Genomic DNA, 57,671 nt, shown 5'->3' with positions numbered 1-57,671 from the left:
CGGGACTTCGGACCGACCAGGGCGACCGTGGCCCACTGCTCGGTCACGGAGGTGCAGTGGACCTTCAGCTCGGGCCACTCGGTCTGGTGCCACTCCTCCATCCAGTCGAGTACGGCGGCGGCGTTGCCCGTCGTCGTGGTGACCAGGAAGCGCTCCGGGGCGACGCGGATGACCGTGCCGTCGTCGAAGACCATGCCGTCCGGGCGGCACATGACGCCGTAGCGGATCATGCCGACCTTCAGGGTGGACATCATGTTGGTGTAGAGCCGGTCGAGGAAGACGCCTGCGTCCGGGCCCTGCACGTCGATCTTGCCGAGGGTGGAGGCGTCCATGAAGCCGACGCTCTCGCGGGTGGCGGCGCACTCGCGCAGTACGGCGGCTTCCATGTCCTCGCCACCTCGCGGGTAGTACCAGGGGCGCTTCCACTGGCCGACGTTCTCGAACAGGGCACCGTGCGCGACATGCCACTCATGGATGGCGGTCGTGCGGACCGGGTCGCTCAGCACGCCCCGGTCGCGGCCGGCGAGGGCGGCGAAGGAGACCGGCGTGTACGGCGGGCGGAACGTGGTCGTGCCGAGCGCCGAGATGTCCACGCCCAGCAGTTCGGCTACAACGCCGCTGGCCAGGATGCCGGAGGTCTTGCCCTGGTCGTTGGCGGTGCCGGCCGTGGTGTAGCGCTTGGTGTGCTCGACCGAGCGCAGACCGGCGCCGGTCGCACGGGCCAGGTCGTCGACGGTGACGTCACGCTGGAGATCGACGAAGCAGGGACCGTCCGCGGCACCCGGGACGACGTACACGTGCATCGGCGGCGTCGGCCGCGGCTGCGCGGGCACCTCGGGGAGGCGGGGCGCCTCGGGCGGGTACCCCTCGGCCTCGATGGCACGGGCACCGGCGGCCGCGCCCTGTGCCAGGACCGCGGCCGGGTCGAGGACGCCGCTCGCGCTGCCCGCGACCTCGACGGCCTGGCGGCAGGTGTCGGGGACGAAGGAGCCCAGCGTCTCGTCGTGGCGCAGCTTGCCACCGGACTGGCTGAACAGGTGCGCCACCGGGTTCCAGCCGCCGGAGACCAGCAGCAGGTCGGCGGCGAACTCGCGCCGCCCCGCGGACTCTCCGTACGGTGCGACGGTCACGGCGGTGAGGCGTGCCTCGCCCTCCGTGCCGGTGACGGCGTGCCCGGCCAGCACCTCGATGCCGGCCGCCCTCGCACGCTCGGCCCACTCCCCCGGTTCGGGACGGGTGTCGACGATCGCCGCGACGGCAAGGCCCGCCGAGGCGAGGTCCAGGGCCGCTGCGTACGCGCTGTCGTTGGTCGTGAAGACCACAGCGTGACGGCCGGGCAGGACTCCGTGGCGGTTGACGTGGGTGCGGGCCGAGGAGGCCAGCATCACGCCGGGGCGATCGTTGTTCGCGAACGCCAGCGAACGCTCGTGGGCGCCGGTGGCGAGGACGACCCGGCGGGCGCGGATGCGCCAGACGCGTTCGCGGGAGACGTTCTCGGGGGCGCCGGCGCCGAGATGGTTGGTGCGGCGCTCGACGGCGAGGAGGTGGTTGTCGTCGTAGTAGCCGAAGACGGTGGTGCGCGGCAGGACGCGGACCTCGGGGGCGGCGTCGAGCAGCTCCGTCACCTCCCGTACCCAGTCGAGGTGCTCGGCCGTGCCGAGGAGGCTGCCGCCGGGTTCCGGCTGGTCGTCGGCGAGGATGACGCGGGCGCCGCTTCTCGCCGCGGCCGCCGCTGCCGCGAGGCCGGCCGGGCCGGCGCCGACGATCAGCAGGTCGCAGTGGGCGTGTACGGCGTCGTAGCGGGCGGGGTCCGGGTCGGTGGCGAGGCGGCCCTGGCCGGGGAGGCTGGTCGCGACCAGGCCGTCGTAGAGCTCGACGGTCGTCGCGGGGAGCATGGGCTCCGGGAAGGGTTCCTCGATCTGGATGACCGCGTTGGGCTCTTCGACGCCGGCGGAGAAGATGCCTCGGGGGCGGCCGAGCTTGATGCTGGTGCCGGCCTGGATGACGCCGTTGGCGAGGAGGGCGGAGGCGAGGGTGTCGCCTCGGTAGCCCTGGTATTCGGTGCCGTCGAAGGTGAAGGTGAGGGGGGTGTCGCGGTCGATTCGGCCGCGGCTCGCGTGGCGGAACGGATTGGTCTCGCCCCCGCCGCCCCTACCCGTCCCATCCTGAAGGGGCTCCGCCCCTTCTACCCCGCCAGGGGGCTCTGCCCCCTGGACCCCCGTCGGCCCTGAAGGGGCCTCGTCCTCAAACGCCGGACGGGCTGAAAATACTGGCCTCGGCTCGGGAGTTGCCGGGCGTTCCTCGCCCGACCTGTACACCGTCAGGATCTCGTTCGTCGATGTGTCCCGTACCGCGTTGAACCAGCGGCGGCAGCCCGCCGCGTGGCTCCAGCGCTCGGCGAAGGGGCCCTTCGGGTTGTCGCGGAAGAAGAGGTAGCGGGCCCACTCCTGGTCGGAGAGGGACGCCGGGTCCTCCGGGTACGGCACGTGGGCCTGGCCGCCGTAGTGGAACTCGGCCTCGTCGCGGGGCCCGCACCACGGGCAGGGGATGAGCAGCATGGTTCGGCTCCCTAGTGGGCCACCGCGGCAGCGCCGTGCTCGTCGACGAGCGCGCCGGTGGTGAAACGGTCGAGCGAGAAGGGGGCGTTGAGGGCGTGCGGGGTGTCGTGGGCGATGGTGTGGGCGTAGACCCAGCCGACGCCCGGGGTGGCCTTGAAACCGCCCGTTCCCCAGCCGCAGTTGAGGTAGAGGTTGTCGACGGGGCTGAGCCCGATGATCGGTGAGGCGTCGGGGCTGGTGTCGACGATGCCGCCCCAGGTGCGCAGCACGTGGGCGCGGGCGAAGACCGGGAACAGCTCCAGGGCCGCCGCCATCTGCTCCTCGATGATGTGGAAGGCGCCGCGCTGGGTGTACGAGTTGTACGCGTCGATGCCCGCGCCCATCACCAGCTCGCCCTTGTGGGCTTGGCTTACATACACGTGGACGGCGTTGGACATGACGACCGTGGGGTGCACCGGCTCCAGGAGCTCGGAGACCAGGGCCTGCAACGGGTGGCTCTGGATGGGGAGTTCGATGCCCGCCATCGCCGCGAGGACCGAGGTGTGGCCCGCCGAGCAGAGCGCGACCTTGCCGGCCGCGATGGGGCCGAGGTTGGTCTGGACGCCGACGACCCGGTTGCCGACCACGTCGAGGCCGGTGACCTCGCAGTTCTGGATGATGTCGATGCCGGCGGCGTCGGCCGAGCGGGCCAGGCCCCAGGCGACGTAGTCGTGCTTGGCGATGCCCGCGCGCGGCTGGTACGTGGCGCCCAGGACCGGGTAGCGCACGTCCTGGGAGATGTTGACGATCGGGCAGACTTCCTTGACGCCGTCCGCGTCGAGCCACTCCGCGTCCACGCCGTTGAGGCGGTTCGCCTCGACGCGCCGCACGCTGTCGCGGACGTCCTGGAGGCTGTGGGCCAGGTTCAGCACGCCGCGCTGGGAGAAGAGGATCGGGTAGTCGAGCTCGTCCGCCAGGCCCTCCCAGAGCTTGAGCGCGTGCTCGTAGATGCCGGCGCTCTCGTCCCACAGGTAGTTGGAGCGGATGATCGTGGTGTTGCGGGCCATGTTGCCGCCCGCGAGCCAGCCCTTCTCCAGCACCGCGACATTGGTGATGCCGTGGTTCTTGGCGAGGTAGTGCGCGGTGGCCAGGCCGTGTCCGCCGCCGCCGACGATCACCACGTCGTACGACCGCTTGGGCTCGGGGTTGCGCCACAGCCAGTCGGGGTGGTCGGGGAGGTCGGCGCCGGGGATGCGGGGGCTCATCGGACGTCTCCGTCTTCTGAAAGGGCTTCTTCGAGGTGCGGATTCTGCGGGTGCTTGGGGACGTGCGCGTTCATACGGCGGTGGCGTTCCTCTCGGCGGCCTCGACGACGTTGGCCAGCAACATCGCCCGGGTCATGGGGCCCACGCCTCCGGGCATGGGCGCGATCCATCCGGCGACCTGGGCGGCGTCCGGGTGGATGTCGCCGACCAGGCCCTGGTCGGTGCGGGTGATGCCGACATCCAGGACCGCGGCGCCGGGGCGCAGCATGTCCTTGGTGACCAGTCCGGGCGAGCCGGCGGCGGCGATGACGATGTCCGCCTCCCGTACGTGCCAGGCAAGGCCCTTGGTGCCGGTGTGGCAGAGGGTCACGGTGGCGTTCTCGGAGCGGCGGGTGAGGAGGAGGCCGATCGGGCGTCCGACGGTGATGCCGCGGCCGATCACGCAGACGCGCGCTCCGGCGAGCGGTACCTCGTGGCGGCGGAGCAGTTCGACGATGCCGCGCGGGGTGCACGGCAGCGGGGCCTCGACGCCCAGGGTGAGCCGGCCGAGGTTGACGGGGTGCAGTCCGTCGGCGTCCTTGGCCGGGTCCATGCGTTCCAGTACGGCGTTGGCGTCCAGGTGGCGCGGCAGCGGGAGCTGGACGATGTAACCGGTGCAGGCCGGGTCGGCGTTGAGCTCGTCGATCGTCTCCTCGACCTGCTCCTGTGAGGCGTCGGCGGGCAGGTCCCGGCGGATCGAGGCGATGCCGACCTGGGCGCAGTCGCGGTGCTTTCCGCCGACGTAGGCATGGCTGCCCGGGTCGTCGCCGACCAGGACCGTGCCGAGGCCCGGCGGGCGGCCGTTGGTGGCCGTCAACTTGGCCACGCGCTCCGCGAGTTCGCGGCGGATGTCGGCGGCGGTCGTCTTGCCGTCGAGCAGCTGTGCGTTCACCGGCGGTGCTCCTTCCTCGGTTTTCCCCGGATTCCCTCGGAGTCGACGCGTGGTGTCAGCCACGGAGGCGGGACATGGTGGGGTCGAACAGGGGCTCCTCGGCGACGACCGCCTCGACGCGCTGGTCGAAGTAGCCGATCTGTACGGGCGTGCCGGGAGTGGTGAGCTCGGCCGGGAGCCACGCGTAGGCGATGCCCTTGCCGATGGTGTAGCCGTAGGCGGCGCTGGTGACGTAGCCGACCGGGCGGTCGCCGTCGTACACCGGCTCCTTGCCCATGACGACCGACTGCGGGTCGTCGATGGTGAGGCAGGTCAGCCTGCGCCGCACGTTCTCCTTGCGGCGCTCCAGTGCGGCCTTGCCGATGAAGTCGCCCTTGTCGAGCTTGACGGCGAAGCCGACGCCGGCCTCGTAGGGGTCGTGCTCGTAGGTCATGTCGGTGCCGAAGGAGCGGTAGCCCTTCTCCAGGCGGAGGCTGTTGAAGGCGCCGCGGCCCGCGATGACGCCGCCGAGGGGCCTCGCCGCCTGCCAGAGGATGTCCCACAGCTTCTGGCCCTGGTCGGCGGTGGTGTACAGCTCCCAGCCGAGTTCACCGACGTACGACAGGCGCCACGCGGTGACCGGCACCGAGCCGATGTAGGCCTGCTTGGCGCGGAAATACTTCAGGCCGTCGTTGGAGAAGTCCTCGTCCGTCAAGGGCTGGAGGACCTTGCGGGCCAGCGGTCCCCACAGGCCGATGCAGCAGGTGCCGGGGGTGATGTCCCGGACCTGGACGGTGCCGTCGGCGGGGAGGTGGCGGGTGAACCAGTCGAGGTCCACGTTGCCGTTGGCGCCGATCTGGAAGCGGTCGCGGGCAAGCCGGGCGACGGTGATGTCACTGCGGATGCCGCCGTCGTGGTTCAGGAGGAGGGTGTACGTCACCGCGCCGACCGACTTGGCCACCTTGCTGGTGGTCAGGCTCTCCAGGAAGTCGGCCGCACCCTGGCCGGTCACCTCCAGGCGCTTGAGCGCCGTCATGTCGTACATCGCGACGGTCTCACGGGTGGCCTGCGCCTCGGCGCCGACGATCGGCGACCAGAACTGGGCCGCCCAGTCGTTGGGGGTCGGGATGGAGCGGCCCTCGACGAGGCCCGCGTTGGCCTCGTACCAGTGTGGGCGCTCCCAGCCGTTCGCCTCCAGGAAGAAGGCGCCGTGCTCCTCCTGGCGGGCGTAGAAGGGGCTCTTGCGGATCGGGCGCGGGTCACCCGTCGGCTGGAGGGGGTGGAGGATGTCGTAGACCTCGACGAAATTCTGGCAGTCGCGCGCCAGGACGTACTCCGGGGACAGCTGATGCGGCTCGAAGCGGTTGACGTCGCACTCGTGCAGGTCGAAGGACGAGCAGTGCCCGTCGACCAGCCATTCGGCCATGGCCCGGCCGACGCCCGCGGAGTGGGTGACCCAGACCGCCTCGGCGACCCAGAAGCCCTTGACGTCCCTCGACTCGCCGAGGAGCGGGAAGTTGTCGGTGGTGAAGGAGAACAGGCCGTTGATGCCCTCCTCGACCTTGGCTTCGCGCGTCGAGGGAAGCAGGGACTGGGTCTGGCTCCAGGCCTCCTCGAAGTCCTCCTCCGTGAACTTCAGGATGGACGGCATCTCGTCGGCCTCGTCCACGGAGAGGATGTCGTCGGCGGAGATCGGCATCGGGCGGTGGCCGTAGTAGCCGATGCCCAGGCCGTCGAAGCGGTCGCGGTAGTAGAGGTCGGCGTCCTGGTGGCGCAGGATCGGGCGGACCGCCTCCTCGGTCTGGCCGGCGAGGGCGGGTATCGGGCCGGTCCAGGCGAGCTGGTGGGCGAGCGGGGTCAGCGGCAGGTTCATGCCGACCATGCGGGCGATCTTCGGGCCCCAGATGCCGGCGCAGCACACGACGATGTCGGCGGGGATCTCGCCCTGGTCGGTCAGGACGCCGGTCACCTCGCCGTCGGCCTTCAGGACGTCGAGGACCTCGTGACGGGCCAGGAAGCGCACACCGCGCTCGGTGGCCCGGCGGATCTGCGCCTCGACGGCGAGGACCGCCTTGGCGAGGCCGTCGGTCGGGACGAGGAGGCCGCCGAGGACCTTGTCACGGTCGAGAAGCGGGTGCTTCTCGACGCACTCGTCGGCGCTCAGGATCCGCGACTCGATGCCCCAGGCGGTGATCCAGCCGTGCCTGCGGTGCAGTTCCGCGAGGCGCTCCGGCGTGGTCGCCACCTCGAGGCCGCCGACCTGGAGGAAGCAGGGCTTGCCGTCGACGTCGAGGGAACAGAACTTCTCGACGGTGTAGCGGGCCAGCTCCGTCATGGTCTTCGAGGAGTTCGTCTGGAAGACCAGGCCGGGGGCGTGCGAGGTCGAGCCTCCGGTGGCCGGGAGCGGCCCTTGGTCGACCACGGTCACCTCGGTCCAGCCCCGCGCCGAGATCTCGTCCGCGAGAGCCGCGCCAACGACTCCCGCTCCGATGATGACCACACGCGGTCCCGCCATCGCCGCACCTCCGGTTGAGTTGCTTTCTGCGCAACATGATTCAGGTTGCGCAACTCAATGTGCCTGCCGTGCAGGTGGGTGTCAAGAGGTCCGGTGACGTCGGAGAACGGCCCGGAAAAACAGGAATGCCCGGTGGGCGGTGCGCGTCCGTACGCACCGCCCACCGGGCATCCGAGAAGGGCCTACTTGATCCAGGCGTCCACCTTGTCGCGGTTGGCCTCGACCCACTTCTTGGCCGCCGCCTCGGGGGTCATCTTGTCCACCGCGATGTACTTGGCCACGGTGTTCTGGTCGTCGTTGGTCCAGGTGAAGTTCTTCACCAGGTCATAGGCGGGGCTGCCCGACTTGGCGAACTTCGCGCTGACGATCTTGTCCAGCTTGTACACGGGGTAGTCGCAGTTCACCTTCTCGGCGTCGGCGTCACAGCCCGTCTTGTACTCGGGCAGCTTGACCTTCTTCAGCGGCACCTCGGACATGAACCACTGCGGCTCGTAGAAGTAGCCGATCACCCATTCCTTGTCCTTCTCCGCCTTGCGGAAGGCCTGGATGAGGGCGGTCTCGCTGCCCGCGTACACGACCTTGAAGTCCAGCTTCAGGTTCTTCACCAGGGCCTCGTCATTGGTGACGAACGACGGGTCACCGTCGAGGAGTTGACCCTTGCCGCCGGACTCCGACGTCTTGAACTCGGCCGCGTACTTGTCGAGGTTGTTCCAGTCGAGGATGTCCGGGTGCTCCTTGGCCAGCCACGGCGGCACGTACCAGCCGATGAGACCTTCGTTGCCGGTCGCACCGGCGTCGACGGCGGTCTTCTGGTCGGTGATGTACTTCTTCTTCAGGTCGTCGTGGCCCCAGTTCTCGACGACGGCGTCGACCTCACCCGTCCCGAAGCCCTGCCAGGCGATCTCTTCCTTGAGGTCCTTCTTGGTGACCTTGCAACCGAGGTCCTGCTCCGCGACGTACGCGATGACGGCCGCGTTGGCCTCGTAGCCCACCCACGGGTTGACCGCGAGGTTGAAGGTGCCGCACTTGCCGGAGCCGCCCGAGCCGCCGGCATCCGAGGAGTCACCGACCTTCGCACCACCGCAGGCGGTGAGGGTGAGGCCGAGGACCGCTATGCCGGCCGCGCCGACTCTCCACTGTCTTGCTTGCCTTGCCATGGTTCAGTTGCTCCTTACGCGCTGGTACGCCGCGCCGCTGCCTGAGTGATCCGGTCGAACATGACTCCGAGAAGGACGATGGCGAGCCCTGCGGCGAGCCCCTTCCCGAACAACTGCCCCTGTGAGAAACCGGCCACGACGTCGTAGCCGAGGGCGCCCGCTCCTACCAGGCCGCCCACCACAACCATCGACAGCACGTAGATCAGGCCCTGGTTGGTCGCGAGAGTCAGGGCGCCGCGTGCCATCGGCAGTTGGACCTTGGTGATGATCTGCCAGGTGTTGCACCCGGCGGAGGTGGCCGCCTCCACGGTCGTCGCGGGCACGTTCCGCACCCCGTCCGCGATGATCTTCATGGCGACGGGGGCCGCGTAGACGATGGCCGCGACGATCGCCGTGAAGCGGGTCGCGCCGAACAGCGCGAGGAACGGCACGAGATAGACGAACGGCGGCATGACCTGTGCCGCGTCCAGGGTGGGCCGGATCAGCCGGTCCACCAGCGCGCTGCGTCCCATCCAGACGCCGAAGACGACGCCGAGCAGCATCACGAGCACCGTGGCGACAAGGGTGGACGCCAGCGTCGTCATGCCGTCCGACCACACGCCGGTGCCGACCAGCAGACCCACGCAGACAGCCGTGGTGATACCGGCGCGCCAGCCGCCGAGGACGACGGCGAGCGCGATCAGTGCCGCGCCGACGAGCCACCACGGGGAGTCCGTGAGCAGCGCCTGGAACGGGTTGAGCAGACTGTTGGTGAGGGCGTCCCGGAAGGCGTTGGTGACGCCCGAGAGGTTGTCCTGCACCCAGGTGGTCACGCTGTCCGCCGTGCTCCTGATGGTGCTGCCGGTGCTCCCCTCGCCGGGGAACTCCGCGGCCCACAGATAGGTGTGGGACAGATAGGCCAGGACCGCCGTGACCGCCGCACCTGCCGCCAGCAGCGGGCGTCGCCAGGTGATGAAGCGGTTCTTCGAGCGGCGGGCGGCCTCCTCGCGTGCGCTCGCCGCGGTGGTGACCCGGTCCAGCACGATGGCCATGACGACGATGGCCAGACCCGCGTTGAAGGCCGTGCCGACGTCGAGTGTCTGGAGTGCCTGGACGACGGTCTTGCCGAGGCCGGGCGCGTCGATCAGGGCGGCGATGGTCACCATGGCCAGGGCGGCCATGATGGTCTGGTTGACGCCCATCACCACGGTCCGCTTGGACATCGGCAGCAGGACCTTCATGAGGGACTGCCGTCGCGTGGCACCCAGCGAGTCGGCTGCCTCCACCGTCGTCTCCGGGACGGAGCGGATGGCGTGCGCGGTGATGCGGATCGTCGGCGGCGCCGCGTAGATCAACGTGGCGATCGTGGCGGAGGCCGGGCCGATCTGGAAGAACAGCGTCAGCGGGGCCAGGTAGACGAAGGTCGGCATGGTCTGCATGAGGTCCAGGAAGGGCGTCACGAACCGGTTGAACCGGTCGGACAGCCCCGCCCACACGCCCAGCGGGATCGCGATCACCAGCGCCACGAAGACGGCGGAGACGGTGAGCGCCAGGGTGTCCATGCTCTCCTGCCACAGGCCCTGAAGGCCCAGGAAGGTGAAGCCGGCCACCGCCAGCAGCGCGACCCGCCAGTTGCCCACGGCCCAGGAGACATAGCCGGCGATGCCGACGACGCCGAGCCAGCCGATCTGCGGGACGGGCCGGTCGGCGGACGGCTGGGAGATCAGCTCCTGGACGAAGGTCACCAGGGAGTCGATGACCAGGCGGATCTCGTTGAAGAAGTACAGGAACAGCGGATTGGAGTTGCGGTTCGCGCCGATCGAGTCGTTGACGTCGTTGAACCAGCGGTGCAGGTCGGTCAGGTCGGCCGCCGCGAGGGCGAGTGTCTGCTTGCCGCGCAGGACGACGAACAGCACCAGCCAGACGACCAGGATGGCGCCGACCAGCATGGACCGGCTGACCTTGCGCACGCTCTTGGCGGGAGCGGGCGGCTTGACGGCCCCGGTCTTCTGCGGTTTCTCGGTCTTCTCCACGGCGACGGTCATCACGCGCCGCCTTCCTGCCCGGCGACCACCGCGAGGATCTCCTCGTCGCCGACGATGCCGAGCAGCTTGCCGTTCTCGACGACCTTGACCGGCTTGTCGGCCGCGAGCACCGCCCGGGTGGCCTCCTTCACCACGACGTCCGGGCCGAGCTCGGGGCCGTCCAGGGCGTCCCCGTCCGCCGGCGGGCGCATGATCCAGCGCAGGGTGAGCACGTCGCCGCGCGGCACGTCCTTGACGAATTCGCGGACGTAGTCGTCCGCCGGGGCGCCGACGAGCTCGTCGCCGGTGCCGCACTGGACCATCTTGCCGTCGCGCATGATCAGGATGCGGTCGCCCAGCTTGAGGGCCTCGGAGAGGTCGTGGGTGATGAACACCATCGTCTTGCCGACCTCGTGGTGCAGGCGGATGACCTCGTTCTGCATGTCACGGCGGATCATCGGGTCGAGCGCGGAGAACGGCTCGTCGAAGAAGAGCACGTCCGGGTCGCCGGCCAGCGCCCGGGCGAGGCCCACGCGCTGCTGCATGCCGCCGGACAGCTGGTCGGGGTAGGAGTTCTCGTAGCCCTCGAGGCCGACCAGCTCGACGACCTCCTGGGCCCGCTTGGTGCGCTCGGCCCTGCCCATGCCGCGGATCTCCAGGCCGAACGCCACGTTGTCCACGACGCGGCGGTGGGGCAGCAGACCGAAGTGCTGGAAGACCATGGAGAACTTGCGGCGGCGCAGGTCGCGCAGGCGTTTGTCGTCGGCCTGGCGGATGTCCTCGCCCTCGAAGACGACCTCACCGGCGGTGGGTTCGATCAGCCGGGTCAGACATCGCACCAGCGTGGACTTGCCGGAGCCGGACAGGCCCATGACGACGAAGACCTCGCCGGGCGAGACGTCGAAGTGGACGTCGCGTACGGCGGCGGTGCATCCGGTGCGGTCCATGAGCTCGCGGCGGGTGAGGCCGCACAGCTCCTCGGAGTCCGGAACCTGGTCGGCCTTCGGCCCGAACACCTTCCACAGCCTGCGCACGGATATGACCGGGGTGGAGCCCGAGTCCTGGGGCGTGCCGCGCCGCTGCGGCACCTCGGTCTGTGTGGTCACGTTCGACCTTCTTTCGGCGTTCAGCCGCGGAACCAGTGCTGCGGCCGGGGTTGGATGTTCTGCCAGATGTGCTTGGGCTCTCGGTACTCGTTCAGGCCGGTCGGTCCCAGCTCCCGGCCCACGCCCGAGTGCCCGAAGCCACCCCATTCCGCTTGCGGCACGTAGGGGTGGTAGTCGTTGATCCACACCGTGCCGTGGCGCAGCCGCCGGGCGACCCGCTGGGCCCTGCCCGCGTCCTGCGTCCACACGGCTCCGGCGAGCCCGTACTCGGTGTCGTTGGCGATGCGGACGGCATCGTCCTCGTCGGTGAAGCGCTCGATGGTCAGTACGGGTCCGAAGGACTCCTCGTGCACCACGCGCATGTCCTGTGTGCACTCGTCGAGCACGGTCGGCGGATAGTAGTGGCCGCCTGCCAGCGCGGGATCGTCCGGCCGTGTACCGCCGCAGCGTAGTACGGCGCCCTCGGCGATCCCCGCGGCGACGTAGGCGTCGACCTTCGCCAGGTGCTGTGCGGAGATCAGCGCTCCCGTCTCGGCGTCGGCGTCGAAGGGGCCGCCGAGCCGGATCTGCCGGGCCCGGCGGACGACCTCGTCGACGAACCGGTCGTGCAGGGAGTCCTCGACGATCAGCCGGGCGCCGGCCGAGCAGACCTGCCCCGAGTGCAGGAACACGGCTGTGAGGGCGAAGTCTACGGCCGTCTCGAAGTCGGCGTCGGCGAAGACGACATTGGGGTTCTTGCCGCCCAGCTCCAGCGCGACCTTCTTCACGGTCGCGGCGGCGGTGGCCATGATCCGCTTGCCGGTCTCCAGGCCCCCGGTGAAGGAGACCATGTCCACGGCGGGGTCCTCGGAGAGCGGTGCGCCCACCTCGGGGCCGGTGCCCAGGACGAGGTTGGCGACGCCGGCGGGGAGCCCGGCCTCCTCCAGTGCCTTCACCAGCAGGATCGAGCTGGAGGGGGTGAGCTCGCTGGGCTTGAGGACGATCGTGTTGCCGGCGAGCAGCGCCGGGGCGACCTTCCAGCTCGCCTGCAGCAGCGGGTAGTTCCAGGGGGTGATGAGCCCGCACACACCGACCGGCTCGTAGACGACGCGGCTCACGGCGTCGTCGCGGCCGGTGTCGATCACGCGGCCGGCGTCGGTACCCGCGAGGCCGCCGTAGTGGCGGAAGCAGGAGACGACGTCGGCGATGTCGTACTCGCTCTCCACCAGCCGCTTGCCGGTGTCCAGGGACTCGGCGCGGGCGAACGCCTTGGCGTCGCGCTCGATGATGTCGGCGGTGCGCAGCAGCAGTGCGCCGCGCTCACGCTCGGGGGTGTTCGGCCAGTGCCCCGCGTCGAAGGCGCGGCGGGCCGCGGCGATCGCCGCCTCGCTGTCGGGGCGTGTCGCCTCCGATACCGTCGCCGCGAGCGTGCCGTCGGCGGGGCACCGGATGTCCCGGTGCCCACCGGCGACCGGGTCCCGCCATTCGCCATCCACATACAGGTCTGCCACGCGACGAGCCTTTCCATGGAAATTCGTTGCGCATCGTGCACCGTATTGCTTGTGGTGGAACACAGTGGCGAATGGACAGACCGACGTCAAGAGGTTGGCGGATGACGATTTCACCATGCGTAACGTTACCCGCCCACCCTTGACCACAGGCGGCACCGAGCCGACCATGTTGCGTATCGCTCACCTTGTTGTGCAATGCGCACCGACGGAGGCCGCACATGTCCCCTCGCCCGCAACCTGGCCGTGAGTACGTCCTCACCCTCTCCTGTCCTGACAGCGCGGGGCTGGTTCACGCCGTGAGCGGCTTCCTCGTCAGGAACTCCGGAAACATTCTGGAAAGCCAGCAGTTCGACGACCGACTTCAAGGCCGCTTCTTCATGCGGGTCCACTTCGACGTTTCCGACCCGAACGTCAAGGCGGAAAGCCTGCGTTACCGGTTCGGTCCCGTGGCCCAGGCCTACGGCATCTCCTGGACCCTGAACGAAGCGGCCACGCCGACCCGGACGCTGATCATGGTGTCGAAGTTCGGCCACTGCCTGAACGACCTGCTGTTCCGCCGGCGCACCGGCGCCCTCAACATCGAGATCCCGGCGATCGTCTCCAACCACCGCGACTTCGAGAAGCTCGCGGAGACGTACGGCGTCCCCTTCCACCACATCCCGGTGACCAAGGACACCAAGCCCGATGCCGAGGCACGGCTGATGGAGCTCGTGCGTGAGCTGGACGTCGACCTGGTGGTGCTGGCCCGCTACATGCAGGTTCTCTCCGACGACCTGTGCAAGGAGCTGGAGGGCCGCGCCATCAACATCCACCACTCCTTCCTCCCCAGCTTCAAGGGCGCACGCCCCTACGACCAGGCCTACCAGCGCGGAGTCAAGCTGGTCGGCGCGACGGCGCACTATGTGACCTCTGACCTGGACGAGGGGCAGATCATCGAGCAGGACGTGGTCCGCGTGGACCACTCGCTCGACCCCGGCGACCTGGTGACGGTCGGGCGGGACGTCGAGGCGCAGGTCCTCGCACACGCGGTGAAGTGGCACAGCGAGAGCCGCGTGATGGTGGACGGCAACCGCACGGTGGTCTTCCGCTGAGCCGCACGCGCAGGGGGGCGGGACCGGCATCCGGTCCCGCCCTTGTCGTATACGGCGCCGGGAGCACCGAACCAGGTCACAGGGGCTGCTGGAGAAACGCGATGAGCGCGGCCGTGAGCTCCGCGGGGGCGTCCTCCTGGACGAGGTGGCCCGCGCCGGAGATGGGTTCGAACCGCGCGCCGGGGACGAGAGCGGCGAGCTCACGCCCCTTCGCCACCGGGATCCAGGTGTCGTCCTCGCCCCAGCAGACGAGCACGGGGATGCCGATCTCGCCGTACCGGCCCTGGATCTCGTCGGTGTAGCGCTGGTCGGCCTGGGCGATCTGCCGGTAGAAGGCAGCCTGGCCGGGGTCGTTCAACCAGGGCTCGACGAGTCGGTCGAGGACCGCGGGGTGAAGCCCCCGGCTGCTGGCGGAACCGACGTACTCGCGCACCAGGGCGCGGTGGAGTACGGAGGGCAACTGTTCGAAGACCTCGGAGTGCTCGCCGACCAGCCGGAAGAACGGGGAACCCCACGGTGCCAGCGCAACCGGATCGACCAGCGCGAGGGCCCGGTAGGTGGTGCCGTGCAGGAGATGCGCCCGCAAAGCGACGGCACCGCCGAAGTCGTGGGCGACCACGAGCGGTCGCTCCAGGCCCCAGTGGCCCAGGAGTTCGGTGAAGACGCGGCCCTGGGCGGCCAGGGACACCTCCTGTCCCGCGGCCTTCTCGGAGGTGCCGTAGCCGGGCATGTCCCAGACGAACACCTGATGGTCACGGGCGAGCGAGCGGGCCACGGCACGCCAGACGTACGACGAGAACGGCGTGCCGTGCAGCAGGACGACCGGGGGCCGGCCGGCGTGCCCCAGCCGGTCCCAGCGGACGTCACCCGAGGTGCTGGTGAAGGTTCGGGTCAGCTGCCATTCGGTGTCTGTTGTCATCCTTCTCCCGGTTCAGCCGCCCAACCGGTCCAGCAGCGCGCGGCGCCACCGCTCCGTCTCGGCGATCTGGTTGAACGTGAACAGGTGCAGGCCCGCCACCCCCGCCGAGGGTGCGGTGAGGGCCTCCTCCGTGCGGGTCAGCAGCCGTTCGGGCGCATACCCACCGGGAGCCGCGAAACGCACGAACCACGAAGCGTGTTTCGTCAGGAAGCGCGTCGACTCCCCCACCCCGATCTTCGTGGCCATCGCCAGCAGCTTCGCCCGCTGCACGGGCCCCGCGACGCCCACATGGACCGGCAGGGTGATGTCCCGGCGCCGTATACGAACGAGCCACTCCCCCAGCACCCGCGGGTCGAAGCACAAGTTGCTCACGATGTAGGTGGCGTGCTCGCGCTTGTCCCACATCGCCTGGATGGTGATGTCGTCGTGGATGATCGGATGACTCTCGGGGTAGCCGGTGACGCCGACACGGGCGAAGGGTCTGCCCAGCTCGCTCAGCCCGCGCAGCACTGGCAGGGCCCCGTCGTAGACCCCGGCCGGCGGGTCGGAGTCGCCGGCGGGGACGAAGACGTCGTCCACGCCGGACTCGCGGAGCCGGGCCGTGACCTCCTTCAGGTGCACGTCGTCCCGCAGCAACCGCGCCGGCACGTGCGGAACGACCCGGTAGCCGTGCGCTGCGAGCCGGCCGGCGAGGTCGAGGGTCGGCTCCAGGCCCTTGACCGGAGACGCCGTCACAGTGACGACGACGTCGCGCGGGACATGGGCGAGGACCTTGTCCTCGGTCGCCTTCGCGGGCAGCACCTCGTAGCGGACGCTGTTCAGCAGCGCCCGGAGTCCTGTGGCACCCAACTCCTACTCCGCCTGCTTCTGGACGTCACGGTGGCGGTAGTACGCGGCCTTCGAGGGCGCCTGCGGTTCCTTGCCGAGAATGAGGTCGGCGGCCTTTTCGGCGATCATCATCACGGGAGCATAGATGTTGCCGTTGGTGACGTAGGGCATCACCGACGCGTCCACCACGCGCAGGCCCTCCACGCCGTGCACCTGCATGCTGGTGGGGTCGACGACCGCCATGTCGTCGGTGCCCATCTTGCAGGTGCAGGACGGGTGCAGGGCCGTCTCGCCGTCCTTGGCCACCCACGCGAGGATCTCCTCGTCGGTCTCCACCGATGGTCCGGGTGAGACCTCCCCGTCGTTGTAGGGGGCGAGCGCGGGCTGGTTGAGAAGCTTGCGGGCCACCCGGATCGCCTCGACCCACTCGCGGCGGTCCTGCTCGGTGGAGAGGTAGTTGAAGCGCAGGGCCGGGTGCTCGCGCGGATCCCTGCTCTTGATCTTCACCGAACCGATGGCGTCGGAGTACATGGGCCCGACGTGCACCTGGTAACCGTGGCCGCCGGCCGGCACGGAACCGTCGTAACGGACCGCGATGGGCAGGAAGTGGAACATCAGGTTGGGGTAGTCCACGTCCTCGTTGCTGCGGGCGAAGCCGCCGGCCTCGAAGTGGTTGGTCGCGGCCGGGCCCTTCCGGAACAGCCACTGCAGGCCGATGAAGGGGGCCCGCCACTTCGCCAGGTACGGCTGCATGGAGACGGGTTGCTTGCAGGCGTACTGGATGTACACCTCCAGGTGGTCCTGCATGTTCTCGCCGACGCCGGGGAGGTCGTGGACGACGTCGATGCCGAGCGCGCGCAGTTCCTCGGCGTTGCCGACACCCGAGAGCTGGAGCAGCTGCGGGGAGTTGATGGCGCCGCCGCAGAGGATGACCTCCTTGGCGCGGACCTGCTGGAGTGCGCCCCGGCCGCGCTGGTACTCGACACCTACGGCGCGCTTGCCCTCGAAGAGGACGCGGGTGACCAGGGAGCGGGTCCTGACGGTGAGGTTCGGCCGCTTCATCGCGGGCTTGAGATACGCCTTCGACGCCGAGAGCCGGCGCCCGCGATGGACATTCCGGTCGAACTTGGCGAAACCTTCCTGCCGGTAGCCGTTGACGTCGTCCGTGGGCGCGTAACCCGCTTCCTGCGTGGCCTTGAGGAAGGCATCGAAGAGGGGGTTGGACGCCGGGCCCCGTTCGAGGACGAGGGGGCCGTCGTGGCCGCGGAACTCGTCGTCAGGATCGGCCGCCAGACAGTTCTCCATACGCCGGAAGTACGGCAGACAGTGCGCGTAGTCCCAGGTCTCCATGCCGGGATCGGCGGCCCAGCGCTCGTAGTCCATGGGGTTGCCGCGCTGGAAGATCATGCCGTTGATGCTGCTGGAGCCGCCCAGCACCTTGCCGCGCGCGTGGTAGACGCGCCGGCCGCCCATGTGGGGCTCGGGCTCGGACTCGTACTTCCAGTCGTAGAACCGGCTGCCGATGGGGTAGGTCAGCGCCGCGGGCATGTGGATGAAGACATCCCACGGATAGTCCGACCGGCCGGCCTCCAGGACCAGCACCCGGTTGGCCGGGTCCGCGGAGAGCCGGTTCGCCAGTGCACTGCCGGCCGAACCGCCACCGACGATGACGAAGTCGTATTGCACAGGAGCCATGGTGCCTCGTCTCGCTCGCGCCGTAGATATGCGAGGCATGCTAGACCCGGTCGCGTCATACGCACCAGGTTGCGAACAGCGCAACTTCAGGATCTTGATTTCAGCGGCGTTACTTGCAGTGGTGTTGTTTACTACGCGTATAGTTTCACTGTGAGCAACTACAGCCCTGACACGGAAACGTCGAATTCACATGCCGGCGGCGTGCAGTCGGTGGACCGCGCCATCAGCGTCCTGGAGATCCTCGCTCAGCGTGGTGAGGCGGGCGTGAGCGAGGTGGCGGGCGAGATCGAGGTGCACAAGTCGACCGCCTTCAGGCTGCTCGGCGCGCTGGAGGCACGCGGTCTGGTGGAGCAGGCCGGCGAGCGCGGCAAGTACCGGCTCGGCTTCGGCATCGTCCGCCTGGCGGGCGCCGTCACCGGCCGTATCGACATCACCCAGCAGGGCCGGCCGGTCTGCGAACGTCTCGCCGAGGAGCTCGGCGAGACCGTCAACATCGCCGTCATGCAGGAGCACTACGCGATCAACCTGTACCAGGTGCGCGGTCCCGGAGCCATCACCGCGCACAACTGGGTCGGCCAGCTGACTCCCCTGCACGCCACCTCCAGCGGCAAGATCCTGCTGGCGCATCTGCCCAGCAAGGAGCGCGCCGCGCTGCTGTCCTCCGTCGGCATGAAGAAGGTCACCCCGCGCACCATCACCGCCAAGACGAAGCTCGAGAAGAACCTCGCCGAGGCGCGGGAGCGCGGCTACGCCTTCACCCTGGAGGAGTTGGAGGTCGGTCTGCACGCGATGGCCGCCCCGGTCCGCAACCGGGACGGCGACGTCATCGCGGCGCTGAGCGCCTCCGGGCCCGGCTACCGGCTCACCGAGGAGCGCCTGCACGAGCTCTCCCCCGTGCTGCTCAAGGGCGCCCAGGAGATCAGCCACCGGATGGGCTACCTGGGCTGAGTCACCCCTGGGGGGTGCCGAGGCGCTCGTTCACCCAGTCGTGAAACGCGCCGATGTGGTGCTCGCTGGGCACCAGCACGCCACCCTTGGCATACATCCGCGAACTCATTCCGGGCTGAGTGCGCTCGCAGGCGTCGAAGTCCTGCTGGTTGACCCGGTGGAAGAGTTCCACGGACCGGCTGACGTCCTTGCCGCTCTCGACGACGTGCGGGAGGTACAGCCAGTCGCACTCGACGATCGTGCGGTCCACGGACACCGGGTACATCCGGTGGAAGATCACGTGGTCGGGCACGAGATTGATGAAGACCTGCGGCCGGACGGTGATCGCGTAGTAGCGGCGGTCCTGGTCGTCGGCGACCCCGGGAATGCGGTCCAGCCCCTCCGAGCCGTCGACGGTGAAGCCCTGGACCTCGTCACCGAACTCCGCGCCGTGACCCACGTAGTACTGGGCGGCGTAGCCGTCCGCGAACTCCGGGAGCACCTCGGTGAGTTCGGGGTGGATCGTGGCGCAGTGTCCGGGAGCACCTCGGTGAGTTCGGGGTGGATCGTGGCGCAGTGGTAGCACTCCATGAAGTTCTCGATGATGAGCTTCCAGTTCGCCTTCACGTCGTAGACGATCCGCTTGCCGACGGAGAGGTTGTCGATGTCGTAGCGCTCGATCGACTCGACGTCGCCGAGGCGGGCGACGATCTCCCCGATGACGTCCTCCTCGAAGGAGGGCGGGTTCTCCGCGAGACAGACCCACACATAGCCGAGCCACTCGCGCACGGCCACGCTCACCAGTCCGTACTCGGTACGGCCCACGTCGGGCATCTTGGTGAGGTTGGGCGCCGCGACGAGCTTGCCGTTCAGGTCGTACGTCCAGGCGTGGTACGGGCACTGGAAGGCCCGCTTGACCTCGCCGGTCTCCTCGGTGCAGAGCTTGGCGCCGCGGTGCCGGCACACGTTGAAGTACGCACGGATGCCGTTGTCCCTGGCCCGGGTGACGAGGATGCTCTCGCGGCCCACGTCGACGGTGCGGAAGGCGCCGGGCTTGGCCAACTCGGAGGCCCGCGCGACGCAGAACCACATGGTCTCGAATATGTGCTCCTGCTCTTGGGCGAAGAACTCCGGGTCCGTGTAGGAGGAGCCGGGGAGAGTGGCGATCAGGCTGTCCGGCAGGCTGGTCGAGGTCACGGTGCACTCCTCGGGAGAACGTCGTGGAGGGGTCATTCACGCGCCGGGAAGAGCGACTCCGGACGGTGTTGTGTATAGAGCAACGCTGCGTGCTATATGCAACCGCAGCATGGGATGCCGCTGGGGCGGTGTCAAGATGCCGGCGGGGTCAAGATGCGGCGGTATCAGGACGCGGTGGCGGCGAGCTGCTTGCGCCAGCGCGTGAACAGCCGCGGCTGGTTCATCCCGAGCACGGCGACCGGGCTCCCGGCCCGCCGGTAGACGGCCAGGACGTCGCGGTCGTCCGCGGTGCCGGCCTCGACGGTGACGGTGTCCGCGCCGACCGCGTGACCCGCGAACTGGATCTTCACACCGTACTGGTCGGACCAGAAGTACGGCGGCCGGGGCACCCCCGGTTCCACCGCACCGCCCGCCAGCAGGGTGGCGACCGCGGCGTCGGGCCGTTCCCGTGCGCCGGTCCAGTGCTCGACGCGGCGATGGTGACCCGCGCGCGGGTCGTACCAGTTGGCACAGTCGCCGACCGCGACCACGCCGGCCAGGCTGGTGCGGCCGTCGGCGCCGCACTTGACGCCGTTGTCGAGGGCGATGCCGGATCCTTCCAGCCACTCGACGTTCGGGCGTGCGCCCACACCGACGACGACGATGTCGGCGGGGATGCTGCGCCCGTCCTCCAGCAGGACGGCGTCGACGCGGGTCTCCCCGCTCAGCCCCTTGACGCCCACACCGCACTCCAGCCGTACGCCGTGGTCGGCGTGGAGAGCGGAGACGATGGCTCCCATGGTCTCGCCGAGCGGTCCGGCGAGCGGTGTCGGGGCGGCCTCGACGACGGTCACGTCGAGGCCGAGGGTGTAGGCGGTGGAGGCGACCTCGGCTCCGATGAAGCCTCCGCCGATCACCACCAGCCGTCCTCCGCGGGACAGTTCGTCCCGCAGGGCGCGGGCGTCGTCCAGGGTGCGCAGGGTGTGCACTCCGGCCAGCCCCTCGGAGCCGGGCAGCGTGCGTGCCGCGGCGCCCGTCGCGATGACGACGCCGTCGGCCTGCACCTCCCGCCCGTCGGCGAGCCGCAGGGTACGTGCCGCGTGGTCGAGCCCGGTGGCACGGACGCCGAGCAGCCACTCCGCCCGCAGGTCCTCGCCGTCGGACTCCAAGGCGAGTTCGGCCTCACCGAGCGTGCCGGCCAGGAACTCCTTGGACAGCGGAGGCCTGTCGTACGGGCGGTGGAGTTCGTCTCCGATGACGACCAGCCGGCCGTCGTAGCCCTGCTTGCGCAGTGAGCGCGCCGCCGACAGGCCGGCCAGCGAGGCGCCGACCACGGCGACCGTCCTCACGCGGGACCCCCGGCGAGCCGGGCCGAGATGCAGGGCGGCAGGTTGGGCGCGTCGGTGGACAGCCGGACGTAGATCATGCCGTCCTCGACGACGACCTCGTGCGTCCGGACCGGGAGCTTGGCCGGCGGGGCGTCGACCGCGCCGGTCCTCAGGTCGAACTTGGAGGCATGCAGCGGGCATTCCACCTCGCAGCCCTCCAGCCAGCCGTCGGCGAGCGACGCGTCCTGGTGGGTGCAGGTGTCGTCGATGGCAAAGAGTTCACCGTCGTCGGTGTGGAACACCGAAACCGGCGGATCGATGTCGAGCCGGTGGGCCTCGCCCTGGGGGAGATCCTCAAGACGGCACGCGGGAATCATCATGACACCTCGGGTGCGTATAGCGAAACGGATTGCGGTAAGCGCAACATCAGTCTGAGGTCGCCCTGAACCCTTGTCAAGGTATGCAGAGGGCACTCTGGGCCGCTGATTTCGTTGCGCGATGGAAAACTCAACTCACATAGAACAACAACAGCCCGCCGCATCGGCTCGCGGTGGCCGCGAGCCGAGGGCGGGCGCTCAACAGGTCGCCAGGGGGCGTCAGAAGCCGCGGTCGATCCACTCCTGGAGGTGCGGGGCCTCGGCGGCGATGCTGGTCGTGTCCCCGTGTCCGGTGTGCACGACAGTCTCTGCGGGCAGCGTCAGCAGCCGGTCCCGGATCGACTCGACGATGGTCGGGAAGTGGCTGTACGACCGCCCTGTCGCCCCTGGCCCGCCGGCGAACAGCGTGTCACCGCTGAAGAGCGCGGTGAGGGCCGGGGCGTGCAGGCAGACCGCCCCGGGGGCGTGGCCCGGTGTGTGCACCACGGTGAGCTCGACGCCGGCCACCGAGATGCCCTGGCCGTCGGCCAGTTCGGCGTCCGGCGCCCGGTCGGGGTGGGTCTGCTTCCACAGCGGCAGGTCGTCCGGGTGGAGCAGGACCGGGGCGCCCGTGCGCGCCGCGAGTTCGGGCGCGGCGTCGATGTGGTCGTTGTGCGCGTGGGTGCACACGATCGCGACGAGGCGCCGGTCGCCGACGGCCTCGGCGATGGCGTCGGCGTCGTGCGCGGCGTCGATGACGATCGCCTCGCTGTCGTCGCCGACGATCCACACATTGTTGTCGACGTCCCAGGTGCCGCCGTCCAGCGAGAACGTCCCGGAGGTGACGAGGTGTTCGATGCGGGCGGCCATCAGAGGACCACCACCGAGCGCAGCACGTCGCCGTGGTGCATCCGCTCGAAGGCCTTCTCGACCTCGTCCAGCGCGATCGTCTCCGTGACGAAGGCGTCCAGGTCGAGCCGACCCTGGAGGTAGAGGTCGATCAGCATCGGGAAGTCGCGGGAGGGCAGGCAGTCGCCGTACCAGGAGGACTTCAGGGAGCCGCCGCGGCCGAAGACGTCCAGCAGTGGCAGTTCGAGCTTCATCTCGGGGGTGGGCACGCCGACCAGGACGACGGTGCCGGCGAGGTCGCGGGCGTAGAAGGCCTGCTTGTACGTCTCCGGGCGGCCGACCGCCTCGATGACGACGTCCGCGCCGTGGCCGCCGGTCAGCTCGCGGATCGCCTCGACCGCGTCGTTCTCCTTGGAGTTGACGGTGTGGGTCGCGCCCAGCTTCTCGGCGGTCTCCAGCTTGCGGTCGTCGATGTCGACCGCGATGACCTTCGCCGCGCCCGCCAGGTTCGCCCCGGCGATCGCCGCGACCCCGACACCGCCACAGCCGATGACGGCGACCGAGTCACCCCGGCCGACCTTGCCGGTGTTGATGGCCGCGCCGATGCCCGCCATCACGCCGCACCCCAGCAGACCTGCGGCGGCGGCCGATGCGGTCGGGTCGACCTTGGTGCACTGCCCGGCGGCGACCAGCGTCTTCTCCGCGAAGGCGCCGATACCCAGCGCCGGCGACAACTCGGTGCCGTCGAGCAAGGTCATCTTCTGCTTGGCGTTGTGGGTGTTGAAGCAGTACCACGACTCCCCGCGCAGACAGGCACGGCACTGACCGCACACCGCACGCCAGTTGAGGATCACGAAGTCGCCCGGCGCGACGTCGGTGACCCCCTCCCCCACCGACTCCACGACACCCGCGGCCTCATGGCCCAGCAGGAAGGGGAAGTCGTCGTTGATGCCGCCCTCGCGATAGTGCAGATCGGTGTGGCAGACCCCGCAGGCCTCGATCTTCACCAGCGCCTCACCCGGACCCGGGTCAGGCACGATGATCGTTTCCAGGCTGACGGGGGCGCCCTTGCCCCGCGCGACGACAGCACGGACCTGGTGCGTCATGGCCACTCCTCGGCTGGTCGAGACTTGAATCAGATGTTGCTCATTACGGCACACATCTCACGTGTCGCAACACAGCATCGTTGAGTGCCGACCGGCGGTCAAGCAGCGCGACGAGGTTGCCTCGGCCGGGCGGGATCGCGGTCGGAGCAGCACGAACGCCCGGCGGGGCCGTGGCCGACCAAGTCGGTGCCACGACCCCGCCGGGCGCGGGTCCGGCCGCTCTCAGGGAGCGGAGGCGGAAGTGGACTGCGTGGGTTGTGGGGACCTCTGGGAGTGGTCGGCCTCCGTGTCGTCGGAGGGCGTGCAGGGACCGATGCGGAGTTCGAAGTCGCCGTCGTACTTCTCATGGCCGGCGATGACAGCCGATTCGATGGCCTCCTTGCCGATGCGCCCGCGGATGATGAGCGGATCCTGGCGCAGATCTCGGGTGAGGGCGATACACAGGCCGACCATCACCAGTGTGAAGGGGGCCGCCGCGAGAATGGTGAGGTTCTGCAGGCCGGTGAGCGCGTCGCCCTTGCCGCCGCCGATGAGCAGCATGATCGCGGCGACCGCTCCGGTCAGCACGCCCCAGAAGACGACGACACCCCGGGTCGGTTCCAGGGATCCGCGCTGCGAGAGCGTACCCATCACGATCGAGGCGGCGTCGGCGCCGGAGACGAAGAAGATGCCGACGAGGATCATCACCACCACGCTGGTGATCGTGGCGACCGGGTACTGCTGGAGCACGTCGAAGAGCTGGCCCTGGGCGGTCGAGGCGTCGCTGAGACGCTTCTCGTCATGGAGGTGCATCGCCGAGCCGCCGAAGATGGCGAACCACAGCAGGCTGACGGTGCTGGGCACCAGGATGACCCCGCCCACGAACTGCCGGATGGTCCGGCCACGGCTGATGCGCGCGATGAACATGCCGACGAAGGGCGTCCACGAGATCCACCAGGCCCAGTAGAAGACCGTCCAGCCGGCCAGCCAGTCGGCGACGCCCTCACCGCTGGACGCCTCGGTACGCCCGATCATCTGGGTCAGGTCGCCGAGGAAGGCGCCGATGGAGGTGGGCAGCAGGTCGAGGATGAAGATGGTCGGCCCGACGAGGAACACGAAGACCGCCAGGGTCACCGCCAGCACCATGTTGATGTTGGACAGCCACTGGATGCCCTTCTCGATCCCGGACACCGCCGAGGCGACGAACGCCACGGTCAGCACCGCGATCACGGCGACCAGCAGGCCGGTGCCGACGGATCCCAGCCAGCCCAGTCCGGTGAAGCCGCTGCCGATCTGCAGGGCGCCGAGGCCCAGGGAGGCCGCGGAGCCGAAGAGGGTGGCGAAGATGGCGAGGATGTCGATGATCCGGCCGCCCCAGCCGTTGGCGCGCCGCTCACCGATCAGCGGCGTGAACACGGCACTGATCAGCTGCCGGCGGCCGCGCCGGAAGGTGCTGTAGGCGATGGCCAGACCCACGACCGCGTACATCGCCCACGGGTGGAGCGTCCAGTGGAAGAGGGTGGTGGCCATGGCGGTCTCCATGGCCTCGTTGGCGTCGGCGGGGTCGGTGCCCGGCGGTGGCGTGACGAAGTGCGACAGCGGTTCGCTCACGCCGTAGAACATCAGGCCGATGCCCATGCCCGCGCTGAACATCATGGCTATCCACGAGACCGTGCGGAACTCGGGCTCCTCACCCTCCTTACCGAGGGTGATCCGCCCGTAACGGCTCATCGCCAGCCACAGGGCGAAGACCACGAAGCCCGAGGCGGCGAGGACGAAGGCCCAGCCGCCGTTTCGGATGGTCCCGTCAAGGAGCTTGCCGGACACGCTCTCCAGCGTGTCGGTCGCGGTGGCTCCCCACACGACGAAGGCGAGGGTGAGCGCCGCGGCGACACCGAAGACGACCAGGTCGGTCCGGGGGCCTGCGGATACCGCTGGGCTTCCTGGCAGATCAGCGTCGACGGGATGGCTTCGGCTCCCGTCCCTTTCGCGGGTATTGTTCATAAACTCGTCCTTTCCACAGACGGCAGTGGAGTCTTAGTCGCGGACGACGACAGGAGGACTCGTCGGTGATTCCGCCTGACCGACTGACACGCCGGAGCGGATGGGAGAACGACGAGAGAAGGAGTGGCGGAGCGGCCGCCGACATGCGTCGTTGCGGATAATGCAGTGGAATTCACTATGAGCAACAACCCTCTGGGCCTTGGGGAGGGCTGTCAAGGGGTCGGACGTGCAGAGTTGCCCTACCGCAACCCGACCGGCCACCGTGAACGGCAGCGAGACGGAACCCCGGCAGGGCAAACCGTCAGCAGCCCGCGCGCGAGGACGTTCCGGGGCTGCGCCGATACCCACCCGACGCCACCGTCAGCAACCGCCGGGCTTTCAGCTGCGTCTCGGGCCACTCGCGCTCGGGGTCGGAACCCCAGGTGATCCCCGCCCCGGTACCGAAGCGCAGTAACGGGCCGCCGGCAGCAGTGCCGTCGATCCAGAACGTGCGGATACCGACGGCGAGTTGAGCACTGGACTTGGGGGCGCCCGTGACGGACCCGGGCGGGAAGGTGCCTGCGAGCAGCTCCGGCCATCCGGCGTGTTCGGCGAGTTCGCCGCGCACGGTGGACACCAGGTGCACCAGGTCGACGATCATGACGTTCCCGGCGTGGTCCTTCTCCAGGAGGTCCGCGGCGGTCCGGCCGGTGCCCTTGATGGGGCCGGACTCCCGTAAGGCCGTCGCGGCGGAGGAAGAGCTCGGGCGAGGCCGTGGCGATCTCCACACCGTGCGCCGGGAGGCGCACCGTGCCGGCGTACGGCGCCGGGTTGCCCCGGGCCAGTAAGGCGGTGAGGGCGTCGACGTCCGCCCGTTCCGGGTCGGGCAGCGGCGCGGACAGGACCCGGCACAGGTTCGCCTGGTACACCTCGCCGGCCGCGATGTGCTCACGGCAGCATCGATCATGCGGCTCCGCCGCGGGGCCGGACCCCGGCGATGCAGGCGGCCCGGTCGAGGGAGGACGTCCAGGCGTCCGGGTCCGGGCCGCGCCACGCCCCGGGCTCGGCGGCGGGCACGGGCGCGCGGCGTACGTCTCCGAAGCGCGCACACCAGGCGCCCCTCGAAGTCGGCGGCCACGGCCCAGAAACCGGTGGAGTCCAGGGCCGCGGGATCGCTGGTCACGTCCCGGAGATCGGTGGCGAGGAGATCGCCGAAGCGGGCCAGTGGGGCACGGTCGTACACGGGGCCGCTCATCGGTCACCGCCTCTTGGGAAGGGAACGGTCGCCCGGCGGGGCGGTCACACGCGCCGGGCGAGAAGTGGGCTACGCGTCGGCGGACCGCGGTTCCAGCCGGACGACGACGGACTTGGACGTGGGGGTGTTACTGATGGCCGCCGTGGAGTCCAGCGGTACGAGGACGTTGGTCTCGGGGAAGTAGGCGGCGCAGCACCCGCGGGGCGTCGGATACGACACGGTCCGGAAGGAGGGCGCCCTGCGCTCCACGCCGTCGCCGTACTCGCTGACGATGTCGACGAGGTCCCCGTCGGCGAGGCCGCGCTCGGTGAGGTCGTCAGGGTGCAGGAAGAGGACCCGGCGGCCCTGGTGGACGCCGCGGTAGCGGTCGTCCAGGCCGTAGACGGTGGTGTTGTACTGGTCGTGGGAGCGGAGCGTCTGCAGCAGCAGCCGGCCCGGCGGGACCTTGGGGCTCTCCAGCACGTTGGCGGTGAAGTTGGCCAGGCCGGTGGCGGTCGTGAACCGGCGCTCGTCGCGGGGCGGGTGCGGCAGGGCGAAGCCGCCCGGCTGCCGTACCCGGGTGTTGAAGTCCTCGAAGCCGGGGATCACGCGTTCGATGCGGTCGCGGATGCAGTCGTAGTCCGACGCGAAGTCCTCCCACGGCACCTGCGGGCCCGCTTCCCCGAGGGCGGCGCGGGCCATCCGGCAGATGATCGCGACCTCGCTCAGCAGATGCTCGGACGCGGGCGCGAGCCGCCCTCGCGAGAGGTGCACCATGCCCATGGAGTCCTCCACCGTGACCAGTTGGGGCCCGCCCGGCCGCAGGTCGGCCTCGGTCCGGCCGAGGCACGGAAGGATCAGCGCCTGCTCCCCGGCGATGACATGCGAGCGATTGAGCTTGGTCGAGATCTGGACCGTGAGGCGGCACCTGCGCAACGCCTGCTCGGTCAGGTCGGTGTCCGGGGCCGCGGCGACGAAGTTGCCGCCCAGCGCGACGAAGACCCGTACGTCGCCGTCGCGCATGGCGCGGATGCTGTCCACCGCGTCGTGCCCGTGGTGCCGCGGGGGCGTGAACGCGAACTCGGCGCCGAGCGCGTCCAGGAACGCGCCGTCCGGCTTCTCGTAGATGCCCATCGTGCGGTCGCCCTGCACGTTGGAATGCCCACGTACCGGGCAGAGGCCGGCGCCCGGGCGGCCGATGTTGCCGCGCAGCAGAAGGAAGTTGACGACGTCCCGGATGGTGGGCACGGAGTGCTTGTGCTGGGTGAGTCCCATCGCCCAGCAGACGACGATCTTCTCGGCGGCCAGCACCTGGCGGAACGCTTCCCGGATCTCCTCCTCGGGCAGCCCGGTGGCCTGAAGGATCTCCTCCCACGACGCCTTGCGGGCGTGCTCGGCGAACTCCTCGAAGCCATGCGTGTACCGCTCGATGAACGAGGTGTCCAGGCAGGTGCCCGGCGCCTCGTCCTCCGCCTCCAGCAGCAGCCGGTTGAAGGCCTGGAACAGCGCCTGGTCTCCACCCAGCCTGATCTGGAGGAACTGGTCCGCCAACTTCGTGCCGCCGCCGATGACGCCGGAGGGCTTCTGAGGATTCTTGAACCGGAGCAGCCCCGCCTCGGGCAGCGGGTTCACGGCGATGACGCGAGCGCCCCGCTGCTTGGCCGTCTCCAGCGCGGAGAGCATCCGGGGGTGGTTGGTGCCGGGGTTCTGGCCGACCACGAGGATGAGGTCGGCCTCGTAGAGGTCCTCCAGGCTGACGCTGCCCTTGCCGATGCCGATGGTCTCCGTCAGGGCCGAACCGCTGGACTCGTGGCACATGTTGGAGCAGTCCGGCAGGTTGTTGGTGCCGAGCATGCGGACGAAGAGCTGGTAGAGGAACGCGGCCTCGTTGCTCGCCCGTCCGGAGGTGTAGAAGGCGGCCTGGTCCGGGTGGTCGAGCGCGGCGAGTTCGCGGGCGATCACGGCGAACGCGTCGTCCCAGGAGATCGGCCGGTAGCGGTCGTCGCCGGCCGGGCGGTACATGGGGTGGGTGAGGCGCCCTTGCTGCCCGAGCCAGTAGTCACTGCGCGGGAGCAGATCCTCCAGGGTGTGCTCGGCGAAGAAGTCCGGGGTGACCCGGCGCACGGTGGCCTCCTCGGCCACGGCCTTGGCCCCGTTCTCACAGAACTCCGCCCGGTGGCGGTGTTCCGGTTCGGGCCAGGCGCAGCCGGGACAGTCGAAGCCCTCCTTCTGATTGACCCGGAGCAGAGTGAGCAGGCTGCGGCGGGCCCCCATCTGTTCGCCGGCGTGCCGCAGCGAGGAGGTGACCGCGGGGAGGCCGGCGGCGTACTCCTTCGGAGGGCCGACCCGCAGACGGGCGTCGCCGGGGTCCTCGGCAGGTGGCTTGCGAGTCATCTGTAGCGCTGCTCCGCGGTGTAGGGAATCTGGACGGGACTGCACCTGTGCGCGAGTTGCATATGGAGCAACTGTATTGCCATACGCAACGCAACTAAGGAACCCCGCCCCACGAACTCCTGTCAAGACCCACACCGGAACCCGGTCGGCGCAAGACGGGGCACTCCGGCCACCGCCTCGGGGAATCACCCCCCGTCACCGGCTGTTGTCGGGGGTACCAGCCCTGCCCGAACCCCAAGGAGGCCGCGCGTGTACGGCGACCCGGCGACAGTCCGCAAGATCCTCACCGAGCTCGGTGACACCTGGGCCATCGTGGGCCTGTCGACGAACCAGCGGCGTGCGGCCTACGGGGTCGCCGACGTCCTCCAGCGCTTCGGCAAGCGCATCGTGCCCGTGCACCCGAAGGCGGAGACGGTCCACGGGGAACAGGGATATCCCTCCCTGGAAGCGATCCCCTTCGAAGTCGACGTCGTCGACGTGTTCGTCAACAGCGACCTCGCCGGGGCCGTCGCCGACGAAGCCGCGGCCATCGGCGCCAAGGCCGTCTGGTTCCAGCTCGGCGTCATCGACGAGGCCGCCTACGACCGCACCCGCGCCGCCGGCCTCGACATGGTCATGGACCGCTGCCCGGCGATCGAGATCCCGCGCCTGGGCTAGGTGTGCCGTTCGGGAACGTTGGTGACGGGCGATACGCCGCCGAGCACCGAGCCCGCACCGAGCGACCCCGGAGCCCTCCCCTCCCCACGTCAGCCGCCCCATAATGCTCGGGTGACTTCCACCTCCCCCCACACCAACTCCGTTGCCCCGCAACGCTTTCCGGTCGTCATCGTCGGCGCCGGTCCCGCCGGCCTCACCATCGGCAACATCCTGCGGGCGGCGTCCGTCGACTGTCTGGTCCTGGAGACCGAGACACGCCGGTTCATCGAGCAGCGGCCGCGCGCCGGGGTCCTCGAGGAGTGGGCCGTACGCGGACTTGAGCAGCGGGGCCTCGCGGACACCTTGCTGGAGCGGGCACAGCGGCACACCGAGTGCGAGTTCCGGTTCGCCGGGGAGCGCTACCGGTTCGCGTACGGGGAGCTCACGGGGGTTCACCACTGGGTCTACCCCCAGCAGTTGCTGGTGACGGACCTGGTGCGCGAGTACGTGGACGTGCGCGGCGGCGCCGTACGCTTCGGCGTGCGGGACGTGGAGCTGCACGACCTCGACACCGACCGCCCCTCGGTGTCGTACACCTGCCCTCAGACGGGTCGACGGGAGGTCGTGCACGGTGACTTCGTCGCCGGCTGCGACGGGGCGCGCGGGGTGACGCGCACGGCGCTGCCGGCCGACCGTGCCCATATCTCCCGCAGTGACTACGGCGTCGGCTGGCTGGCGCTGCTCGCCGAGGCGCCGCCGTCCTCCGACTGTGTCCTGTTCGGCATGCATCCGAACGGGTTCGCCGGGCACATGCCGCGCAGCGCCGAGGTGACCCGCTACTACCTCGAGTGCCCGCCCGGCGACAACCCGGAGAACTGGTCGCACGACAGGGTCTGGACGGAGCTGCAGCAGCGGCTCGGGGCGAACGGCGCGCCGCCGCTGACGGAGGGGCGGCTGATCGAGAAGCGCGTCCTCGACATGCACAACTACGTGATCGAGCCCATGGTGTTCGGCCGCCTCTTCCTCGCCGGCGACGCCGCCCACCTGACCGCCCCCATCGCCGCCAAGGGCATGAACCTCGCCCTGCACGACGCCTTCCTGCTCGGCGACGGCCTTGTCGCCCACCTCACGAAGGGCGACGGCACCGGGCTGGACGGCTACTCGGAGGCCTGTCTCGGCCGGGTGTGGGACTACCAGGAGTTCTCCCACTGGCTCTCCGAGGTCTACCACGGCACGTCATCGGGCGATCCCTACCGCGCCGGCACCACCCTGGCCCGTCTCCGCCGCATCTTCGGCTCTTCGACGGCGGCCAGGGCCTTTGCGGAGCAGTACCTGGGCAAGAACGCCGACTACTGAACTACTGACCACGCCTCGGGATCCGCCCCTCGGTCAGTCGTGCAGGGGCCGGTCGCTGAGCCGGTGGTCCGCCACCTTCAGCGCCTCGTCCACGAGGCGGCGCAGATGGCCGTCGCGGAGGGAGTAGATCACCCGGCGGCCCTCCTTCCGCGTGTTCACCAGCCCCGCGAGACGCAGCCGGGCCAGGTGCTGGCTGACGGCGGGCCGCGCCGCGCCGCAGGCGTCGGTGAGCGTCGTGACGTCGGCCTCTCCTGCCGTCAGGGCGTGCAGCAGCGTGAGGCGGGTGCGGTCGCCGAGCAGGGCCAGGAGTTCGGCGGCGAGCGCGAGCTGTTCCCCGCCCGGGGTGCGCGGGTGCGCATCGTGTGCAGATGATAGGTGCATGCGTGCGCTCATACGCACATAATGGCGTCGTGGGCTGTCACGCGTCCACTCCCACGCACATGAAGGGGATCGCTGTGAGCGACGGGCACTCTCACAAGCACGACGACCACCACGACGGTCACGGGCACACGCACGAGCACCACGGCCATCACGACCACCACGAGCACCACGAGCACCACGAGCACACACGCGAACACCGGCACGAACGCGCGCACGAGCACCGGCACACCCAATCCCCCCTCCGCCACCGCCTCGCCCACCTCCTCAAACCCCACTCCCACGAGACCGCCGACAAACTCGACTCCGCCCTGGAGTCCTCGGCCCGCGGCATGCGTGCGCTGTGGGTCTCGCTGGCCGTGCTCGGCGTGACGGCGCTGGCCCAGGCGGTGGTGGTGGTCGCCTCCGGTTCGGTGGCGCTGCTCGGCGACACGGTGCACAACACCGCGGACGCGCTGACCGCCGTACCGCTGGGGATCGCCTTCGTACTGGGCCGGCGCGCGGCGACGCGTCGCTTCACCTACGGCTACGGGCGGGCCGAGGACCTCGCGGGCATCGCCATCGTGCTGACGATCGCCGCGTCCGCGGCCTTCGCGGCGTGGACGGCCGTCGACCGCCTCCTCGATCCGCGTCCCGTGGAACAGATCCCGGCCGTGGCCGTGGCCGCGCTCGTCGGGTTCGCGGGCAACGAGTGGGTGGCCCGCTACCGGATCCGGGTCGGCCGCGCGATCGGCTCGGCCGCGCTCGTCGCGGACGGACTGCATGCCCGCACCGACGGATTCACCTCACTGGCCGTCCTGTTGAGCGCGGGCGGCGCGGCGCTGGGGTGGCAACTCGCGGATCCGATCGTGGGGTTGGCGATCACGGCCGCGATCGTCCTGGTGCTGCGGGACGCCGCGCGCGAGGTGTTCCGGCGGGTGATGGACGCCGTGGACCCGGCCCTCGTGGACCGGGCCGAGCGGGCGCTGCGGGAGGTCGCGGGCGTGCGCGAGGTGGGCGAGCTGCGGTTGCGCTGGATCGGGCACCGGCTGCGCGCCGAGGTGGCGGTCGTCGTGGACGGCGAGGCGACGGTACGACAGGCGCACGCCATCGCCGTCGACGCCGAACACGCCCTGCTGCACGCCGTACCCCGGCTCACGGCGGCCCTGGTCCACGCCGACCCGGCACCGGCGCCGGGCGAGGCGGATCCGCATCTGGCCCTCGCGCACCACACCGTGGCCTGAGCTCAGGCGACGCCGAGCCCCTCCAGTACGACCGCCCCCGGCAGCTCGGCGAACGCCTTGCCCGGCACCAGCAGCTTGCCTCGCCGACGCCCGCTGCCGACCAGGACGTACGGCAGGTCGACGACGGCTGAGTCCACCAGCACCGGCCAGCCGTCGGGCAGTCCGATCGGGGTGATGCCGCCGTACTCCATGCCGGTCTCGCCGGTCGCCGTGTCCATCGAGGCGAACGACGCCTTGCGGGCGCCGAGTTGACGGCGTACGACGCCGTTCACGTCGACCCGGGTGGTGGACAGCACGAGGCAGGCGGCCAGCGTCGTCTCGCCGCCGCGCTTGCCCGCGACGACGACGCAGTTCGCGGACTGTTCGAGCAGTTCCTGCCCGTAGTGCTCCACGAAGACGGCGGTGTCGGCCCACTGCGGGTCGGTCTCGACGTAGATGATCTGGTCGGCGGGGACGCTGCCGCTCCAGCGACGGACGGCGTCGGCGACCGGGCGGGTGAGTGCGTCGAGGCAGTCGGGGGCGGGGGTGGCGTTGTCGAAGTGTCCGATGGGTGCGTCCATGTCCGCACGCTAACAGCACCGGGTCGGCCGTCGGCGGGACGGCTCAGCGGACGGGTGGCACCGACACCGCGAGCACCCACTCCGTCGGGACGTCGCCCTGATTGCCGTACGTGTGCGGGGCGTTGGCCTCGAAGGTCGCGCTCGCACCGGCCGGGACGCGGTACTCCGCGCCCTCGACGGTGAGGGTCAGCTCGCCCACCGTGACGTGGACGATCTCGAAGGTGCCGGCGGGGTGCGGGTCCGAGCTGCTGCTCTCCCCCGGCATCAGCCGCCACTCCCACATCTCCAGCGGGCCCGGCGCCTCGGTGCCCGCGAGGAGCCTGCTGTAGCTGCCCGCGTCGGTGTGCCACAGCCGTACCACCTGGTCGGCCGAGACGACGCGCACCTTCGGGCCCTGCTCGTAGTCCAGCAGGGTGGTGATGCTGATCCCGAGGGCGTCGCCGATCTTGATCACCGTGCCGAGGCTCGGGTTGGTCCGTGCCTGCTCGATCTGGATGAGCATGCCGCGGCTGACGCCGGCCCTGGCCGCTAGCACGTCCAGGGTGAAGCCGCGCACCGAGCGCCAGTGCTTGACGTTGCGCGCCAGGGACTGGGTCAGCAGGTCGAGGTCCGCCACATTCCGTCCATTGTTATTCGCCCATCACTTTCCGGAGTCCAATATTCTGGATGACAGGGTTCATTTCACTGCACTACGGTGGGCTGGACCCCATCGCGCACCGAACTGTACTGCGAGGCACCCGTGACAGCACTCTTCGCCCTGGCCACCAGCCTCCTGTGGGGGTTGGCCGACTTCGGCGGCGGACTGCTGACCCGGCGTATCCCGGCACTCACGGTGGTCGTCGTCTCGCAGGCGATCGCCGCGACCGTGCTCGGCGTGATCGTGGTGGCCACCGGCGGCTGGAGCGAGGCCGGTGGCCGGCTGTGGTTCGCGGTCGCCGCCGGTGTGGTGGGCCCGGTCGCCCTGCTCTGCTTCTACAAGGCGCTCGCACTGGGCCCGATGGGCGTGGTCTCCCCGCTCGGCACGGTGGGAGTGGCGGTCCCGGTCGGTGTGGGCCTCTTCGTCGGTGAGCGGCCCGGACTGATGCAGGTCGCGGGGATCGCGGTCGCCGTGCTCGGCGTCGTGCTCGCGGGCGGGCCGCAGCTGCGGGGCGCGCCGGTACAGCGGCAGGCCATCCTGCTCACGCTGGTCGCGGCCTTCGGCTTCGGCACGGTGTTCGCGCTCATCGCGGAGGCGTCGACCACCATCACCGGCCTGTTCCTGGCGCTCTTCGTCCAGCGCGTGGTCAACGTCGCGGCGGGCGGCCTCGCGCTGTACGTCTCCGTGCGGCGGGGCGGCGCCGCCCTCCCGGCCGGCGGCTTCCCCTGGCGCTCGCTGCCGGCGCTCGCCTTCGTCGGCCTCGCCGATGTCGCGGCGAACGGCACCTATGTGGTCGCCGCCCACCACGGCCCGGTCACCGTGGCCGCCGTACTCGCCTCGCTCTACCCGGTGGTGACCGCCCTGGCCGCGCGCGGCATCCTCAGGGAGCGGTTGCGGGCGGTGCAGGCCGCGGGTGCGGGGCTCGCGCTGGTCGGCACGCTGCTGCTGGCGACCGGCTGACTCAGGACTCCGCGTCCACCTGGGCCAGTTGAGCGGCCGCTGCCTCGTCCAACGCCGCCAGTTTCGCCGCCGTCTCCTCGTCCAGCTCGGCCAGCGCCTGCAACTGCTCGGGGGTGACGCCGTCGGGGATCGGCACCGGCGCCGGCGTCCGCAGCGGCGGCTGCCAGCCGTCGTCGGGCGTCCAGCGCCGTACGACACGGGCGGGCGCCCCTGCCACGACGGCATGATCGGGCACCACACCCCGGACCACCGCACCGGCCGCGACCACCACGTTCCGCCCGATCCGCGCGCCGGGCAGGATCACGGCCCCGGTGCCGATCCAGCACCCCGGGCCGATCTCGACCGGCTCCATCCGCGGCCACTGCTTGCCGATGGGCTCGTGCGGATCGTCGTACGAGTGGTTCGTGGACGTGACGTAGACGTACGGCCCGAAGTAGCAGTCGCTGCCGATGGTGACCGTCGTGTCGGCGATGACATGGCTGCCGCGGCCCAGCACGACGCCGTCCCCTATGCGCAGGATCGGCTCGGGGCCGAGGTCGAGGTCGGGCATCAGACCGGCGGTCAGCGTCACCTGCTCGCCGACGATGCAGTGGGAGCCGAGGTGGATCCAGGGCTCACCGAAGACGGTGCCCAGAGGGAAGGCGAGGCGGGTGGCTTCGCCGATCGAACCGAAATGGAAGCGGCCGGGGTTCTCAGCGGTCACCGAGCCCATGCGCTGCGCCCAGGCCCAGCCCGCGTGGACGGCGCGCTGGGTAAGGCTGCGCCGCCAGGACGAGAACGTGTTCTTGCGCTTGAGCACCCGCTCACCGTACTGAGCGTTCGGCGTCCTTATGAGGTCGAGGGCCTGTGATCTTCGCCCCACCGGGTGGCGTACGGTTCGTCTACGACGTCGGCGGCGAGGAGAGGGCAATGACACACAAGGCGCTGGTCATGGGTATCGGGGGCAGGGAACCGAAGATCGACGGGGAGGCGTTCGTGGCGCCGACGTCGTCGGTGATCGGGGACGTGACGCTGGAGGCCGGGGCCAGTGTCTGGTACGGCGCGGTGGTGCGCGGCGACGTCGAGCGGATCTCCGTCGGGGCTCAGTCCAACATCCAGGACAACTGCACGCTGCATGCCGATCCCGGGTTCCCGGTGAGCATCGGGGCGCGGGTGTCGGTCGGGCACAACGCCGTCGTGCACGGGGCGACGGTTGGGGACGACTGTCTCATCGGGATGGGGGCGACTGTGTTGAACGGTGCCGTGATCGGTGCCGGGTCTCTGGTGGCCGCGCAGGCGTTGGTGCCGCAGGGGATGCAGGTGCCGCCCGGGTCGCTGGTGGCGGGGGTGCCGGCGAAGGTGAAGCGGGCGCTGACCGAGGAAGAGCGTCAGGGCGTGACGCTCAACGGCACGATGTACGCAGATTTGGCAAAGGCCCACCGAGAAGCCCACGGGTAGTGCAGCGCCCCAAGGGGCGCGGGGCTGCATTGAATATGCGGCTACCGCCGCGCGGGCGCGACCAGCCCCCACCGGCCCGCAGCCGAAATTACTCGGCAGCGACCACGATCTCCTCGGCCTCCCGCGGAGCGCCCTGCGCCTTCTTGGCCTTGCGCTTGATGATCAGCATCGACGTCAGGCCAATCAGGACCGCTGCCACCAGGCCCAGCCACGAGAAGCGCTTCAGCCAGGACTCGGCGACCACGCCCACGTAGTAGATGACCGCGGTCGTGCCGCCCGCCCAGAGGATGCCGCCGAAGACGTTGGCGATCAGGAACTTCCAGTACGGCATCTGCAGGACGCCCGCGAGGGGGCCGGCGAAGATGCGCAGGAGGGCGACGAAGCGGCCGAAGAAGACGGCCCACATGCCCCACTTCTGGAAGGACCGCTCGGCGGTGGCGATGTGGCCCTCGCTGAAGTGCTTGGGGAATTTCTTGCCCAGCCAGGCCAGCAGCGGTCGGCCACCCTTGCGGCCGATGGCGTAGCCGATGGAGTCGCCGATGATCGCGCCCGCGGTCGCGCAGGCGCCGAGCACGAAGGGGTTGATCTCACCGTGCTGTGAGGCGAGCAGCGCCGAGGAGACCAGGATGATCTCGCCGGGCAGCGGGATGCCCAGGCTCTCCAGACCGATGACCACGCCGACCAGCAGATAGATGGCGAGTGGGGGCACCGTTTCGAGCCATTCCTGGACGTGCAACGCCGCTTCTCCTCGTGTCCTGGACCCTGTGTTCCCGGCGCACGCTCAAACGGTGAGCGTGCGCCGGGGAAGCCTACCTGCTCTGTGTGACGGTCCCGGAGTCCCAGAGGTTGCACTGGTGCTCATGGTGCGTGGTGGTACTCAGCGCGTTCCCGTCGGCGGACGATGTGCGCAGTGTCAGTACCGTCCCCGGCCGGGACGGCATCGCGGGCTGTCCTGTGGCGCGGGGCACTCCGTCCCGGACGAAGGAACCCCAGTACTGGATCATCTGCCGCGCCAGCGTCCGCTGCTCGGCGTTCAGCGGTGACTGCAGGCCGAAGTGCTTGAAGAGGTACTGCACCTCGTTGACGTGGGTGGCGCCGAAGTCGAAGTCCGTGCCGAGGTTGCGCAGGGAGGCGAAGGGCGGGGAGGTGCGGTCGGCGAACTCGTACGCGTAGACCGGGCCGCGTCCGGCGAGCGTGCCGTCGAGGCGGAGCGCCGGGCAGGCGAACAGCTGGTCGCCCTGGGCGGTGGCGTACGCGATGGTCGGGGAGGGGTACGACGACAGGGGGTAGCGCGTGAGCGCCTCGTCGCCGTAGTCCGCCCGCATGACCGCCGGGTACTGGTCGGCGGTGAGCGGGGTGCCGTTCAGGTCGAAACGGCCGAAGGCGAACAGCCGTCCCTCGTCCTGGTTGGCCCCGTTCATGACCGGCACGTCGGCTGCGGCCCCCTGCGCGAACGCCTCCTCCGGCTGCCTCGGCAGGAAGTCGCCGCCGACGACCGGCGCCCAGTCGAAGCCGTTCTGGGCGGCCAGGATCTCGGCGGCCGGCTTGGCGCGCAGGCAGGTCAGGTCGGCACAGCCGAGCTTCTGCGCGAAGGCGGCACCCTGCGCCACGGCAGTCTCGTGCGTACGCGCGCCGCAGTCGTCGTACGCCCCGCTCTGGATGATCCCCGCCCGGAACAGGCCCTTCGCCTTCGGCGAGGCCAGCTGGGTGCAGACCGAGCGGCCGCCCGCCGACTCGCCCGCGATGGTCACGCGCCCGGGGTCACCGCCGAAGCGGCCGATGTTGGCGCGCACCCAGCGCAGCGCGGCCTGCTGGTCGAGCATGCCGAAGTTGCCGGACACCCCGTCGCGCGCCTCGCCGTCGAGGCCTGCCGTGGCGAGGAAGCCCATCGCCCCGAGGCGGTAGTTGATGGTCACGACGACTGTGCCGGTCTGCCGTGCGAAGGCGTCGGGGACGATGTCCTGACCGGCCCCGGCGGTGAGGCCTCCGCCGTGGAACCAGACCAGTACGGCCCGGCGTGCGGCGCCTTCGGGGACGTACACATTGAGGTCGAGACAGTCCTCGGTGTGGCTGGGCTGCTCGTAGCCGGGGTCCCAACTCGCGCCCTGCACACACTTGTTGCCGAAGTCCCCCGCCGTACGCACTCCTTGCCAGGGCCGGACCGGCCGCGGCTGCTTCCAGCGGATCTTTCCGACGGGCGGCTCGGCGTAGGGGATGCCGAGGAACTGCCGTCCCTCGGCGGTGGTTTCGCCTCTCACCCAGCCCGCTTCGGTGCGGACGACAGGGGGGTCGGCGGCCTGCGCGGGTACGGGGGTGATGAGCGCGGCCGCGAGGGCCATCAGCGCGACGGACATACGACGTATCACCGGTCCACCTCCACGTTCGTCCACGGTCGAGGGTCAAGCGGGGGCTGCTGGGTGCGGCGGGAAAACTATGAGCGTCAGTGACTCGTGTCAATGAAGTGAACGAGAAACGGCCGAATGGCGCCGAGAGCCGAAGGAGGGGCCACCCCGGCGGGGTGGCCCCTGGAGTTCCTGGAGCTTGGAGCTCCTTGACTAGTGAAGGGCGGGATCGACCGTCGTCGTAGCCGTGCCGACGACGGCGGACACCGGGGCCGGCGCCTCGGCCGGGAGGGGCACGACGGCATCGACACGGGTGGCGGGCTCGGCTTGCCCGCCGGAATGGGAGCCCGAGTCGGTATCGGAGGCGGAATCGTCCTGGACGTAGCGCGTCTCGTACTGCGGCTCCGGATCCTCCTCCGGCTGGTCGGACTCGTCCCGCGGGGAGTCGGCCTCGGGCGGCTCGGGGGCGTCGGCGTCCGGGGACTCGGGCTCGGGCTCTGCGGGCGTGCCGCCCCCTCCCTTCTCCTCCAGCTTCTTCTCCTCCTCCCCGGGCTCGGCCTTGCGTACGTCCGCGAGGCCACCGTCGAGCAGCCAGCGCTGCGCCTCGGAACCGTCCCGTTCGGTGACGACCACGCTCTTGCCCTTGCCGCACGCGACCGCCAGCCCGTCCGACCGGCGCGGCAGCAGCTCCCCGTGGACGGTGAGGTCGTAGCTCACCTCGCCGGCATGTGCGAGGCAGTTCGCCAGGACGACCGTGCCCGCGCCGGGGTCGGAGTCGAGGCAGAGGGTGGGGACGGCGGCGCTGCGCAGCAGACCGTTGGCCTGGTACGACCACTGCTGGGACGCGGCGGACGAGCACTCCGCCAGCTGGGCTCGAGCACCGCTGCGGACCTCGCCGTCCCGGAGGTCCAGGCACCGGCCGCGGTCGAGGTTGCGGAGCCTGCCCTGGGCGATCGCGACGGGTTCCTCGGCCGAGGCGGCCGACGGTGATCCCCCGGACGAGGGCGAGGGCGGGGACACGGCGCCCGGGCGGACGGTCTGGCCGCTGGGCGCGCCCCAGGTCGCCCCCGGGTCGGGAACGCCGCTCTCCTCGGACCAGCCCTTGACGGTGAGCACGGTGACGAGCAGGGCGAGGGAGGTCACGCCGACGCCCACCGCCACGGCCTTCGCGCGCCCGCGCGACGGGGCGAGAGGCGCCGGGCGGTGCCGTCCGCCGCGGTGCGGGCGGGCACCCGGCGCCGATTCGGAGCCGCCCCGCCCGGGCCGGGAGTCGAGATAGCGCCGGGCGCCCCAGCCGAGCACGGTTTCGGCGAGGAGCACTTCGAGGCCGCCCTCGAAATGGCTGAGCTGCTCTGCGGCATGACGGCAGTAACGGCAGTCCATCAGATGCTGCTGGACATCGGGCAGCAGGGCGCCGCCCCGGCGAATGGGGACGTCGAGGAGACGGTTGTAGTAGCGGCATTCCCGGGTGGGCGCGAGTTCGTGGTGGGCACGGACACAACCCCTGCGGAATTGCTCACGCACCCCCTCCAGTGATGCCGACGCGGTACCCGCGTCCACCCCCAGCAGACCAGCGGGTATGGTTATCGGTTCCGCCTCGACCTCGGTGTGCCAGACGAGACATTGCGAGGCGCCCGAAAGGGCCCGGAATGCACGCTCGGCGATTTGTCGCCTTTCGGGCGTCACGGACCGCGCGGCGCGCAGCCCGCGCCCTCCGGTCGGTTTGCCGAGTTCCGGCAGGAGGGCGGAAATACCGCCATCGGCGGCCCACACCTTCACCAGGTCCCGTACAGCGGCGAGGAGTTGGGGACGCAGCGCGCCGGCAGTCGGCCCGCCGAGCACACGATGGAAGGCCGCGGCGGCCACCATGGAGGCCGAACTTGCCGTGGACGCCAGGCAGATGGAGGCATAGTCGTACGTGGCGCGCCAGTGCCTGGCCATCAGCAGGGCGACGGCGTGGGGGTCCGTCCCGGCCTGTCCCAGGCGCGCGAGGAGATCAGGGTCGGACTCTCCCGGGCTCATCCCGGGTCGTGGGGGGTACGGCGGTCGTGGGGGGTTGGGGGATTGCACTGAACCATTTCCTTCCCAGCCGCAGAACGGCATGCGAAATGCGCGTCCGTCGGAAAAGCAGGTGCCTGATTGGTGCATACCTGATTGGTGCATACCTGGACCACGTCACCTGTGACCGGCTATCGGGTCGCTCACTTTCGCACAAGCGACACGCAGGAAACAAGAAGTTCGAGTGACCGATGTTCAAAAGCGGGGAATTCAGATCAGTTACCGGCGGTATCCGCACCGGCTTTCGAAATCGTTCATCGGGCCGGGCGACGAGTTGTGTGCAGCCAAGGACCACGGGTCCACGGAATCTTCAATTCCACATGTCGCACAGCAAGCTCCGAGGTTTCTCTCGGCGTGCTCTCATCCCCATGTACCAGCATGAATCGCATGATCGTCCCCCACACGACACCCAGCCCTGATTCGGGCGGTACGGCCCGTACCACCCGCGCGGTCCGCAAGGCGGTCGTCCCGGCCGCCGGCCTCGGCACACGGTTCCTGCCCGCGACGAAGGCGACCCCCAAGGAGATGCTGCCGGTTGTCGACAAGCCGGCCATCCAGTACGTCGTCGAGGAGGCCGCGGCGGCCGGGCTCGACGACGTACTGATGATCACCGGTCGGCACAAGCGGGCCATCGAGGACCACTTCGACAACGCCTTCGAGCTGGAGCAGGCGCTCGCCGCCAAGGGCGACAACGTACGGCTGGACGCGGTGCGCGACCCGGCCCGGCTCGCTGACATCCACCACATCCGCCAGGGCGACCCGCTCGGCCTCGGACACGCGGTGCTGTGCGCCCGTCATCACGTCGGCGACCAGCCGTTCGCCGTGCTCCTCGGCGACGACCTCATCGACCCGCGCGAGACCCTGCTCAGCCGGATGCTGGAGGTCCGCGACCGCTACGAGGGCAGCGTGGTCGCCCTCATGGAGGTCCCGCCGGACCAGATCCACCTCTACGGCTGCGCGGCCGTCGAACCGTCCGGCGAGGACGGGGTCGTCCGCGTCACGGGCCTGGTGGAGAAGCCGTCGCGCGAGGACGCCCCGAGCCATTACGCGGTCATCGGCCGTTACGTCCTCGCCCCGGCCGTCTTCGGCATCCTGGAGCGCACCCCGCCCGGCCGCGGCGGCGAGATCCAGCTCACCGACGCGCTCCAGGAACTGGCGACGGGCGGAACGGTCCACGGAGTCGTGTTCGACGGGCTGCGCTACGACACCGGCGACAAGGCGGACTACCTGCGCACGGTGGTTCGGCTGACGTGCGGCCGGGCGGACCTGGGGCCGGAGTTCACGGCCTGGCTGAAGGAGTTCGTGGCAGGGCTGGAGGAGGACGGCGGCGGGCAGGAGAAGCGGAACCCGCTCGCCGCTTGAGCGTTCCCCGGCACGACAAGGCGTACGCGGCACGACAGACACAGGGGCCCCACATGGGGCCCCTTCTTTCTGTCTTACGACCTCTGCCGTACGGCCGGCTCAGCCGTTCGGTCGCAGGGTCCAGACGACGGTCATCTCCCCGGTCACGGCCCCGTCACCGCGCTGGATCTCGATCGCCACGGGGAACTCGGGCCGCTCCCCCGCGTCCAGTTCCGCGACGACCTCGGCGGCCGGGCGACCCAGCGTCGCGGTGGCGGTGACGGCGCCCATGGCGAGCTTCTTGTAGGCGATCTCGGCCCGCACCGCCAGCGGCACGGCACGCGAGAGCTGGTCGCCGAACGCGGCCAGGACGATCGCGCCACTGGCGGACTCGCCGAGCGTGAACATCGCGCCGGCGTGCGGCCCGCCCACGTGGTTGTGGTACTCGCCCTGGTCGGGCAGAGCCACCACGGCCCTCTCCGGCGTGGTCTCCAGGAACTCGAGGTTGAGGGTCCGGGCCATCGGCACGGTGGCGGCGAGCATCTCGCCGATCGACATCTGGTCTGCGCTCATGGCGGCTAGGTTACCCGTGAGTAGGGTTCGGGAACAGGCCTATGTGACGAGCGTCGTATCACTACCGGTCGAGCCGGAGCATCCGCGAGCCGAAGTGGTGCGTCCGGCCAGTGACCTGCAATTCGCTTGGCAGATCGAGGTCCGGACGGCAATAGTCGGCCGGTGACCTCCGTGCTCGAGCTCCTCCGCCGCTCCCGCCGCCCCGCCTGGGCAGGCCGCAATTACAGCCTGCTGACCGCCGCGGCGTTCGTCACCAACCTCGGCAGTCACGGTGCGCTGATCGCCGCGGCGTTCGCGGTGCTGGAGGCGGGTGGCGACGGCGGCGACGTAGGTCTGGTGGCCGCCTCCCGCACCCTGCCCCTGGTGCTCTTCCTGCTGATCGGCGGCGCCGTCGCGGACCGCCTTCCGCGGCACCGGGTGATGGTCGCGGCCAACGCCCTCAACTGCCTCTCCCAGGCCGCCTTCGCGGTGCTCGTCCTCAGCGGGGAAGCGCAGTTGTGGCAGATGATGCTGCTCACCGCCCTCGGCGGCACCGGCCAGGCGTTCTTCAGCCCGGCGGCCGAGGGCATGCTGCTCTCATCGGTCCAGGGGGAGCAGGCGAGCCGGGCGTTCGCTGTGTTCCGGATGGCGATGCAGGGGGCGGCGGTGGGCGGGGCCGCGCTCGGCGGTGCGATGGTGGCCGCGATCGGGCCGGGCTGGGTGCTGGCGGCGGACGCGGCGGCCTTCGCGGTCGCCGGATCCCTGCGGGCCTTCCTCGACGTGCGTCACGTTCCTCAGCGCGCGCCGGGCGGCGGCATGCTCGCCGATCTCCGGGACGGCTGGCGGGAGTTCGCCGGGCGGCCGTGGCTGTGGGGCATCGTCGTCCAGTTCTCCATCGCGAACGCGGTCGTCGGCGCTGCCGACGCGGTCTACGGCCCCCTCGTCGCCCGCGACCACCTGGGCGGGGCCGGTCCGTGGGGCCTGGCCCTGGGCTTCTTCGGGGCGGGCACGGTCGTCGGCGCCCTGCTCATGACCCGCTGGAAGCCACGCCGCCTCCTCCTCGCCGGCACCCTGTGCGTCTTCCCGCTCGCCCTGCCCTCCGCCGCCCTCGCCGTACCGGTCCCCCTCGCCGTTCTGTGCGCGGTGATGTTCCTGACCGGCGTCACGCTGGAGGTGTTCGGCGTCTCCTGGATGACCGCACTCCATCAGGAGATACCGGAGGAGAAGCTGTCCCGGGTCGCCGCGTACGACTGGTTCGGCTCGGTCGCCCTGGTCCCGCTGGCGACAGCCCTGGCCGGCCCGGCGGAGGGGGCCTTCGGGCGCACCTCGGCGCTGTGGGGCTGCGCCGCGCTGGTCGTGGTGGTCACGGCGGCGGTGCTGTGCGTGCCGGACGTACGGAACCTACGGCGTCGTACCAAACAGGTGACCGCCGGAACCCGACGCGACTCAGCCGATGCTGAAAGCCCCGTCGGGGGGCTCGGGTGACGCTACGGCGTCCTCGTCCCGCACCGGCTGCGCTCCGCCGATGAACTGCCGCAGGGCGAGCCCGTGTTCGACGCGGGCCGGAAAGGCGTCGGAGGCGGTGAGCCGGGCCAGAGCGGCCGTGTCGACGGGCTGGTGCGCGGCGACGAGCACCGCGTTGCCGAAGCGCCGCCCGCGCAGCACGCCCGGCTCGGCGATCAGCACCAGCTCCTCGAACAGCGTGGCGTAGGTGGCGAGTTGGGAGCGCAGGAAGGCGAAGGGCGCGGCATCGGCGAGGTTGGCCAGGTAGACGCCGCCGGCCCGGAGCACCCGCTCGGCCTCACGGACGTACGCGATCGACGTCAGATGCGCCGGAACCCGCGAGCCCCCGAAGACATCGGCGACGATCACGTCGGCCGAGTCCGCGGGGGCCGCCTCCAGCCAGGCCCGGGCGTCGGCGGAGTGCAGGAAGATCCCCGACCCGTCCGGCACCGGAAGATGCTCCACGACCAGCTCCATCAGCCCCCGGTCGGCCTCCACGACGTCCTGCCGGGACCCCGCCCGGGTCGCGGCCAGATACCGGGGCAGCGTGAGCGCCCCGCCCCCGAGATGCAGCACGTCCAGCACCCGCCCCGCCTCCGCGACGGTGTCCAGCACATGCCCGAGCCGCCGCGCGTACTCGAACTCCAGATGTGTCGGCTCGTCGAGATCGACGTATGACTGAGGCGCCCCGTCGACGGTGAGCAACCAGGCCCGCTTCCGATCGACGTCGGGCATCAGCTTGGCGGTGCCGTAGTCGACGGCGCGGGTGACGGGTATGGCGTCGTTCACCTTCCCATTGTGCCTGGGTCAAGCGCCCCAAAGGGGCGTGGGGCTGTGTCCATATGCGGCTCCGCCGCGTGGGCGCGACCAGCCACGACGGCCGCGCAGTCCCCCACGAACCGCACCACCTTCACACGACGGCAGTCACGGTCCCCGCCCCGACGGTCCTGCCACCCTCACGGATGGCAAAGCCGAGGCCCGGCTCCAGAGGCACCTCACGCCCCAGCTCAACAGTCATCGTGACCGTCTCCCCGGGCCGCGCCACAGCCACCTCACCGAGGTCGATGTCACCCACCACATCCGCCGTGCGGATGTAGAACTGCGGCCGATACCCGGTGGCGACCGCCGTCGTACGACCGCCCTCACGTGCGGACAGCACATACACCTGCGCGGTGAAGTGGCGACTCGGCTCCACACTGCCCGGCGCCGCGACAACATGCCCGCGCCGGACGGCGTCCCGAGGAACCCCCCGCAGCAGCAACGCCACGTTGTCCCCGGCCTGCGCCTCGTCCATCGGCTTGCCGAAGGTCTCCAGGCCGGTGACCACGCTCTCCAGCCCGGCTCCGAGCACTTCGACCCGGTCACCCACCCGCACGGTGCCCCGCTCGACGGCCCCGGTCACCACGGTCCCCCGCCCGGTGATGGTGAGCACGTTCTCGACCGGCAACAGGAACGGCGCGTCCACATACCGCTCCGGCATCGGAACGTACGTGTCCACCGCGTCGAGCAGCGCCTCGATCGACGCCGTCCACTTCGGGTCCCCTTCCAGCGCCTTCAGCCCCGAGACCCGTACGACGGGTGCGGCGTCGCCCCCGTAGCCGTGCTCGGTGAGCAGGTCACGGACCTCCAGCTCGACGAGGTCGATGAGCTCCTCGTCGCCCGCGTCGGCCTTGTTGAGGGCGACGACGATGTGGTCGACGCCCACCTGCCGGGCGAGCAACACGTGTTCGGCGGTCTGCGGCATGATCCCGTCGAGCGCGGAGACGACGAGGATCGCCCCGTCGAGCTGCGCGGCGCCGGTGACCATGTTCTTGACGTAGTCGGCGTGGCCCGGCATGTCGACGTGCGCGTAGTGCCGGGTGTCGGTCTCGTACTCGACGTGCGCGATGTTGATGGTGATGCCGCGCGCGGCCTCCTCCGGCGCCCGGTCGATGCGGTCGAACGGCACGAACGTGCCGGACCCGCGCTCGGCGAGGACCTTGGTGATGGCGGCGGTCAATGTGGTCTTGCCGTGGTCGACATGACCCATCGTGCCGATGTTCAGATGCGGTTTGGTGCGCACGTATGCCGTCTTGGACATGGCTGTACCTCGAAGTCTCTGCGTAGGAGAGGGGACCCCAAGGACTCGCCGACCCTCCCCCTGCGGGGTCCGCCGGTCGATCCGGGGAGGGTCAGCTTCGGGCGCCGTCGACAGCGGCCAGGAAGACGGAGACGGCAGCCTTCGGAGCATCCGCGACTGCGGATGCTGCGAGGACGAAGGCGTACCGGAACATGAGGTCGATCATCGTCGACGCCGTGCCCGACGTCGAATGGTTTTTCGCGGATGGGGAGTTCGCGGCCTACGCCCCGATGTTCTTCAGCGCCTCCCGCATCGACAGCGGCGCGAACCGCCCCCGCTCCCGCGCCAGAAAGGCCCGTACGGCCTCCGGGTCGGTCTTGGCGTACTCGCGCAGGCACCAGCCGATCGCCTTGCGGATGAAGAAGTCGGGGTGCCCGGACTGCCGCAGGCAGTAGGCGAAGAGGCGTTGGGTGTCGGTGCGTTCCTTGTAGCGCAGTTGGTGGAGCAGGGCCGTGCGGGCGACCCACAGGTCGTCGTCGACGATCCAGGCGTCCATGTCCGCCGTGAGCAACGGATCGGCCGCGACGAGCCCGCCGACGACGTGCGCGGCGAGCGCGTCGACGGTGTCCCACCAGGAGACGGTGGTGACGAGGTGCCGGGCCACCGGCAGGAAGCCGGAGGAGCAGCGCCCCACGTGGCGGCGCAGATAGTCGACGGCGAAGTAGTGGTACTCGCGCTCGGGCAGCCGCCAGCAGCGCAGCGCGACGGCGGTGCAGTCGGTCTCGTCGGGGCGCGGTGTGCCCTCGAGGACGGTGCGGGACAGGGCGCGGCGCTCGGGTGTGGGGATGCCGAGGAACGGGGCCACGTCCTTCAGGTACGCCTGGGCGGTGGCGGCCCGCTTCGGATCCGCCGCGGCGGCGTACGCGGCGGTGAGCCGCGCCAGGACCGTGTCGGCGAGAACGCTGCGGGGAACTTCCAACGTTCCCGCACCTGTGACGCGCATGAGACGAACCATACGGCGATCACACATCTTTGTCGGTTACTGTCGCCGAATGCTCGATGCCACCGCCCGCTCCGGGGGCACCGCAACGGCCCCTCCTCGGGCCGCCGCTACGGAGCTCACCGTCCCCGCGTCCCTGCCGGCGCCCGTTCCGGCAGGCTTCGCCACGCGCTGCTCGAGAGCGCTGCTCTCGCCGTGGTCGCGGCTGTCCCTGCTCGTGGTGCTGCTCGCGGCGGCCGCGTCGTCCGTGCTGCTCTTCGAACCGCACAAGCTCCTGGCGAACGGCTGGCCGCCACACGTCGAGGGCGGGGCCGCGGTGGTGCTGTTCGCCGTGGCGTACGGGCTGGTCACGGTGGCATTCGTGCCGCGGCCGCTGCTGAACCTCGCGGCGGGCGCGCTCTTCGGTTCCGAGTGGGGCATCGGCGCCTCCCTGGCGGGCACGGTGTTGGGTGCCGGCGTCGCCTTCGGGCTGGGTCGGCTGCTCGGCCAGGACGCGCTGCGCCCGTTGCTGCGGGGCCGGTGGCTGCAGGCCGCGGACGGCCAGTTCAGCCGGCACGGTTTCCGCTCGATGCTGGCGGTACGGCTGTTCCCCGGGGTGCCGTTCTGGGCCGCGAACTACACCGCCGCCGTCTCCCGCATGGGCTACGTCCCGTTCCTGCTCGCGACGGCGCTGGGATCGATCCCCAACACCGCCGCGTACGTCGTCGCCGGCGCCCGCGCCTCCGCGCCGACCTCGCCGGCCTTTCTGATCGCGCTGGCCTGCATCGCCGTGCCGGCGCTGGCGGGCGTGGTGGTGGCCTGGCGCAAGCGCCACCACCTGCGGGGCCGCTGAACCGTAACGCCGCCTTCCTGACCGGCTACGGCTGACGGCTACCGGCTACACCGTCTCAAGGATCATCGCGTTGGCGAGGCCGCCCGCCTCGCACATCGTCTGCAGGGCGTACCGCGCGCCGCGCTCGCGCATCGCGTGGACCAGGGTCGTCGTCAGACGGGTTCCGCTCGCGCCGAGCGGGTGGCCGATCGCGATCGCACCGCCGTGCACGTTGACCTTGGCGAGGTCGGCGCCGGTCTCCTGCTGCCAGGCCAGGACCACGCTGGAGAAGGCCTCGTTGATCTCGAACAGGTCGATGTCGTCGAGGCTCAGCTGCGCCCTGCGCAGCACCTTCTCGGTCGCCGGGATGACTCCCGTGAGCATCAGCAGAGGGTCGGAGCCGGTGACGGCGAAGCTGTGCAGCCGGGCCAGGGGGCGAAGGCCCAGTCGGGCCGCGGTCTCACTGGACGTGATCAGCACCGCGGAGGCGCCGTCGTTGATGGGGCTGGCATTGCCCGCGGTGACGTTCCACTCGATCTGCGGGAAGCGCTCGGTGAAGGCCGGGTCGTAGTAGGCGGGCTTGAGGCCGGCGAGGATCTCGGGGGTGCTGCCGGGTCGGACACACTCGTCGCGCGAGACGCCCTCCAGGGGCGCGACCTCGGCGTCGAAGCGGCCCTTGTCCCAGGCCTCGGCCGCCTTCCGGTGCGAGGAGACGGCGAACGCGTCCATCTGCTCGCGGGTGATCGACCACTTGGCGGCGATGAGCTCGGCACTGATGCCCTGCGGGACGAGGCCCTCCGGGTAGCGCTCGGCGATGCCGGGGCCGAAGGGGTCCTTGCCGGGCGGCACGTTCGACCACATCGGCACCCGGCTCATGGACTCGACGCCGCAGGCGACGACCAGGTCGTACGCGCCCGAGATGACGCCCTGGGCGGCGAAGTGCACGGCCTGCTGGGAGGAGCCGCACTGGCGGTCCACGGTGGTCGCCGGGACCGTCTCAGGGAAGCCGGCCGACAGGGCGGCGTAGCGGGTGGTGTTCATGGCCTGTTCGCCGACCTGGTCGACGGTGCCGCCGATGACGTCGTCGATGAGCGCCGGGTCGATGCCGGAGCGCTCGACGAGGGTGCGCAGGGTGTGGGCGAGGAGTTCTACAGGGTGGACGTGCGCGAGGGCGCCGTTCGGCTTGCCCTTGCCTATCGGGGTGCGTACGGCTTCGACGATGACTGCGTCACGCATGCTGCGGGCCTCCTTGGCCGCCGGGGCGATGACCGGAGCGCGACCCGTGGGAGGGCCGATGCGATTACCGGTGAGTAGGAAATCCAAACTCACCATAGCCCTGCGGGTTGGAAAATCAAACCCATTCAGTTGGAAAGTCGAACCCTCACCTAGACTGAGCGCCATGGCCGCCACCAAAGACCCGCGCCCCTGCTCCATCGCCGACACCCTGGCGCTCGTCGGCGAGAAGTACTCCCTGCTCGTCCTGCGCGAGGTGTGCCTCGGCAACGGCCGCTTCGACCAGCTCGTGCGCAACATCGGCGCCCCGCGCGACATCCTGGCCACCCGGCTGCGCCGCCTCGTCGACGCCGGTGTCCTGACCAAGCGCGCCTACAGTGAGCGCCCGCAGCGGTTCGAGTACCGCCCCACGCAGGCCGGGCTCGAACTGGAACCGGTCCTGATGACCCTCATGGCGTGGGGCGACCGTCATCTCCGCAAGGACGACGACCGCCCCATGGTGATCGAGCACGCCTGCGGCAACGAACTGGTCCCGGTCGTCACCTGTCAGGCGTGCGGCGGCCCGGTGCACCACGAGGACCTCACAGCCCATCCCCAGGTGCCCGGGTGGACGGTGGCGGGGCCTTCAGCCGCGTAGGTCGCGCGGAGTCACGCGGAGTCACGCGGAGTCACGCGGAGTCACGCGGAGTCACGCGGAGTCACGCGGAGTCACGCGGATGCATCCATGAGCTCCCTGATGCTCACCAGGGATGCGACTCCAGGTACTTGGCGATCTCCTCGCGCTCCCACGCCCCGTCGGCCACGACGACCCGGTAGCGGCGGGTGAGAGTGTCACCGGGGGCGAGCTCCAGCTCGTCGTGGAACGCCCAGGACGGGGCCACGCCCGCGAAGGGCTCGTTGCGTACGAACCAGTGGGCGGGGTGGGCGCCTCGCTCGCCGGCGTGGTCGTTCTCGGGGGCGTGCGCGAAGACGAGGGTCGCGTGGCCGTCGGTGCCGTCGTGCTCGCCGGAGTAGGCCAGCCAGGGCGCCTGTTCGCCCATCAGGCCGGGGCCCTCGGCGTCCGGGGCGGTGATCCGGCCGCCCTGGAAGGCGCGCGGACCGCGCCAGAACAGGCCCGTGTAACCGGCCATTTCACGCCCGGCGGTGGTGGGGCTGCCGAACCGCAGCGGCTCGTCGCGCCGGTTCGTCACGGCGCTCGCCCAGGTCAGGGCCCACGCCCCCGCCTCCGGCTCGATGTCGTGCACCTCGACCCGGCGCTGCTCGTCGGCCCACAGCTCACCGCTGTGGGGATGCCAGGTCAGCCGCTCGGCGATGACAACACGGTCACCGTCCGCGCAGACCTCGTCGAACCCGGCGTGCGCCATCGACCCGACGCGCTCGGACAGCTCGAGATATCCCTGCCCGTGGACGTAGGTGTTGCCGCCCCACAAGTTCGCTCCCGAAAGGTGCGAGGCCGTGAGCGACAGGCCCTTGTGCCAGCGGTGGTCGTTGGGCCGGTAGTCGGTGACGACGTCACCGGCGAGGGTCCGCAGCGGGTGGACGTAGGGCTTCGGGGCCTCCCAGGCGGCCTCCGGCCCGTAGACGTAGGTGAGCAGTTCGACGCCGGTGACCGACTCGGTCACCGTGATGCGGTCGCCGTGCGCATGGACGACACGCAGCCCGGTCACGCGGCGACCTCCCCGCCCGCAGCGGCCTTCTCACCGGAGGCGACCCGCTCCCCCGCGACGGGGGCCCAGCCGGGCGCACCCCCGTGCATCGCCGTATAGAAGGGGTCGCCGGGGCCGATCTCCCCCGCCTTCACCGTCGTGTCCGTGAACGCGGACTTGTACAGCGCGGCGATCAGCTCCAGGCTCGTACGCCCGTCCGCGCCACTGCTGCGCGGCCGCTCTCCGGCACGCATGCTCGCGACCAGTTCCCGCAGCTGCTCCAGATGCGAACTGGGCACGTCCGCGCCGAAGTCCTGCCACGCCGCGGCCTCGGCGTCCGGCACGCCCCGGGCCGGGGTGATGGCCCAGTTGTCGTTGCGGTGGCCGTACAGGTGGGTGAGTTCGACGGTGGCACGCTCGCAGTCGATGCGAATGCGGCTGACCTCGTCGGGGCTCAGCACGCTGTTCACGACGGTCGCCATCGCGCCGTTCGCGAAACGTACGAGCGCGGTCGAGACGTCCTCCGTCTCCACGTCGTGCACCAGACGCCCGGCCATGGCCCGCACCTCGCTCCACGGCCCGAGCAGGTCGAGCAGCAGATCCATCTGATGGATCCCGTGCCCCATCGCGGGACCGCCGCCCTCGGTCTGCCAGCGGCCGCGCCAGGGCACGGCGTAGTAGGCGGTGTCGCGGTACCAGGTGGTCTGGCAGTGCGCGACGAGCGGCCGGCCCATGGCCTGCTCGGCGAGCAGCCGTCGTACGTGCCGGGTGCCCGAGCCGAAGCGGTGCTGGAAGACGATCGAGGCGAACGGGCCGCCGTCCTTGCCCTCCTCCGCCTCGACGGCGTCGAAGTCGACGAGGCTCGGCACCGGCGGCTTCTCGCACCACACCCAGGCACCGGCGCGCAGCGCCGCGACGGTCTGGTCGCGGTGCAGGGTCGGCGGCGTGCCGATGATGACCAGGTCGGGCCGCTGCTCCTGGAGCATCAGGTCCAGATCCGTGTAGGCACGGGGCGCCCCAGCCCCAGCCGCAGTCGCGGTCGCGGTCGCGGTCGCGGTCACGCAGAAGTCCTCGGCCGACTCCGCGGCGATGTCGACGGCGGCCACGATCTCCGTCTCGCCCTCCTCGGCGAGCCTGGCGAGCGCGGGCAGGTGGGAGTCCCGTGCGATGGCGCCGGTGCCGATCACGGCGACCCTGATGCGGCGGCCGGTGAGCAGGGTGGTCTCGGATGTAGCCATGGACGTGATCGGACTCCTCCGGGACGCGGGCACCTGCAAACGAGGACAGCAAGCGCTTTCAGTTCGCAGCAACGTAAGCGGCGACGCCTCTGCAGGTCAACACCGGTATGGCTGGGTCGGCGAGCCGGCCGCCGAGCCCCCTGTGCCGGAGCTGTCATCGCGGGACGCTACGCTGCCCCTCGACACTCGCGATCTCTGCGCCGCCGACGCGGTGTCCCCCGTCATCCCTTGCCACGATCAGCACTTGGACTCCGTAACTTCATGTCTTGGTTTGAATCGCTCATCCTCGGACTCGTCCAGGGGCTGACCGAGTTCCTCCCCGTGTCCTCCAGCGCGCACTTGCGGCTGACCGCGGCGTTCTCGGGCTGGGAGGACCCCGGTGCGGCCTTCACGGCGATCACCCAGATCGGCACGGAGGCAGCGGTGCTGATCTACTTCCGCAAGGACATCGGGCGGATCATCTCGGCGTGGGCGCGGTCGCTGACCAACAAGGAGATGCGGCAGGATCACGACGCGCAGATGGGCTGGCTGGTGATCGTCGGCTCGATCCCGATCGGCGTGCTCGGCCTCACGCTCAAGGACCAGATCGAGGGTCCCTTCCGCGACCTGCGCATCACGGCGACGATGCTGATCGTCGTCGGCATCGTCATCGGCGTCGCCGACCGGCTGGCCGCACGCGACGAGTCGGGCGGCCGGCACCGCGCCGCCAAGCAGCGCAAGGGCCTCGAGGACCTGGGCGTGAAGGACGGCCTGATCTTCGGCCTGTGCCAGTCCGCGGCGCTCATCCCCGGAGTCTCCCGCTCCGGCGCCACCATCAGCGGCGGCCTCTTCATGGGCTACACCCGCGAGTCGGCGGCCCGCTACTCCTTCCTCCTCGCGATCCCGGCCGTCCTCGCCTCCGGCCTCTTCGAGCTCAAGGACGCGATGGAGAGCGGCCACGTCTCCTGGGGCCCGACGATCTTCGCGACGGTGATCGCCTTCGCGTCCGGTTATGCAGTGATCGCGTGGTTCATGAAGTTCATTTCAACCAAGAGTTTCATGCCATTCGTCTGGTACCGCATCGCGCTCGGCATCGTCATCATTGTGCTGGTCAGCGCAGGTGTGCTGTCTCCTCACGCGGCCGAATCCGGGGGCTGAACCAGGGCCGCACAGGTAGCGCTATCTAGCATTTCCTAGCGCCTGATTGCAGCACCACGCCATGATCATCTCCCACTTGTCTCCCACTCATCTCCCACCGGGGAGGCGGGATACGCCCCACTAGGACGAGTGCGTCCGCAAAGTAGGGGATGACACGGAAGGGCCCGCACGGCTTGCCGTGCGGGCCGTCGGTGTGCGGCTCGTGCACGTTCCGGCAACCCGTCACGTGGCGCGTGAGGGGCCCGGAGACGTGGGCGTGGTCGTAGCGGTAGCCGTCGCCGGTACGCCCCACCCAGGAACACTCCAGGGCGTCCGGGGCCAGAAGGCGGAAGGCGTCCCGGTACCCGGCCGTGGCGAGCCCGGTACAGAACCCGTACCCCCAGGCCTGGAAGGTCCGGTATCTCGGGACGTGGGTGGGCTCCAGGATGTTGAAGCCCCCGAGGACCAGGCGGTGGCCAGCCTTCCCGGTGGGGAGCGCGGCGGCCAGGCCCCCAGGAACGTGCGCTTCCTGGTGACCTTCGCCTCCGTCCGGTCGCGGGACGGTACACGTACACCCCGACGACCTCCAAGGGCCCCGTGTCGGTCTCCACGGTCACGGTGGCCACCCGGTGCGGGAGGTAGTCCACCGGCACCCGGGAGCGGGCTCGTGGCGAGGCGGGACACGATCATCACGCCCCGCTCCCGGGTGCCGTGCGGCGGCCGGGGACGTCCTCGTACGGCTCCGCGACGAGGAGAAAGTTCCGATCGTCGTCTACTCGACCTCCGGGGAGTGGGCCGCGCTCCAGGCCCTCGGCACGGCCGGAATGGTCGAGTACCTGGCGAGTCCGCGCCGAGCTGTGCGGGTGCCGAGAAATCATCCGCCCAGGTCGCGGCCTTGACCGCCGATCTCTGGCCGTGCCCCAGCCCACCCAGTCTCTTCACGTGCACAGGCGCGTACACCATCATGATTCTTTCGTGCTGCTGCGCTTGACCTATCTCGCCGCGACCAACACCCTGGCACTCCTGCGCCTTCTGCCGATGAGCGACCGCGACAAGGACATCGAGATCCTGGCGCTGCGCCACCAGCTGCTGGTCCTGCAGCGTCAGGTCGGCAAACCCACGTTCACCGCCGCCGACCGCGCCGTCCTCGTCGGCCTGCTCCACCACCTCCCGATGGACAAGCTGCGGCACCTCTTGCTGCTGGTACGTCCAGACACCATCCTGCGATGGCACCGTGACCTTCTCAAGCGACGCCATGCTGCGGCCTGCGTGCCCAAGCGCCGCGGCCGCCCGCCCACCGTCCGCTCGATCCGCACCCTCGTCCTGCGCCTCGCCCGGGAGAATCCCTCATGGGGATATCGCCGGATCCACGGCGAACTCGCGGCTCTCGGCGTCAAGGTCGCCGCCTCCACCGTCTGGGAGATCCTCCGCGCGCACGGCATCCTGCCCGCACCCGAACGACAGAACACGACCTGGGCCGACTTCCTCCGCAGCCAGGCCGACGCACTGCTCGCCTGCGATCTCTTTGAGACCCGCACCTTGACCGGCGCGCGCCTGTACGTCTTCGCGGTCATCGAGCACGCCACGAGACGCATCCGGATCCTGGGCGCCACGGCACATCCGACCGCGCAGTGGATCGTCCAGCTCGGACGCAACCTCCTCATGGACCTCGAGGACGCGGGCAGCAAGGCCAAGTTCCTCATCCGCGACCGCGACTCAAAGTTCACGGCCGCCTTCGACGACCTGCTCGCCGACGCAGGACTGAAGGTCGTCACCACCGGCATCCGGATACCCCGAATGAACTCGCTCACGGAGCGGTGGATACAGACCTGCCGCAGAGAGCTCCTCGACCGCACCTTGATCTGGAACCGGAGCCACCTGCTCCACGCACTCCGGGTGTTCGAGGCCCATTACAACCAGCACCGGCCGCACCGAACGCTGAAGCAAGCCGCTCCGCTCCGCCCGCTACCCGAACCGATCAGCGTGCCAGAGACGAGCAGGCACCTGGAGGTGCGCCGACGGGACCGGCTGGGTGGAACCCTACGTGAGTACGAACATGCGGCTTGACCAGGCTGGATGATTAATCGGCACCCGCAGTTCGGGTTCATCGAGCAGGAGGGCGGCGGTCCCGACGTCTTCGCCCACTACTCCAACATCGCCGCCCAGGGTTACCGCGAGTTGCATGAGGGCCAGAAGGTCGAGTTCGACGTCACCCAGGGCCAGAAGGGCCCCCAGGCTGAGAACATCCGCCCCGTCTGATCCCGCCGCTGTGGCAAGGCCCGGCATCCCGGCTTCGGGATGCCGGGCCTTGCCGTCTGCCGTAGCCGTCAGCAGGGCCGAGCGAGTCGATGGCCTGGCAAGCACGACGAGCCATCGACGGGAACACGGCGGAACGCGACGGTCCAGTGGATGCGCGGCGCCCCCCATTACCGTCTTCGTAGCCCCGCAACGGGGGTTGCCGGCCTTCGGAGTTGGCATGGCTACCTCCCCTTGTCGAGTACCTGCTGTGAGCGCTGTGGGTCTACTCCGACTCCTGGTAATACCGAGGAAGATCACCCTGCCCCATCACGCGGTAGCCCTGCCCATGGTTGTCCAATGTCTCACTGCCGTGTTCCCCGTCGGACACCCACTCAACTTCCACCGTGAAGCGGACATCTCGTTGCCCCGGATGGAGTAGGAGGACTACCTGTGCCGGATCGCTGCCCGAAACCTTGTACGGGAAGCCCCTGTCCTCAACCTCGTACGGGAGGTCCCTGTCCTTGCCGTTCTGGGAGGCCAGCGTTTGCACTGATCGCGTGAAGTCCACGTCGAAGATGTGGGTGGGTACTTGGGGCCCTCCGTTCAACTGTGCGTCTATGACAAGCCCGGAGTTCGGGAGCGACCGCCTGGACAGGACCCGGATCTTCACTCCGGTGACGACGATGGCCTGCGACGTCTTTGTCTGCAACGTCAGCGGTAGTTCGGGGGGGGTAATTGTCCTTGGTGGCGACGGGTACTCCTTCTTTGGCCGCCGATTCGTAATTCTTCTTTACGGCATCGACCGGCAAGTCGGTGTACGAGGAGAAGCTGGAAACCCCCGGGGTGTACACCGTCGACTCAGGTGGCCCAGTGACCTGATCCCACACCCAACCCCACCCCCCTTGGATGATCCAGAGGGCTAGGGCGCCAACGAGCGGCAGGGTGACGTACGTTACCCAGTTCGCCCTGTTGCGAAGTGGCGAAGGAGGCCGAGGCGTCGAAGGTGCTTGATCAGGGGTCGACAGCACTGACGGTGCCACTGTCGAGCCCTGCGCGCCACGAGGCGTCTGCTGCTCTGCTGCCCCGTCCCCCTGCGGCGTCGAGGCATCCGATTCTGCAGTCACAGCAGCCACCCCCAGCTATCTGAACGCCTGTCTCCTTGATTGTTTCAAGGGGTTCTTACCTCCCATGCCGCTTCACGCCATTCCACACGTCTCTTGGATAGTTGGAGGGTTTGTGACCGCTAGACGCCCACTAGATACCGCGTGTTGATCGAGTGAGACACCACCCTCAACACGGACTTCCTCAGCCGCCACCCTCGCCATCAGCCCACGCGACATCGACCAGTCCAAGGTCCATCGCCACCCCCGGCTCCACATGCCTGCCGAAAGCGACCGTGCACCCGTGGCCGACGAAAGCGTCGGCGGTCATCGAGCACGAGCACACCGATCTCCACTGCGGCCACCCCCACCTCGCCGGCACCACCCCCAGTCCGGCGGGCTGGCGCCACAGCCACCGCTACCTCACCGACGCACTGCACGCACACCAGTAGCCCCGGTAAGGCGTGCAGCCAAGTTCAAGAGCACACGACAAGTGATGGGGTGCATGCTCACCTCTCGGCGCGGCAGACGTCGCACATCACAGCTGCCGGACGAGCCAGAGAGCGGCGACATACATCGCCGCCATCGAAGCCAGCACGAGGACGGCGGCGCAGAGGATGCGGAGGCCAGAACTCACACAATCCGTTTTCCCGCGATTCCCGTCGCTGAAGCGACCCGCTCGCCACGGACCATGATCTTTCATCCCGTGGCAGTGGTCAGATACGCGCGATCAGCGCGTGCCGCTCGTCAGCGACCGAGCCGCCCCACAGGTCGTCGTCGCCGCTGAGCGGTTCGATGCGCAGGTCTGCGGCGACGGGGCGGACGGCGCGTGCAAGATCGTCGGTGGGGACGCCTCCGTGCCAGGGCAGGGACTCGGCGCCGTCCACGTACGGCACTCCGCTCTGTCCTGCCTCACGCCATCGCCCCTCGACCAGGAGGAGCGTGCCGCCCGGGCGGAGCCGGGTGACCCAGGCCACAGCGCCGCCTCCGGGTCGGGCAGCGTCGACACCAGGTGCCAACTCCGCTACCCCGAAACCGGCGGCTGGTCTGCCGTCCAGAACGGCGCGGGCTCCGCAATAGCAGATGTCGGCCCCGATGACTCAGCAGTTGGAGCGACAGAAGGAGCAAGGGCAGCAGCCCCGTTATAGCCTGAAATCGCCCAATTCATTCATGCGCGTCGCTGATCGCACGGGAGGGGCTCATGACTTTCGTCCAGCTCATCGACTGCAAGACCAGCAACGTCGACCAGCTCAACCGGCTGATGGACAACTGGGTCGAGGCGACCCAGGGCAAGCGGACCGCCACGCACTCGATCGTCGGGCAGGACCGCTCGGACTCCACCCATGTCGTCGAGATCGTGGAGTTCCCGTCCTACGAAGAGGCCATGAAGAACTCCAAC

General features: G+C 70.0%; 49 protein-coding genes and 3 pseudogenes (1 of these 52 running past the window's edge). 16 read left to right on the top strand and 36 right to left on the bottom strand.

What is annotated here, in order from left to right:
* The 8 genes from ADL12_RS47030 to ADL12_RS46995 all read right to left on the bottom strand — a co-directional run.
* Positions 1-2,558, bottom strand: the 5' portion of a protein-coding gene (locus ADL12_RS47030; protein ID WP_062715143.1) for a sarcosine oxidase subunit alpha family protein. Its footprint begins 685 nt before the window's first position; only the first 2,558 of its 3,243 coding nucleotides appear in the window; its start codon is at positions 2,556-2,558; its stop codon lies off the left edge, out of view.
* Positions 2,559-2,569: 11 nt separating this feature from the next.
* A complete protein-coding gene (locus ADL12_RS47025) occupies positions 2,570-3,802 on the bottom strand; it encodes a sarcosine oxidase subunit beta family protein (RefSeq protein WP_062715141.1) in 1,233 nt (410 codons plus the stop codon).
* Positions 3,803-3,872: 70 nt separating this feature from the next.
* Positions 3,873-4,733, bottom strand: coding sequence for a bifunctional methylenetetrahydrofolate dehydrogenase/methenyltetrahydrofolate cyclohydrolase (locus ADL12_RS47020; RefSeq protein ID WP_062715139.1), 861 nt, complete (start codon positions 4,731-4,733; stop codon positions 3,873-3,875).
* A 55-nt stretch (positions 4,734-4,788) separates the two neighbouring features.
* The gene (locus ADL12_RS47015; protein WP_062715137.1) at positions 4,789-7,227 is read right to left on the bottom strand and encodes a GcvT family protein; all 2,439 of its coding nucleotides are present in this window, start codon (positions 7,225-7,227) and stop codon (positions 4,789-4,791) included.
* A 182-nt stretch (positions 7,228-7,409) separates the two neighbouring features.
* Complete coding sequence (locus ADL12_RS47010; RefSeq protein ID WP_062715135.1) at positions 7,410-8,384, bottom strand: ABC transporter substrate-binding protein; 975 nt, start codon at positions 8,382-8,384, stop codon at positions 7,410-7,412.
* Between the two features lie 14 nt (positions 8,385-8,398).
* A complete protein-coding gene (locus ADL12_RS47005; RefSeq protein WP_062715133.1) occupies positions 8,399-10,408 on the bottom strand; it encodes an ABC transporter permease in 2,010 nt (669 codons plus the stop codon).
* A complete protein-coding gene (locus tag ADL12_RS47000) occupies positions 10,408-11,493 on the bottom strand; it encodes a quaternary amine ABC transporter ATP-binding protein (RefSeq protein WP_062715130.1) in 1,086 nt (361 codons plus the stop codon). Before ADL12_RS47000 ends, ADL12_RS47005 begins: the two co-directional genes overlap by 1 nt.
* Before the next feature lie 20 nt (positions 11,494-11,513).
* Positions 11,514-12,983: an aldehyde dehydrogenase family protein gene (locus tag ADL12_RS46995; protein WP_062715128.1), complete on the bottom strand. Its 1,470-nt coding sequence runs from the start codon at positions 12,981-12,983 to the stop codon at positions 11,514-11,516.
* Between the two features lie 218 nt (positions 12,984-13,201).
* Between ADL12_RS46995 and purU the strand changes: the two genes are divergently transcribed.
* On the top strand, positions 13,202-14,074 hold the full coding sequence (gene purU / locus ADL12_RS46990) for a formyltetrahydrofolate deformylase (protein WP_062715126.1): 873 nt from the start codon (positions 13,202-13,204) through the stop codon (positions 14,072-14,074).
* A gap of 76 nt (positions 14,075-14,150) precedes the next feature.
* Here the strand turns inward: purU and ADL12_RS46985 are convergent, their stop codons facing one another.
* From ADL12_RS46985 to betA, 3 genes are read right to left on the bottom strand one after another with little or no spacing between them, the layout of a single operon-like run.
* On the bottom strand, positions 14,151-14,993 hold the full coding sequence (locus ADL12_RS46985) for an alpha/beta fold hydrolase (protein WP_062715124.1): 843 nt from the start codon (positions 14,991-14,993) through the stop codon (positions 14,151-14,153).
* 12 nt (positions 14,994-15,005) lie between these two features.
* Entirely contained in the window at positions 15,006-15,842 is an 837-nt protein-coding gene (locus ADL12_RS46980; RefSeq protein ID WP_062715122.1) for a methylenetetrahydrofolate reductase, read from the bottom strand.
* Positions 15,843-15,845: 3 nt separating this feature from the next.
* Positions 15,846-17,516, bottom strand: coding sequence for a choline dehydrogenase (gene betA / locus ADL12_RS46975; RefSeq protein WP_062715121.1), 1,671 nt, complete (start codon positions 17,514-17,516; stop codon positions 15,846-15,848).
* 201 nt (positions 17,517-17,717) lie between these two features.
* On the opposite strand from betA, the gene ADL12_RS46970 reads away from it, so the two are divergent.
* Positions 17,718-18,464, top strand: a complete 747-nt coding sequence (locus ADL12_RS46970) for an IclR family transcriptional regulator (protein WP_062715120.1) — start codon at positions 17,718-17,720, stop codon at positions 18,462-18,464.
* A 1-nt stretch (position 18,465) separates the two neighbouring features.
* Here ADL12_RS46970 and ADL12_RS58810 read toward each other — a convergent pair whose 3' ends face one another.
* The 9 genes and pseudogenes from ADL12_RS58810 to ADL12_RS46930 all read right to left on the bottom strand — a co-directional run bounded on the left by ADL12_RS58810 (position 18,466) and on the right by ADL12_RS46930 (position 28,848).
* The gene (locus tag ADL12_RS58810; RefSeq protein ID WP_425265224.1) at positions 18,466-18,945 is read right to left on the bottom strand and encodes an SRPBCC family protein; all 480 of its coding nucleotides are present in this window, start codon (positions 18,943-18,945) and stop codon (positions 18,466-18,468) included.
* Positions 18,927-19,535, bottom strand: a pseudogene (locus ADL12_RS58805) (aromatic ring-hydroxylating oxygenase subunit alpha); the annotation flags it as partial. The gene ADL12_RS58810 and the pseudogene ADL12_RS58805, both read right to left, overlap by 19 nt.
* A gap of 269 nt (positions 19,536-19,804) precedes the next feature.
* Positions 19,805-20,968, bottom strand: a complete 1,164-nt coding sequence (locus tag ADL12_RS46960; RefSeq protein ID WP_079052669.1) for an NAD(P)/FAD-dependent oxidoreductase — start codon at positions 20,966-20,968, stop codon at positions 19,805-19,807.
* The gene (locus ADL12_RS46955) at positions 20,965-21,327 is read right to left on the bottom strand and encodes a bifunctional 3-phenylpropionate/cinnamic acid dioxygenase ferredoxin subunit (RefSeq protein WP_062715118.1); all 363 of its coding nucleotides are present in this window, start codon (positions 21,325-21,327) and stop codon (positions 20,965-20,967) included. Before ADL12_RS46955 ends, ADL12_RS46960 begins: the two co-directional genes overlap by 4 nt.
* Before the next feature lie 216 nt (positions 21,328-21,543).
* Positions 21,544-22,173: an MBL fold metallo-hydrolase gene (locus ADL12_RS46950; protein ID WP_062715116.1), complete on the bottom strand. Its 630-nt coding sequence runs from the start codon at positions 22,171-22,173 to the stop codon at positions 21,544-21,546.
* Positions 22,173-23,258, bottom strand: a complete 1,086-nt coding sequence (locus tag ADL12_RS46945; RefSeq protein WP_062715114.1) for an S-(hydroxymethyl)mycothiol dehydrogenase — start codon at positions 23,256-23,258, stop codon at positions 22,173-22,175. The genes ADL12_RS46950 and ADL12_RS46945 overlap by 1 nt, the downstream gene beginning before the upstream one ends.
* A gap of 222 nt (positions 23,259-23,480) precedes the next feature.
* Complete coding sequence (locus ADL12_RS46940; protein WP_062715112.1) at positions 23,481-25,241, bottom strand: BCCT family transporter; 1,761 nt, start codon at positions 25,239-25,241, stop codon at positions 23,481-23,483.
* A gap of 301 nt (positions 25,242-25,542) precedes the next feature.
* Positions 25,543-26,463, bottom strand: a pseudogene (locus tag ADL12_RS46935) (chorismate-binding protein).
* Positions 26,464-26,544: 81 nt separating this feature from the next.
* Positions 26,545-28,848 (bottom strand): FdhF/YdeP family oxidoreductase, encoded by a 2,304-nt coding sequence (locus tag ADL12_RS46930; RefSeq protein WP_062715110.1) that lies wholly within the window; start codon positions 28,846-28,848, stop codon positions 26,545-26,547.
* A gap of 249 nt (positions 28,849-29,097) precedes the next feature.
* Between ADL12_RS46930 and ADL12_RS46925 the strand changes: the two genes are divergently transcribed.
* Complete coding sequence (locus ADL12_RS46925) at positions 29,098-29,505, top strand: CoA-binding protein (protein WP_062715108.1); 408 nt, start codon at positions 29,098-29,100, stop codon at positions 29,503-29,505.
* A gap of 111 nt (positions 29,506-29,616) precedes the next feature.
* Entirely contained in the window at positions 29,617-30,840 is a 1,224-nt protein-coding gene (locus ADL12_RS46920) for a 4-hydroxybenzoate 3-monooxygenase (protein WP_062715106.1), read from the top strand.
* A 33-nt stretch (positions 30,841-30,873) separates the two neighbouring features.
* On the opposite strand, the gene ADL12_RS46915 is transcribed toward ADL12_RS46920, so the two are convergent.
* Positions 30,874-31,233: an ArsR/SmtB family transcription factor gene (locus ADL12_RS46915; protein WP_062715104.1), complete on the bottom strand. Its 360-nt coding sequence runs from the start codon at positions 31,231-31,233 to the stop codon at positions 30,874-30,876.
* 62 nt (positions 31,234-31,295) lie between these two features.
* Here ADL12_RS46915 and ADL12_RS46910 point away from each other — a divergent pair, with 62 nt between their 5' ends.
* Entirely contained in the window at positions 31,296-32,441 is a 1,146-nt protein-coding gene (locus ADL12_RS46910) for a cation diffusion facilitator family transporter (RefSeq protein ID WP_062715102.1), read from the top strand.
* Between the two features lie 2 nt (positions 32,442-32,443).
* Here ADL12_RS46910 and ADL12_RS46905 read toward each other — a convergent pair whose 3' ends face one another.
* Both ADL12_RS46905 and ADL12_RS46900 read right to left on the bottom strand, forming a co-directional pair.
* Complete coding sequence (locus tag ADL12_RS46905) at positions 32,444-33,001, bottom strand: YbaK/EbsC family protein (protein ID WP_062715100.1); 558 nt, start codon at positions 32,999-33,001, stop codon at positions 32,444-32,446.
* A 43-nt stretch (positions 33,002-33,044) separates the two neighbouring features.
* Positions 33,045-33,617 (bottom strand): helix-turn-helix domain-containing protein, encoded by a 573-nt coding sequence (locus ADL12_RS46900; RefSeq protein WP_062715098.1) that lies wholly within the window; start codon positions 33,615-33,617, stop codon positions 33,045-33,047.
* 123 nt (positions 33,618-33,740) lie between these two features.
* Here ADL12_RS46900 and ADL12_RS46895 point away from each other — a divergent pair, with 123 nt between their 5' ends.
* Positions 33,741-34,598 carry a DMT family transporter gene (locus ADL12_RS46895; protein WP_062715189.1) on the top strand — a complete coding sequence of 286 codons (858 nt, stop codon included), beginning with the start codon at positions 33,741-33,743 and terminating at the stop codon, positions 34,596-34,598.
* Position 34,599: 1 nt separating this feature from the next.
* On the opposite strand, the gene ADL12_RS46890 is transcribed toward ADL12_RS46895, so the two are convergent.
* Entirely contained in the window at positions 34,600-35,397 is a 798-nt protein-coding gene (locus ADL12_RS46890; protein ID WP_062715096.1) for an acyltransferase, read from the bottom strand.
* Between the two features lie 110 nt (positions 35,398-35,507).
* Here ADL12_RS46890 and ADL12_RS46885 point away from each other — a divergent pair, with 110 nt between their 5' ends.
* A complete protein-coding gene (locus ADL12_RS46885; protein ID WP_062715187.1) occupies positions 35,508-36,035 on the top strand; it encodes a gamma carbonic anhydrase family protein in 528 nt (175 codons plus the stop codon).
* 88 nt (positions 36,036-36,123) lie between these two features.
* Here the strand turns inward: ADL12_RS46885 and ADL12_RS46880 are convergent, their stop codons facing one another.
* The 3 genes from ADL12_RS46880 to ADL12_RS46870 all read right to left on the bottom strand — a co-directional run bounded on the left by ADL12_RS46880 (position 36,124) and on the right by ADL12_RS46870 (position 40,399).
* Complete coding sequence (locus tag ADL12_RS46880; protein WP_062715094.1) at positions 36,124-36,771, bottom strand: DedA family protein; 648 nt, start codon at positions 36,769-36,771, stop codon at positions 36,124-36,126.
* Positions 36,772-36,844: 73 nt separating this feature from the next.
* Positions 36,845-38,389 (bottom strand): carboxylesterase/lipase family protein, encoded by a 1,545-nt coding sequence (locus tag ADL12_RS46875; protein ID WP_062715092.1) that lies wholly within the window; start codon positions 38,387-38,389, stop codon positions 36,845-36,847.
* A 201-nt stretch (positions 38,390-38,590) separates the two neighbouring features.
* Positions 38,591-40,399 (bottom strand): RICIN domain-containing protein, encoded by a 1,809-nt coding sequence (locus ADL12_RS46870; protein WP_079052667.1) that lies wholly within the window; start codon positions 40,397-40,399, stop codon positions 38,591-38,593.
* Between the two features lie 423 nt (positions 40,400-40,822).
* On the opposite strand from ADL12_RS46870, the gene galU reads away from it, so the two are divergent.
* Positions 40,823-41,797 carry a UTP--glucose-1-phosphate uridylyltransferase GalU gene (gene galU, locus ADL12_RS46865; RefSeq protein ID WP_062715090.1) on the top strand — a complete coding sequence of 325 codons (975 nt, stop codon included), beginning with the start codon at positions 40,823-40,825 and terminating at the stop codon, positions 41,795-41,797.
* 99 nt (positions 41,798-41,896) lie between these two features.
* Here the strand turns inward: galU and ADL12_RS46860 are convergent, their stop codons facing one another.
* Positions 41,897-42,349 carry a DUF4442 domain-containing protein gene (locus ADL12_RS46860; protein WP_208614770.1) on the bottom strand — a complete coding sequence of 151 codons (453 nt, stop codon included), beginning with the start codon at positions 42,347-42,349 and terminating at the stop codon, positions 41,897-41,899.
* Positions 42,350-42,511: 162 nt separating this feature from the next.
* Here ADL12_RS46860 and ADL12_RS46855 point away from each other — a divergent pair, with 162 nt between their 5' ends.
* A complete protein-coding gene (locus tag ADL12_RS46855; RefSeq protein WP_244188301.1) occupies positions 42,512-43,813 on the top strand; it encodes an MFS transporter in 1,302 nt (433 codons plus the stop codon).
* Here the strand turns inward: ADL12_RS46855 and ADL12_RS46850 are convergent.
* From ADL12_RS46850 to ADL12_RS46840, 3 genes are all read right to left on the bottom strand, one after another.
* Positions 43,775-44,620 carry a spermidine synthase gene (locus ADL12_RS46850; protein ID WP_062715086.1) on the bottom strand — a complete coding sequence of 282 codons (846 nt, stop codon included), beginning with the start codon at positions 44,618-44,620 and terminating at the stop codon, positions 43,775-43,777. The genes ADL12_RS46855 and ADL12_RS46850 overlap by 39 nt on opposite strands.
* Before the next feature lie 121 nt (positions 44,621-44,741).
* On the bottom strand, positions 44,742-45,911 hold the full coding sequence (gene tuf / locus ADL12_RS46845; RefSeq protein WP_062715084.1) for an elongation factor Tu: 1,170 nt from the start codon (positions 45,909-45,911) through the stop codon (positions 44,742-44,744).
* 259 nt (positions 45,912-46,170) lie between these two features.
* A complete protein-coding gene (locus ADL12_RS46840) occupies positions 46,171-46,893 on the bottom strand; it encodes a DNA alkylation repair protein (RefSeq protein WP_062715082.1) in 723 nt (240 codons plus the stop codon).
* A 49-nt stretch (positions 46,894-46,942) separates the two neighbouring features.
* Here ADL12_RS46840 and ADL12_RS46835 point away from each other — a divergent pair, with 49 nt between their 5' ends.
* A complete protein-coding gene (locus tag ADL12_RS46835) occupies positions 46,943-47,722 on the top strand; it encodes a TVP38/TMEM64 family protein (protein WP_062715080.1) in 780 nt (259 codons plus the stop codon).
* A 45-nt stretch (positions 47,723-47,767) separates the two neighbouring features.
* Here the strand turns inward: ADL12_RS46835 and ADL12_RS46830 are convergent, their stop codons facing one another.
* Positions 47,768-48,937, bottom strand: coding sequence for a thiolase family protein (locus ADL12_RS46830; protein ID WP_062715078.1), 1,170 nt, complete (start codon positions 48,935-48,937; stop codon positions 47,768-47,770).
* A gap of 163 nt (positions 48,938-49,100) precedes the next feature.
* Here ADL12_RS46830 and ADL12_RS46825 point away from each other — a divergent pair, with 163 nt between their 5' ends.
* Positions 49,101-49,571 carry a winged helix-turn-helix transcriptional regulator gene (locus ADL12_RS46825; RefSeq protein ID WP_062715076.1) on the top strand — a complete coding sequence of 157 codons (471 nt, stop codon included), beginning with the start codon at positions 49,101-49,103 and terminating at the stop codon, positions 49,569-49,571.
* Between the two features lie 103 nt (positions 49,572-49,674).
* Here ADL12_RS46825 and ADL12_RS46820 read toward each other — a convergent pair whose 3' ends face one another.
* A complete protein-coding gene (locus ADL12_RS46820; RefSeq protein WP_062715074.1) occupies positions 49,675-50,601 on the bottom strand; it encodes a DUF6807 domain-containing protein in 927 nt (308 codons plus the stop codon).
* Positions 50,598-51,818: a Gfo/Idh/MocA family protein gene (locus ADL12_RS46815; protein ID WP_062715072.1), complete on the bottom strand. Its 1,221-nt coding sequence runs from the start codon at positions 51,816-51,818 to the stop codon at positions 50,598-50,600. The genes ADL12_RS46820 and ADL12_RS46815 overlap by 4 nt, the downstream gene beginning before the upstream one ends.
* Before the next feature lie 261 nt (positions 51,819-52,079).
* Here ADL12_RS46815 and ADL12_RS46810 point away from each other — a divergent pair, with 261 nt between their 5' ends.
* The 3 genes from ADL12_RS46810 (at position 52,080) to ADL12_RS46800 (ending at position 55,193) form a co-directional block, all read left to right on the top strand.
* Positions 52,080-52,955 carry an undecaprenyl-diphosphate phosphatase gene (locus ADL12_RS46810; protein ID WP_062715070.1) on the top strand — a complete coding sequence of 292 codons (876 nt, stop codon included), beginning with the start codon at positions 52,080-52,082 and terminating at the stop codon, positions 52,953-52,955.
* A gap of 954 nt (positions 52,956-53,909) precedes the next feature.
* The gene (locus ADL12_RS46805) at positions 53,910-55,001 is read left to right on the top strand and encodes an integrase core domain-containing protein (RefSeq protein WP_062715068.1); all 1,092 of its coding nucleotides are present in this window, start codon (positions 53,910-53,912) and stop codon (positions 54,999-55,001) included.
* A 9-nt stretch (positions 55,002-55,010) separates the two neighbouring features.
* The gene (locus ADL12_RS46800; RefSeq protein WP_062715066.1) at positions 55,011-55,193 is read left to right on the top strand and encodes a cold-shock protein; all 183 of its coding nucleotides are present in this window, start codon (positions 55,011-55,013) and stop codon (positions 55,191-55,193) included.
* A 262-nt stretch (positions 55,194-55,455) separates the two neighbouring features.
* Here ADL12_RS46800 and ADL12_RS46795 read toward each other — a convergent pair whose 3' ends face one another.
* Positions 55,456-55,881, bottom strand: a complete 426-nt coding sequence (locus ADL12_RS46795) for a hypothetical protein (RefSeq protein WP_062715064.1) — start codon at positions 55,879-55,881, stop codon at positions 55,456-55,458.
* A 687-nt stretch (positions 55,882-56,568) separates the two neighbouring features.
* Here ADL12_RS46795 and ADL12_RS54750 point away from each other — a divergent pair.
* Entirely contained in the window at positions 56,569-56,724 is a 156-nt protein-coding gene (locus ADL12_RS54750) for a hypothetical protein (RefSeq protein WP_159053512.1), read from the top strand.
* A 264-nt stretch (positions 56,725-56,988) separates the two neighbouring features.
* On the opposite strand, the gene ADL12_RS46790 is transcribed toward ADL12_RS54750, so the two are convergent.
* Positions 56,989-57,249: a hypothetical protein gene (locus ADL12_RS46790; RefSeq protein ID WP_244188300.1), complete on the bottom strand. Its 261-nt coding sequence runs from the start codon at positions 57,247-57,249 to the stop codon at positions 56,989-56,991.
* A gap of 224 nt (positions 57,250-57,473) precedes the next feature.
* On the opposite strand from ADL12_RS46790, the pseudogene ADL12_RS46785 reads away from it, so the two are divergent.
* Positions 57,474-57,671, top strand: a pseudogene (locus tag ADL12_RS46785) (ester cyclase); the annotation flags it as partial.

It is taken from the genome of Streptomyces regalis (genome assembly GCF_001509475.1).
Taxonomy (GTDB): Bacteria; Actinomycetota; Actinomycetes; order Streptomycetales; family Streptomycetaceae; genus Streptomyces; species Streptomyces regalis.
The sequence above is the reverse complement of the archived record's forward strand: the minus strand, read 5'-3'. Positions and strand labels throughout refer to the sequence as shown.

Bases quoted from the DNA above. Each gene is read 5' to 3' on its own strand.
- purU (WP_062715126.1), top strand. From the start codon at position 13,202: ATGTCCCCTCGCCCGCAACCTGGCCGTGAGTACGTCCTCACCCTCTCC.
- ADL12_RS46905 (WP_062715100.1), bottom strand. From the start codon at position 33,001: ATGGACGCACCCATCGGACACTTCGACAACGCCACCCCCGCCCCCGAC.
- ADL12_RS46835 (WP_062715080.1), top strand. From the start codon at position 46,943: ATGCTCGATGCCACCGCCCGCTCCGGGGGCACCGCAACGGCCCCTCCT.
- ADL12_RS46985 (WP_062715124.1), bottom strand. From the start codon at position 14,993: ATGACAACAGACACCGAATGGCAGCTGACCCGAACCTTCACCAGCACC.
- ADL12_RS46940 (WP_062715112.1), bottom strand. From the start codon at position 25,241: ATGAACAATACCCGCGAAAGGGACGGGAGCCGAAGCCATCCCGTCGAC.
- ADL12_RS46800 (WP_062715066.1), top strand. From the start codon at position 55,011: ATGATTAATCGGCACCCGCAGTTCGGGTTCATCGAGCAGGAGGGCGGC.
- ADL12_RS46950 (WP_062715116.1), bottom strand. From the start codon at position 22,173: ATGGCCGCCCGCATCGAACACCTCGTCACCTCCGGGACGTTCTCGCTG.
- ADL12_RS46815 (WP_062715072.1), bottom strand. From the start codon at position 51,818: ATGGCTACATCCGAGACCACCCTGCTCACCGGCCGCCGCATCAGGGTC.
- ADL12_RS46955 (WP_062715118.1), bottom strand. From the start codon at position 21,327: ATGATGATTCCCGCGTGCCGTCTTGAGGATCTCCCCCAGGGCGAGGCC.
- ADL12_RS46915 (WP_062715104.1), bottom strand. From the start codon at position 31,233: ATGAGCGCACGCATGCACCTATCATCTGCACACGATGCGCACCCGCGC.
- ADL12_RS46945 (WP_062715114.1), bottom strand. From the start codon at position 23,258: ATGACGCACCAGGTCCGTGCTGTCGTCGCGCGGGGCAAGGGCGCCCCC.
- ADL12_RS46830 (WP_062715078.1), bottom strand. From the start codon at position 48,937: ATGCGTGACGCAGTCATCGTCGAAGCCGTACGCACCCCGATAGGCAAG.
- ADL12_RS46810 (WP_062715070.1), top strand. From the start codon at position 52,080: ATGTCTTGGTTTGAATCGCTCATCCTCGGACTCGTCCAGGGGCTGACC.
- ADL12_RS47010 (WP_062715135.1), bottom strand. From the start codon at position 8,384: ATGGCAAGGCAAGCAAGACAGTGGAGAGTCGGCGCGGCCGGCATAGCG.
- ADL12_RS46930 (WP_062715110.1), bottom strand. From the start codon at position 28,848: ATGACTCGCAAGCCACCTGCCGAGGACCCCGGCGACGCCCGTCTGCGG.
- ADL12_RS46840 (WP_062715082.1), bottom strand. From the start codon at position 46,893: ATGCGCGTCACAGGTGCGGGAACGTTGGAAGTTCCCCGCAGCGTTCTC.
- ADL12_RS46885 (WP_062715187.1), top strand. From the start codon at position 35,508: ATGACACACAAGGCGCTGGTCATGGGTATCGGGGGCAGGGAACCGAAG.
- ADL12_RS46825 (WP_062715076.1), top strand. From the start codon at position 49,101: ATGGCCGCCACCAAAGACCCGCGCCCCTGCTCCATCGCCGACACCCTG.
- ADL12_RS46875 (WP_062715092.1), bottom strand. From the start codon at position 38,389: ATGTCCGTCGCGCTGATGGCCCTCGCGGCCGCGCTCATCACCCCCGTA.
- betA (WP_062715121.1), bottom strand. From the start codon at position 17,516: ATGGCTCCTGTGCAATACGACTTCGTCATCGTCGGTGGCGGTTCGGCC.
- galU (WP_062715090.1), top strand. From the start codon at position 40,823: ATGATCGTCCCCCACACGACACCCAGCCCTGATTCGGGCGGTACGGCC.
- ADL12_RS47015 (WP_062715137.1), bottom strand. From the start codon at position 7,227: ATGGCGGGACCGCGTGTGGTCATCATCGGAGCGGGAGTCGTTGGCGCG.
- ADL12_RS47025 (WP_062715141.1), bottom strand. From the start codon at position 3,802: ATGAGCCCCCGCATCCCCGGCGCCGACCTCCCCGACCACCCCGACTGG.
- tuf (WP_062715084.1), bottom strand. From the start codon at position 45,911: ATGTCCAAGACGGCATACGTGCGCACCAAACCGCATCTGAACATCGGC.
- ADL12_RS46870 (WP_079052667.1), bottom strand. From the start codon at position 40,399: ATGAGCCCGGGAGAGTCCGACCCTGATCTCCTCGCGCGCCTGGGACAG.
- ADL12_RS47005 (WP_062715133.1), bottom strand. From the start codon at position 10,408: ATGACCGTCGCCGTGGAGAAGACCGAGAAACCGCAGAAGACCGGGGCC.
- ADL12_RS46860 (WP_208614770.1), bottom strand. From the start codon at position 42,349: ATGAGCGCAGACCAGATGTCGATCGGCGAGATGCTCGCCGCCACCGTG.